At 55.9% G+C, this 57,671-nt stretch carries 48 protein-coding genes, 1 tRNA gene and 2 pseudogenes (2 of these 51 running past the window's edge); 30 read left to right on the top strand and 21 right to left on the bottom strand.

Annotated features, from left to right (window positions below):
- Positions 1 to 705, top strand: the 3' portion of a protein-coding gene (locus tag G512_RS0116180; RefSeq protein ID WP_028482623.1) for a long-chain-fatty-acid--CoA ligase. 921 nt of this gene lie to the left of the window's left edge; only the last 705 of its 1,626 coding nucleotides appear in the window; its start codon lies beyond the left edge, outside the window; its stop codon occupies positions 703 to 705.
- Positions 706 to 768: 63 nt separating this feature from the next.
- Positions 769 to 1,668 (top strand): DUF1499 domain-containing protein, encoded by a 900-nt coding sequence (locus G512_RS21475; RefSeq protein ID WP_228130526.1) that lies wholly within the window; start codon positions 769 to 771, stop codon positions 1,666 to 1,668.
- Between the two features lie 55 nt (positions 1,669 to 1,723).
- On the opposite strand, the gene G512_RS0116190 is transcribed toward G512_RS21475, so the two are convergent.
- The gene (locus tag G512_RS0116190; protein ID WP_028482624.1) at positions 1,724 to 2,923 is read right to left on the bottom strand and encodes a MalY/PatB family protein; all 1,200 of its coding nucleotides are present in this window, start codon (positions 2,921 to 2,923) and stop codon (positions 1,724 to 1,726) included.
- 112 nt (positions 2,924 to 3,035) lie between these two features.
- Positions 3,036 to 3,947: an MBL fold metallo-hydrolase gene (locus G512_RS0116195; RefSeq protein ID WP_028482625.1), complete on the bottom strand. Its 912-nt coding sequence runs from the start codon at positions 3,945 to 3,947 to the stop codon at positions 3,036 to 3,038.
- Positions 3,948 to 4,636: 689 nt separating this feature from the next.
- Between G512_RS0116195 and G512_RS0116200 the strand changes: the two genes are divergently transcribed.
- From G512_RS0116200 to phoB, 8 genes and pseudogenes are all read left to right on the top strand, one after another.
- Positions 4,637 to 5,998 (top strand): ATP-binding protein, encoded by a 1,362-nt coding sequence (locus G512_RS0116200; protein ID WP_028482626.1) that lies wholly within the window; start codon positions 4,637 to 4,639, stop codon positions 5,996 to 5,998.
- A gap of 162 nt (positions 5,999 to 6,160) precedes the next feature.
- A complete protein-coding gene (locus tag G512_RS0116205; protein WP_028482627.1) occupies positions 6,161 to 7,180 on the top strand; it encodes a substrate-binding domain-containing protein in 1,020 nt (339 codons plus the stop codon).
- 106 nt (positions 7,181 to 7,286) lie between these two features.
- A complete protein-coding gene (pstC, locus tag G512_RS0116210; RefSeq protein ID WP_028482628.1) occupies positions 7,287 to 8,675 on the top strand; it encodes a phosphate ABC transporter permease subunit PstC in 1,389 nt (462 codons plus the stop codon).
- Positions 8,668 to 9,144 (top strand): annotated as a pseudogene (locus tag G512_RS23095) (DUF3333 domain-containing protein); the annotation flags it as partial. The gene pstC and the pseudogene G512_RS23095, both read left to right, overlap by 8 nt.
- 627 nt (positions 9,145 to 9,771) lie before the next feature.
- Positions 9,772 to 10,491, top strand: a pseudogene (gene pstA / locus G512_RS23100) (phosphate ABC transporter permease PstA); the annotation flags it as partial.
- Positions 10,492 to 10,550: 59 nt separating this feature from the next.
- Complete coding sequence (gene pstB / locus G512_RS0116220; RefSeq protein WP_102868508.1) at positions 10,551 to 11,342, top strand: phosphate ABC transporter ATP-binding protein PstB; 792 nt, start codon at positions 10,551 to 10,553, stop codon at positions 11,340 to 11,342.
- A gap of 39 nt (positions 11,343 to 11,381) precedes the next feature.
- Complete coding sequence (gene phoU / locus G512_RS0116225; RefSeq protein ID WP_028482631.1) at positions 11,382 to 12,083, top strand: phosphate signaling complex protein PhoU; 702 nt, start codon at positions 11,382 to 11,384, stop codon at positions 12,081 to 12,083.
- A 32-nt stretch (positions 12,084 to 12,115) separates the two neighbouring features.
- Positions 12,116 to 12,811, top strand: coding sequence for a phosphate regulon transcriptional regulator PhoB (gene phoB / locus G512_RS0116230; RefSeq protein WP_028482632.1), 696 nt, complete (start codon positions 12,116 to 12,118; stop codon positions 12,809 to 12,811).
- 185 nt (positions 12,812 to 12,996) lie between these two features.
- Here the strand turns inward: phoB and G512_RS0116235 are convergent, their stop codons facing one another.
- The 4 genes from G512_RS0116235 to G512_RS0116250 all read right to left on the bottom strand — a co-directional run bounded on the left by G512_RS0116235 (position 12,997) and on the right by G512_RS0116250 (position 16,632).
- Positions 12,997 to 13,959: a DMT family transporter gene (locus G512_RS0116235; RefSeq protein ID WP_028482633.1), complete on the bottom strand. Its 963-nt coding sequence runs from the start codon at positions 13,957 to 13,959 to the stop codon at positions 12,997 to 12,999.
- Positions 13,956 to 14,393: a thioesterase family protein gene (locus G512_RS0116240; RefSeq protein WP_028482634.1), complete on the bottom strand. Its 438-nt coding sequence runs from the start codon at positions 14,391 to 14,393 to the stop codon at positions 13,956 to 13,958. The genes G512_RS0116235 and G512_RS0116240 overlap by 4 nt, the downstream gene beginning before the upstream one ends.
- Positions 14,393 to 15,601, bottom strand: a complete 1,209-nt coding sequence (locus G512_RS0116245; RefSeq protein ID WP_028482635.1) for an acyl-CoA dehydrogenase family protein — start codon at positions 15,599 to 15,601, stop codon at positions 14,393 to 14,395. Before G512_RS0116245 ends, G512_RS0116240 begins: the two co-directional genes overlap by 1 nt.
- A gap of 428 nt (positions 15,602 to 16,029) precedes the next feature.
- Complete coding sequence (locus tag G512_RS0116250; protein WP_028482636.1) at positions 16,030 to 16,632, bottom strand: GcrA family cell cycle regulator; 603 nt, start codon at positions 16,630 to 16,632, stop codon at positions 16,030 to 16,032.
- A gap of 721 nt (positions 16,633 to 17,353) precedes the next feature.
- Between G512_RS0116250 and G512_RS0116255 the strand changes: the two genes are divergently transcribed.
- The 4 genes from G512_RS0116255 to G512_RS21485 all read left to right on the top strand — a co-directional run bounded on the left by G512_RS0116255 (position 17,354) and on the right by G512_RS21485 (position 24,933).
- Positions 17,354 to 18,538: an aspartate aminotransferase family protein gene (locus G512_RS0116255; protein ID WP_028482637.1), complete on the top strand. Its 1,185-nt coding sequence runs from the start codon at positions 17,354 to 17,356 to the stop codon at positions 18,536 to 18,538.
- Positions 18,539 to 18,883: 345 nt separating this feature from the next.
- Positions 18,884 to 19,873: an Hsp33 family molecular chaperone gene (locus tag G512_RS0116260; RefSeq protein WP_028482638.1), complete on the top strand. Its 990-nt coding sequence runs from the start codon at positions 18,884 to 18,886 to the stop codon at positions 19,871 to 19,873.
- Between the two features lie 220 nt (positions 19,874 to 20,093).
- Entirely contained in the window at positions 20,094 to 21,467 is a 1,374-nt protein-coding gene (locus G512_RS21480) for an efflux RND transporter periplasmic adaptor subunit (protein WP_051269476.1), read from the top strand.
- Positions 21,468 to 21,546: 79 nt separating this feature from the next.
- The gene (locus G512_RS21485; RefSeq protein WP_036489898.1) at positions 21,547 to 24,933 is read left to right on the top strand and encodes an efflux RND transporter permease subunit; all 3,387 of its coding nucleotides are present in this window, start codon (positions 21,547 to 21,549) and stop codon (positions 24,931 to 24,933) included.
- Positions 24,934 to 25,059: 126 nt separating this feature from the next.
- Here G512_RS21485 and G512_RS0116275 read toward each other — a convergent pair whose 3' ends face one another.
- The gene (locus tag G512_RS0116275; RefSeq protein WP_028482639.1) at positions 25,060 to 25,713 is read right to left on the bottom strand and encodes an alpha/beta family hydrolase; all 654 of its coding nucleotides are present in this window, start codon (positions 25,711 to 25,713) and stop codon (positions 25,060 to 25,062) included.
- 97 nt (positions 25,714 to 25,810) lie between these two features.
- Here G512_RS0116275 and G512_RS21490 point away from each other — a divergent pair, with 97 nt between their 5' ends.
- Entirely contained in the window at positions 25,811 to 26,683 is an 873-nt protein-coding gene (locus tag G512_RS21490) for a sterol desaturase family protein (protein ID WP_051269478.1), read from the top strand.
- On the opposite strand, the gene G512_RS0116285 is transcribed toward G512_RS21490, so the two are convergent.
- Positions 26,680 to 27,399 (bottom strand): transporter substrate-binding domain-containing protein, encoded by a 720-nt coding sequence (locus tag G512_RS0116285; RefSeq protein ID WP_208975042.1) that lies wholly within the window; start codon positions 27,397 to 27,399, stop codon positions 26,680 to 26,682. The genes G512_RS21490 and G512_RS0116285 overlap by 4 nt on opposite strands.
- Positions 27,400 to 27,614: 215 nt before the next feature.
- Between G512_RS0116285 and G512_RS21495 the strand changes: the two genes are divergently transcribed.
- On the top strand, positions 27,615 to 29,567 hold the full coding sequence (locus tag G512_RS21495; protein WP_051269480.1) for a glycosyltransferase: 1,953 nt from the start codon (positions 27,615 to 27,617) through the stop codon (positions 29,565 to 29,567).
- Positions 29,568 to 29,574: 7 nt separating this feature from the next.
- Here the strand turns inward: G512_RS21495 and G512_RS0116295 are convergent, their stop codons facing one another.
- Positions 29,575 to 30,123, bottom strand: a complete 549-nt coding sequence (locus G512_RS0116295) for a hypothetical protein (protein ID WP_036489901.1) — start codon at positions 30,121 to 30,123, stop codon at positions 29,575 to 29,577.
- Between the two features lie 112 nt (positions 30,124 to 30,235).
- Between G512_RS0116295 and G512_RS0116300 the strand changes: the two genes are divergently transcribed.
- The 5 genes from G512_RS0116300 to G512_RS0116320 all read left to right on the top strand — a co-directional run bounded on the left by G512_RS0116300 (position 30,236) and on the right by G512_RS0116320 (position 38,013).
- Positions 30,236 to 30,802 (top strand): hypothetical protein, encoded by a 567-nt coding sequence (locus tag G512_RS0116300; RefSeq protein ID WP_028482642.1) that lies wholly within the window; start codon positions 30,236 to 30,238, stop codon positions 30,800 to 30,802.
- A 496-nt stretch (positions 30,803 to 31,298) separates the two neighbouring features.
- Positions 31,299 to 32,171 (top strand): hypothetical protein, encoded by an 873-nt coding sequence (locus tag G512_RS0116305; RefSeq protein WP_028482643.1) that lies wholly within the window; start codon positions 31,299 to 31,301, stop codon positions 32,169 to 32,171.
- Positions 32,172 to 32,306: 135 nt separating this feature from the next.
- A complete protein-coding gene (locus G512_RS0116310) occupies positions 32,307 to 34,439 on the top strand; it encodes a hypothetical protein (RefSeq protein ID WP_028482644.1) in 2,133 nt (710 codons plus the stop codon).
- 1 nt (position 34,440) lies between these two features.
- On the top strand, positions 34,441 to 36,624 hold the full coding sequence (locus G512_RS21500) for a type I secretion system permease/ATPase (protein ID WP_051269482.1): 2,184 nt from the start codon (positions 34,441 to 34,443) through the stop codon (positions 36,622 to 36,624).
- A 42-nt stretch (positions 36,625 to 36,666) separates the two neighbouring features.
- The gene (locus G512_RS0116320) at positions 36,667 to 38,013 is read left to right on the top strand and encodes an HlyD family type I secretion periplasmic adaptor subunit (protein ID WP_028482645.1); all 1,347 of its coding nucleotides are present in this window, start codon (positions 36,667 to 36,669) and stop codon (positions 38,011 to 38,013) included.
- Between the two features lie 84 nt (positions 38,014 to 38,097).
- On the opposite strand, the gene G512_RS0116325 is transcribed toward G512_RS0116320, so the two are convergent.
- The 3 genes from G512_RS0116325 to G512_RS0116340 all read right to left on the bottom strand — a co-directional run bounded on the left by G512_RS0116325 (position 38,098) and on the right by G512_RS0116340 (position 39,932).
- Positions 38,098 to 38,832: a fumarylacetoacetate hydrolase family protein gene (locus tag G512_RS0116325; protein WP_028482646.1), complete on the bottom strand. Its 735-nt coding sequence runs from the start codon at positions 38,830 to 38,832 to the stop codon at positions 38,098 to 38,100.
- 457 nt (positions 38,833 to 39,289) lie between these two features.
- On the bottom strand, positions 39,290 to 39,724 hold the full coding sequence (locus G512_RS0116330; protein ID WP_028482647.1) for a DUF1810 domain-containing protein: 435 nt from the start codon (positions 39,722 to 39,724) through the stop codon (positions 39,290 to 39,292).
- A gap of 134 nt (positions 39,725 to 39,858) precedes the next feature.
- Positions 39,859 to 39,932 (bottom strand) — tRNA-Gly (locus G512_RS0116340).
- Between the two features lie 238 nt (positions 39,933 to 40,170).
- On the opposite strand from G512_RS0116340, the gene G512_RS0116350 reads away from it, so the two are divergent.
- The 4 genes from G512_RS0116350 (at position 40,171) to G512_RS0116370 (ending at position 43,364) form a co-directional block, all read left to right on the top strand.
- On the top strand, positions 40,171 to 40,968 hold the full coding sequence (locus tag G512_RS0116350) for an ion transporter (protein WP_036489904.1): 798 nt from the start codon (positions 40,171 to 40,173) through the stop codon (positions 40,966 to 40,968).
- A gap of 112 nt (positions 40,969 to 41,080) precedes the next feature.
- Positions 41,081 to 41,698: a CDP-alcohol phosphatidyltransferase family protein gene (locus G512_RS0116355; RefSeq protein WP_028482650.1), complete on the top strand. Its 618-nt coding sequence runs from the start codon at positions 41,081 to 41,083 to the stop codon at positions 41,696 to 41,698.
- Positions 41,699 to 41,872: 174 nt separating this feature from the next.
- Positions 41,873 to 42,265, top strand: a complete 393-nt coding sequence (apaG, locus tag G512_RS0116365) for a Co2+/Mg2+ efflux protein ApaG (protein WP_028482651.1) — start codon at positions 41,873 to 41,875, stop codon at positions 42,263 to 42,265.
- A 76-nt stretch (positions 42,266 to 42,341) separates the two neighbouring features.
- Positions 42,342 to 43,364: a phosphotransferase family protein gene (locus tag G512_RS0116370; protein ID WP_162143390.1), complete on the top strand. Its 1,023-nt coding sequence runs from the start codon at positions 42,342 to 42,344 to the stop codon at positions 43,362 to 43,364.
- Between the two features lie 63 nt (positions 43,365 to 43,427).
- Here G512_RS0116370 and G512_RS0116375 read toward each other — a convergent pair whose 3' ends face one another.
- Positions 43,428 to 43,841, bottom strand: a complete 414-nt coding sequence (locus tag G512_RS0116375; RefSeq protein WP_028482653.1) for a tellurite resistance TerB family protein — start codon at positions 43,839 to 43,841, stop codon at positions 43,428 to 43,430.
- Between the two features lie 235 nt (positions 43,842 to 44,076).
- Between G512_RS0116375 and G512_RS0116380 the strand changes: the two genes are divergently transcribed.
- Positions 44,077 to 45,735 (top strand): lysine--tRNA ligase, encoded by a 1,659-nt coding sequence (locus G512_RS0116380; protein ID WP_028482654.1) that lies wholly within the window; start codon positions 44,077 to 44,079, stop codon positions 45,733 to 45,735.
- 36 nt (positions 45,736 to 45,771) lie between these two features.
- A complete protein-coding gene (locus G512_RS21505) occupies positions 45,772 to 46,548 on the top strand; it encodes an SGNH/GDSL hydrolase family protein (RefSeq protein ID WP_073833410.1) in 777 nt (258 codons plus the stop codon).
- On the opposite strand, the gene G512_RS0116390 is transcribed toward G512_RS21505, so the two are convergent.
- The 3 genes from G512_RS0116390 to G512_RS0116400 are packed head-to-tail and all read right to left on the bottom strand — an operon-like array spanning position 46,486 to position 49,191.
- Positions 46,486 to 47,673 (bottom strand): calcium:proton antiporter, encoded by a 1,188-nt coding sequence (locus G512_RS0116390; RefSeq protein WP_028482655.1) that lies wholly within the window; start codon positions 47,671 to 47,673, stop codon positions 46,486 to 46,488. The genes G512_RS21505 and G512_RS0116390 overlap by 63 nt on opposite strands.
- Positions 47,670 to 48,521 (bottom strand): thermonuclease family protein, encoded by an 852-nt coding sequence (locus tag G512_RS0116395; protein ID WP_028482656.1) that lies wholly within the window; start codon positions 48,519 to 48,521, stop codon positions 47,670 to 47,672. Before G512_RS0116395 ends, G512_RS0116390 begins: the two co-directional genes overlap by 4 nt.
- A 25-nt stretch (positions 48,522 to 48,546) precedes the next feature.
- Positions 48,547 to 49,191, bottom strand: coding sequence for a S24 family peptidase (locus G512_RS0116400; RefSeq protein ID WP_028482657.1), 645 nt, complete (start codon positions 49,189 to 49,191; stop codon positions 48,547 to 48,549).
- Between the two features lie 166 nt (positions 49,192 to 49,357).
- Between G512_RS0116400 and G512_RS0116405 the strand changes: the two genes are divergently transcribed.
- The gene (locus G512_RS0116405; RefSeq protein WP_028482658.1) at positions 49,358 to 49,702 is read left to right on the top strand and encodes a DUF952 domain-containing protein; all 345 of its coding nucleotides are present in this window, start codon (positions 49,358 to 49,360) and stop codon (positions 49,700 to 49,702) included.
- A 2-nt stretch (positions 49,703 to 49,704) separates the two neighbouring features.
- A complete protein-coding gene (locus G512_RS0116410) occupies positions 49,705 to 50,802 on the top strand; it encodes a quinone-dependent dihydroorotate dehydrogenase (protein ID WP_407636268.1) in 1,098 nt (365 codons plus the stop codon).
- Between the two features lie 24 nt (positions 50,803 to 50,826).
- Here G512_RS0116410 and G512_RS0116415 read toward each other — a convergent pair whose 3' ends face one another.
- Entirely contained in the window at positions 50,827 to 52,158 is a 1,332-nt protein-coding gene (locus tag G512_RS0116415) for an MATE family efflux transporter (RefSeq protein ID WP_028482660.1), read from the bottom strand.
- Between the two features lie 127 nt (positions 52,159 to 52,285).
- Here G512_RS0116415 and G512_RS0116420 point away from each other — a divergent pair, with 127 nt between their 5' ends.
- Entirely contained in the window at positions 52,286 to 53,188 is a 903-nt protein-coding gene (locus G512_RS0116420; protein ID WP_028482661.1) for a histone deacetylase family protein, read from the top strand.
- Here G512_RS0116420 and G512_RS0116425 read toward each other — a convergent pair.
- The 4 genes from G512_RS0116425 to G512_RS0116440 form a co-directional block, all read right to left on the bottom strand.
- A complete protein-coding gene (locus G512_RS0116425; RefSeq protein WP_028482662.1) occupies positions 53,185 to 53,463 on the bottom strand; it encodes a DUF6460 domain-containing protein in 279 nt (92 codons plus the stop codon). The two genes, G512_RS0116420 and G512_RS0116425, sit on opposite strands and share 4 nt — an antisense overlap.
- 161 nt (positions 53,464 to 53,624) lie before the next feature.
- On the bottom strand, positions 53,625 to 55,847 hold the full coding sequence (locus tag G512_RS0116430; protein WP_028482663.1) for a 3-hydroxyacyl-CoA dehydrogenase NAD-binding domain-containing protein: 2,223 nt from the start codon (positions 55,845 to 55,847) through the stop codon (positions 53,625 to 53,627).
- Between the two features lie 12 nt (positions 55,848 to 55,859).
- Positions 55,860 to 57,068, bottom strand: coding sequence for an acetyl-CoA C-acetyltransferase (locus tag G512_RS0116435; RefSeq protein ID WP_028482664.1), 1,209 nt, complete (start codon positions 57,066 to 57,068; stop codon positions 55,860 to 55,862).
- A gap of 383 nt (positions 57,069 to 57,451) precedes the next feature.
- Positions 57,452 to 57,671, bottom strand: partial view of an acyl-CoA dehydrogenase C-terminal domain-containing protein gene (locus G512_RS0116440; protein ID WP_028482665.1) — the final stretch only. It continues 1,577 nt past the right edge of the window; the window shows 220 of its 1,797 coding nt (coding positions 1,578-1,797); its start codon lies beyond the right edge, outside the window; the stop codon is at positions 57,452 to 57,454.

Consider the following 57,671-nt stretch of genomic DNA (forward strand, 5'->3'; position numbering starts at 1 on the left):
TCCATCATGGAAGCTTTCGAAAAGAAGTATGATGTGCATGTCATGCATGCGTGGGGCATGACGGAGCTGAGCCCACTTGGAACCATCTGTTCCATCAAGCCCGAACTGACACATCTTGAAGGCGACGCCCGGCTGGATCTTCAGGAAAAGCAGGGCCATGCCCCGTTCGGCGTGGAAATGAAGGTAACCGACGATGAGGGCAAGACCCTGCCATGGGACGGCAAGACCTTCGGCAAGTTGATGGTTCGTGGGCCTTCCATTTCCAAATCGTATTTCAAGGGCGATGGCGGTAACCCGTTGGACGAGGATGGATACTTCGATACGGGCGATGTCGCTCACATTGATCCCCATGGCTATATGCAAATCACGGATCGCTCCAAGGACGTGATCAAATCTGGAGGGGAGTGGATCTCCTCGATTGATCTTGAGAATCTGGCAGTTGGTCACCCTCAAGTAGCTGAAGCGGCTGTGATTGGTGTGCACCATCCCAAGTGGGATGAGCGGCCTCTACTGGTGATTGTCCCCAAACAGGGAGAAGAAATCGCCAAAGACAGCATTTTTTCATTTATGGAAGGTAAGATCGCCAAATGGTGGATGCCGGACGACATCGTCTTTGTAGATGAACTGCCGCATACTGCTACGGGTAAGATCAAGAAGACTGCACTGCGGGATCAGTTCAGACAGTACGAACTCCCGACGGTGTAGTATCGATTTTCAGGGCAAGAGCCGGATGGGCTGGCTCTTGCCGGAAAACGGGAGACAGAGTTGGTGATCGTCAGCCGCCTGCCACTGCGACATTCGAAATCAGCATGGCGAAGTCGTCAGTTGGGTGCTGTATCCATACCCACCCTGGTGGTGGCAGTTCTGGCGCACCGGATGGATTTGATTACTGCCAACACGTTGGTCGTTGCCATGGCTGTTGGCAGTGCAGTTGCATTGCTGGCCATTCTTTTGGCCGGTTACGCGATTGTTGATCTGTGGCGTGAGGGCGGTAAGGGATTTTCAAATGCCTTCATGGGAATGATCTACGCTGCGATTGCCCTTATACCTCTGAGCTTGGTTGTCATCGGCTCGCAGCAACACCCTCCCATCAACGACATTTCCACTGACATGGTCACGCCACCAGCGCTGACTGTCGGGGCGACAGCGTCGGAGCGGTTCTCACCTGAGCACCAGGACCTGCAAAAGGCAGGGTATCCTGACATTGTGCCGCGTCGCTTTCGCATCGCGCCCCATGAGCTTCATCAGGCCTCCCTTTTGGCGGTGCAGAGACTGGGCTGGGAGCTCGTGACGAGCCAGCCGCCCGATCTGGCAGATGAACCGTCCTACCTCTTGGCCGAGGTCACGACCCCCGTTTTGGCGTTCAAGGATGATCTGGCGGTTCGCATTCAGCCGGATCGTGTCGGGGCTTTGATGGATGTGAGATCCGCTTCACGGGTCGGAAGCCAGGATCTTGGCGCCAATGCACGTCATATCAGGGATTTTTTCGAGCAATTGGATAGTGTCTTGCTGGAAACCTATGGTGTCACAACGCCCAGTTTCGAAGTGGAAGGGCCGATTTCCGATAGCAATCCACTTCCAGAATGGCAGGGCGACAAGAATTTGCTTAATGACGCGCCGACTTCCGAGTTGTTCCCCGTGCCAGACCTCAAGCCTAGTTTGAACTGAAAAAAGGCCGCGGATTTGCGGCCTTTTCGCTTGTGTCGCTGCATCTGCACCCTTGTCAGGAAAAGCTCGTCTGTTGGCTGCGCAGGTCAGCAAACTCTTGTTCAAGACGGGCGATTGCATTTTCGACAACTGACTTTGGACAGGCCAGATTGAACCGCAGGAACAGTTCGCCGCCCTTTCCGAATGCAGCGCCATGGTTCGTGGCAATGCCTGCGTTTTTTTCCATGCGCTCCACCAGTGTCTTGAAAGGGAGGTCCACCTCGGACATATCAACCCATGACAGATAGGTGCTTGGCATGCGCATGACACGTGCACCGGGCAGCGCGGCTTCCAGTCCCTCGGCTAACAGTGCCTCATTGTGCTTCAGATACGCCAACAGCGCTTCAAGCCAAACCTCGCCATGGTTGTAAGCCGCCGTGGTGGCCAATATGCCGAGCCGGTTGGGGCCCAGCCCGCACGCGGAAACCTGCGCCACGTAACGCCGGCGGATGTCTGCATTGGAAATGATTGCAGCTGCGGTCATGAATCCGGCGAGGTTGAAGGTCTTGGAGGCGGCAGCAAAGGTAATTGTGTTGGCGGCGATTTCTTCAGAAAGTGTGGCCGTTGCAACATGACGGTGACCATCGAACACCAGATCATGGTGCACTTCATCCGAGACAATCAGAATGCCGCGCTCCACGCAAAAGGTGCAGAGGCGGCGAAGTTCGTCCGCGGTCCACACGCGCCCGCCTGGGTTGTGCGGTGAACACAAAAGCATGACCTTGGTACGCTCATCAACCAGATCGGCGAGGCCGTCAAAGTCAATCTGATAGACGCCATCACGCTGGACCAGTTCGCTCTCGATCAGTCGCCTGTTGTTGGCAGCAATCGCTCGGCCAAAGGCATGGTACACCGGCGAGAATACCAAAACGCCATCCCCTGGTTCAGAAAACGCTTGTATGGCAAGGGAATAGCCTGGAACCACGCCGGGAACGGTGGTGATCCAGCTTGGCTCCACCTTAAAGTCATGACGGCGTTCCATCCACGAAACGATGGATGCCTTGTAATCGGTGTCGTCACCAAAATACCCGTTGATGCCATGCTTGGCATTGGCAAGCAGCATGTCGTTGACGGCTTCGGGGGGACGGAAGTCCATATCTGCAACCCACATAGGGATGCCGGTGTCCGGTGAGACGCCATAGCGGGCTTCCATCGAGTCCCATTTCAGGGAATTGGTATTGCGTCGGTCTATGATCTGGTCGAAATCAATTGTCATGGATATCATCGCGTTAGGTCTCAAGGAGACGCAACGCTAAAAGCTGGCGCTCGGTTTTCCAAGCCCTTTCCGACAAGGGCAGGTGCCCGAAGCGTCAAATGGCCTTGAGAATTTACGCAGTCAGACGGTAGCTCGCCTCAAGAGACACCGGCCCGCTTGTGGCCACAACACCGCGCGAACTCAGGTCTTCCAGGTGCGCCAGCACGTTCAGTGCAGCCGCGCCGTGCAGCTTTTTGTCCACATCTGCGTAAATGTTTGCCACCATCTGCGGGATGTGGGTATCGCCGGCACGCAGTCGCCCGATCACAGCCGTTTCCCGGCTTTGACGATGGGCTTTCAGACCTTCCAGATACCTGTGGGCATCGCGCAGTTCTCCCCCATGCGCCGGAAAGTAATGCCCCTCGGCCCGTTCCAGCAGCCGATCAATGGAAGCCATGTAGTGCCCCATGGATCCGTCGGGCGGAGCTACCACACTGGTCGACCATGCCATCACGTGATCTGCAGGAAACAGCAGGCCTTGCTCAGGGAGCGCAAAGCTGAGATGGTTGATTGTGTGGCCCGGCGTGGCAACCACCTCGATCAAGAGCCCGTCAATCTCCAACTGATCGCTATCCAACAGCTCCTGATCCGGTTCATACGCATGATCAGCGCTGGCTTCCATCGGATTTTCCGGCATATCGCGGAAAGCCTCGGCGCGGGAATGAGGGGCACAGCCATAGATCGGTGCCTGTGTTTCCGCCTGTAGCCTGCGGGATAACGGTGAATGATCAATATGGGTGTGGCTGATCAGGATCGCACTGACCTTGCGATCGCCGATGGCGTCCATAATGGTAGCCAGATGTCGGTTATCCTCCGGCCCCGGGTCGAGAACGGCGACCTCCTCCTCCCCAATCAGAAATGTATTGGTGCCATGAAAGGTGAGGGGACTTGGATTTTGGCAGGTGATCCGCTGAATCTTGGGTGCGACCGTAACCGCGCTGCCATAACGTGGGTCAAAATCGCGATTGAAACGCAGCTGAGCCATGCGAGTTCTCCAGAAAAACTGACGCCTTGTAACAGCGGCAAACACATGCGCGCAACTAGTCGTTGGTTTGCGTTAGTTGCGTATTTTCTGCGTTCGTGAACGCACCGAGCCGCAAAATCATACCGCGCTGCGAAACTCCAGAGCGCAGATCGAAAGAGCAGTCGGTCGCACTCTGCTTTCGACAGGGCTTTGGTCGCCAGGCGAAGCTGACGCCATGCGGTGGGTTTGAAACGACCAACCACCGCGAAAAGTTATCCCCGTGCTTTGAAGGGCTGTCATTGTGAGATCACCAACGCCAATCAGGAGGTGCGTGTGTTGAGATTACCTGTCCCTTCGTTGAGGTCGGATCTGTGCAAGGTCCATGAACCAAGGTGCATCGCCGCCCGAAGGCTGCAACACTGCTGAGGAGTTTTGCTGGCTATGCATTTCCTCCAGATTTTGTTTATATATCTGATCACAAGCAGCGCCAATCGGCACTTCTTGGGCCCGCGCCATTATTATCCATGAAAATTCGGTGGCTAACGCCGAGTGTGGGCCGCAACCGGGAGAAATCAGGGTCAAAAGAGCTGAGAATATCTTGCGTCACGTCGCGAGATTGTCATGCAGGCTCTGCTAAGATTCGAAAATTGCTCCGTGGGTTGTTGTGGTCAGCCTGCGCCTGAGGGAATGAAAAGAACAATTGGTCGTAAATGTCCGAAGAGTATTCAGAGTCTCCTAAAATCGCCAGTGAACCACTCGGCATTCGCTTGAACCGACAAACCGTCTATCGCAAGACGATTGATGTGCGTTGGGTTCTAATGGCGCTTGCCGCCGTGCTTGGCTTGTTCAAGCTTGCCTACGGTGTGCCGTTATGGGCGGCTGTCTCGGGATTTGCTCTGATCTTCATTCTGATTATCGGCGGCGGGATGAAAAGCCGGACGGTTGTCAAACCGCCCAGTGGCATGTCGCGGCGCGCTGCAGAAGAGATCGTGGACCGAGGCATGAAGTCTGCGGTGAATGCACTGCCGAATCCATGCTTCGTTGTGGATGACCGTGGTACAACCCGCTATGTGAACCTAGCCGCACAAAAGCGGTTCGGCATGATCGCTGTTGGTGACCCCTTGTCCTTCCGGATTCGTGCGCCGTCCCTTCTGGAGGCACTGGACCGAGTGAGTGAAGGTGGGCCCTCAGAAATCATCGAGTGGTCTGAAAAGGTTCCCATGGAACTGTGGCTGGAGGCTCATATTGCCCCGCTTTGGGCGGTTTCCGGCAAGCGGCCAGAAGGGGCCGACCGCACACGACCGGGCCTTATTCTGGTTGTTATTCGTGATCTGACAGAAACCCGGCGGCTCGAACGCATGCGTGCGGACTTCGTCGCCAATGCGAGCCACGAACTGCGCACGCCTTTGTCTTCTCTCACCGGCTTCATTGAAACACTGCAAGGCCCAGCGAAGGATGATGCAAGGGCACGCGACCGTTTCCTTGGCATCATGCTGGATCAGGCTGAGCGGATGCGCCGTCTTATCGATGATTTGTTGTCGCTGTCGCGAATTGAGCTGAAGGTGCATGTGCAGCCAGAAACAATTCTGGACCTGCGGGATATCATTCGTCACTCCGCGGACGCGCTTGCTCCCGTGGCGCGCGAGCAAAAAGCCACAGTAAACGTTGACCTGCCAAATGAGCCGGTAGAAGTGCGCGGGGAACGAGATGAACTCGTTCAGGTGGTCGACAATCTGGTAGAGAATGCCCTGAAGTACGGTGGCAGCGGTGAGCGGGTTGACGTTTCCATGGTAAAGGACAGCCACTATCAGGAAACGCCGCATTGGGTCTTGTCGGTGCGCGACTACGGTCCGGGAATCGAGCCAGAGCATCTGCCCAGATTGACGGAGCGTTTCTACCGCGCTGACACCGAAACGAGCCGCCAGATGAAGGGGACAGGGCTAGGCCTGGCTATCGTCAAACACATCTTGACCCGGCACCGCGCCCGTCTGGAAATTGAGAGTGAGCCGGGGCAGGGTGCGTGCTTCAAAGTGTTAATTCCAGCGGCACAAAAACACCTAACCGATTTGTAGGAGGAGAAATACGGCTTTAATTTCAATGACATGAAATGTCATTAAACTGAAATGAAACCTTCATATAAACATCACCCGTGACGAGTAGGTTACCGATGACTCGCAGGGATGGCCGCGGGTTTTTTATTCAGTTTACAACCTAGACTCCCAAGGAGACTTAAGGTGAAAATTAAAGCATTCGCAGGCGTTGCAGCGCTCGCTCTTGCTGGAACCATTGCAGCAGGTTCCGCACAGGCTCGTGATCAGATCCAGATCGTTGGTTCGTCGACCGTATTTCCGTTCGCTACAGCTGTTGCTGAGCAGTTCGGCCAGAAGACCGACTACAAAACTCCGGTTGTTGAATCCACGGGTTCCGGTGGCGGCATCAAGCTGTTCTGTGAAGGCGTCGGTGAAAATACCCCTGACATTACCAATGCTTCTCGTCGCATGAAGGAGAAGGAACTGGTGACCTGTCAGGAAGCTGGTGTAACACCGGTTGAAGTCACCATCGGTTTCGACGGCATCGTCATGGCGAACTCCGTACAGGGCCCAGACATGGATCTGACCCTCGACCAGATCTTCCTGGCGCTGGCCAAGCAGGTACCGGTTGACGGCAAGCTCGTCGCGAACCCATACCAGAACTGGTCCGACATTGATCCGTCTCTGCCAGCAGAGAAGATCGAAGTTCTCGGCCCACCACCAACATCCGGTACTCGTGACGCGTTTGAAGAACTGGCTATGGAAGCTGGTTGTGAAGCCGTACCGGGCGCAGCAGAAGCTGGCCTTGAAGGCGACATCTGCACCGAAATCCGCGAAGACGGCGCTTACGTTGAAGCTGGCGAAAACGACAACCTGATCGTTCAGAAGCTGGCTGCCAACCCGGCTGCTTTCGGCATCTTCGGTTTCTCCTTCCTCGATCAGAACGCTGACAAGGTTAAGGGTGCCGACATTGCCGGTATCGCGCCAACTTTCGACGCTATCGCTGATGGTTCCTACCCAGTGTCTCGTTCCTTGTACTTCTACATCAAGAAAGAGCACGTTGGTGTGATCCCAGGTATCGAAGAGTACCTGGCTGAGTTCACCAATGAAGACACCTGGGATGACATGGGTTACCTCACCGACAAGGGTCTGATCCCGCTGGCAGCTGACAAGCGTGAAGCAGTTGCTTCTTCCGCTAAGGAAATGACCCCGCTGCAGTTCTAATCAGCCTTAATGATAAGACCGGCCCGGATTTTTTCGGGCCGGTTCTGTTTAGCAAGTGATCCGGCTAAATATGTGTACCGACCTCCTGTCAAAGGGCCAGATTTAAATGTTCTGGACTTATTTTCTAATTCTCATCGCGACTTTTGTTCTGGCGACCTTCTATGGCCGATCGCGCGCTTTGCAAGTCTCGAATGCTCAAGCTGTCAAGCTTCATTCCCGCCCTGGATACCATGGCGGATTTCTTGCAATTGTCACGGTGATCCCGGCCCTGCTGTTATTGCTTGCTTGGGTTATCGTCGCCCCGAACATCCTCAATAATATTGTCATTAGCGAGAGCGCCGACTATCTGTCCGGTCTCAGTAAACCAGAGGTGGAAGCATTCTTGCGCGATGCGCGCGCTATTGCCTTTGGGGGGATCGTGGGCTTTACGGATGCGGGCAAGGAGCACGCCGCAGAGCTTTTTGCCAGCCTCAGTCGGACGAGCAACATTCTTATCGGCGTTGCGCTGGCTGCGCTTGTTGCAGCCGGGTTTGTTTTCGGCTCCCGCGCTATCGTCCCTTCCATGCGTGCCCGCCATTTCGTGGAACGCTCGGTCATGGTGGCCCTGATTGTTTGTTCTGCGGTCGCCATTTTTACGACGGTCGGTATCGTGTTGTCTCTCATCTTTGAGAGCCTGCGCTTTTTCCAACAGGTGCCTGTACTGGACTTCGTGTTCGGAACCCACTGGAGCCCACAGAGTGCTTTCATTGGGGCCGGTGCGGAACAGACGGGAACAAACCCCGAAGTGTTCGGTGCGATCCCACTTCTCGTGGGCACCATGTTGATCACCTTCATCGCAATCATGGTGGCAGCGCCGATTGGGTTGCTTTCCGCTATCTACCTTTCCGACTATGCCACCAAGACGGTTCGATCCGTCGCCAAGCCGGTGCTTGAAATTCTGGCGGGTATCCCAACGGTGGTTTACGGCTTTTTCGCCGCGCTGGTTGTGGCTCCGTTCATTCGGGGGTGGGGCGAAAGCATCGGGCTCTCGGTGTCCTCTGAATCCGCACTGGCTGCCGGTGTCGTCATGGGCATCATGATCATTCCATTTGTGTCGTCACTTTCCGACGATGTGATCAATGCTGTGCCTCAGTCCTTGCGTGATGGGTCCGCCGGTTTGGGCGCGACCAAGTCTGAAACCATCCGCCGGGTGGTTCTGCCCGCAGCCTTGCCGGGCATTGTATCGGCACTGATCCTCGCCATTTCCCGCGCCATTGGTGAAACGATGATCGTGGTAATGGCAGCCGGACTTGCCGCCAACATGACCATCAACCCGTTGGAAGCAGTAACCACCGTAACCGTGCAGATCGTGACGCTACTGGTGGGTGACCAGGAATTTGATAGTGCCAAAACGCTGGCTGCGTTTGCACTGGGCCTGCTTTTGTTCTGCATCACGCTGGCACTGAACGTGTTCGCCCTGCGTGTCGTCAAGAAGTACAGGGAACAGTATGACTAGTATTGCTCAACAGCCTGCGGGTGGCGCAGTACCGGTGGGGATCCACACCACGGATGCAGCGCGCAAGCGTTTGAAGGCCCGCTATGCCACCGAAACCCGCTTTAAGGCGTACGGTCTTGGGGCGATCCTGCTCGCGGCTCTGTTTCTGGTGCTGTTGCTGACCAGCATCATCAGTCAGGGTATCCCGGCCTTTTATTACAACTATCTTTCGCTGCCGCTGAACCTCACCCAGGAAAACGTGGATCCCGATAATCCGGGATCAGCCAGCTACAACTCCATCATTCGCGAGGCACTGTCCGAAACCGTGCCGTTCGCGACCAGTCGTAATGACCGCCGTACCCTTTACGGGCTGGTGTCGTCCGGGGCAAACATCACATTGCGTGATCAGGTCCTGGAAGACCCCTCCCTGCTAGGCAAGACCGATAGTGTGCAGGTGCCGCTGTCCGACTTTGCGGACCTCTACGTGAAAGGTCTGGTCACGAAAATCGAAACGTTGAAGACCAGTGGCGCGGCTACTGTGTCCGCAACGGAAGGCACGATTACTGTTTCTTCCGACAGCAATGATTTCGATTTCATTCGCGCACAGCTCAAGACCTACCTGGAAGCTGAACTCGCCAAGGTGCAGCGGGACCTGTCGCTGCGCGGAAGCTCCGAAGACAGCCTGAATGCCCGCATTGACGGTCTGCAAAACGAGATCGAAACCGCCGATCCGTTGGTACGCCAGCGCCTTGAAAGCGAACTGTCGGCAACGCAGGACATGATGGGCCGTTTGCAGACCGCAATCGGTGCCATTGAAACGGAACTGGCTGGCCTTCAGGAACGTCTTGATACGCTGGAACAACGACAGGTGCTCAGTCGTGAGTTGCCGTCCTTCCTGTTGAACATCAACGGTGGTACGGCCAAGGTTACGGCAATCGATGCGACGTCCGTGGAAGCTGAAGTGCTGGTGCCATTGGGTGCAGCAGGCACTGTGGCTGCCGGTGAGTGGACCATCGATGAGGTGGAAACACCGGAGGCGCTGCGCAAGTTCAACGACACGGAAATTGCCTATACCGACTACCTGTTGGATCAAGGCATCATTTCCACCAGCGTGAATTCGATCTTCTTCACTTCCGGGGCCAGCCGTGAGCCGGAAATGGCCGGTATCTGGGGTGCCGTGGTCGGGTCGTTCTGGACCATGCTGGTAACGCTGGCCTTGTCCTTCCCCATCGGGGTGGCTGCCGCGATCTATCTGGAAGAGTTCGCTCCCAAGAACCGTTGGACGCATCTGATCGAGGTAAACATCAACAACCTCGCTGCCGTGCCGTCCATCGTGTTCGGTCTGCTGGGTCTGGCCATGTTCCTCAACGTGTTCGGATTGCCACGTTCGGCGCCGGTCGTAGGGGGTATGGTGCTGGCGCTGATGACGTTGCCTACCATCATCATCGCCTCCCGTGCGGCATTGAAAGCCGTGCCGCCCTCAATTCGTGAAGCGGCACTGGGTGTGGGCGCGTCCCGCTTGCAGGCGGTGTTCCACCATGTGTTGCCACTGGCATTGCCAGGGATTTTCACCGGCACCATCATCGGCATGGCGCAGGCATTGGGTGAAACCGCACCTCTGCTCATGATCGGCATGGTGGCCTTCATTGTGGATGTGCCGGCAAGCCCGGTCGATCCGTCCACGGTGCTGCCGGTACAGATCTTCATGTGGGCCGACTTCCCGGAACCGGCGTTCCAGCAGAAGACGTCTGCCGCCATCATGGTGCTGCTCGGGTTCCTGATTTCAATGAATGCAATCGCAATTGTTCTGCGTAAGCGCTTTGAGCGCCGCTGGTAATAAGAAAGGCTGAAGCTATGGCTATGGAAATGACTGCCGGCACGGTTCAAACCCAGAATATGACGGGTGCTCTACCGCTTGCGGAAGATGGCGTGCCAATCAAGATGCAGGCCCAGAAGGTGAATGTTCACTACGGCGAGAAACAGGCGCTTTATGGTGTCGATCTCGATGTGCGCAAGAATAACGTCACGGCGTTGATCGGCCCGTCCGGGTGCGGTAAGTCCACGTTTTTGCGTTGCCTGAACCGCATGAACGACACCATCGACATTTGCCGGGTGGGGGGCAACATCCTGCTCGACAACGAAGACATTTATGATCAGCGGATTGACGTGGTGGAGTTGCGGGCCCGGGTCGGCATGGTGTTCCAGAAACCGAACCCGTTCCCGAAATCCATCTTCGAGAACGTCGCCTACGGTCCGCGCATCCATGGCCTGGCCCAGTCCAAGGCCGAGCTGGATGAGATCGTGGCGACCAGCCTGCAAAAGGCCGGTCTGTTTGAAGAAGTGAAGGATCGTCTGGACGAACCCGGCACCGGCTTGTCCGGTGGGCAGCAGCAGCGCTTGTGCATTGCGCGCGCCATTGCGGTGTCTCCGGAAGTGATCCTCATGGATGAACCGTGTTCGGCACTCGACCCCATCGCCACGGCGAAGGTGGAGGAGCTGATTGATGAACTGCGGGAGAACTACACGATCGTGATCGTGACCCACTCCATGCAGCAGGCCGCTCGTGTGTCCCAGCGCACCGCGTTTTTCCATCTCGGGTATCTGGTTGAAGAAGGCAAAACCAATGACATCTTCACAAACCCGAAAGATCAACGCACGCAGGATTACATTACCGGTCGTTTCGGCTAGCATTACGGGTTCATACGCGACATTAGATAGGTAAACAAAATGAGCGACCATATCGTTTCCTCTTTCAATGAGGACCTGAAGGATCTGGCCAGTCGCATTGTCGAAATGGGAGGTCTGGCCGAGACATTGGTCAGCGATGCTGTGCAGGCTTTGCTTCGCAAGGATTCCGGACTGGCGGAACGCACCATTGAGGCCGATCGCCGTCTGGACGAAATGCAGACCCAGCTGGAGGAGCGCTGCATTCTGGTGATTGCCCGTCGTCAGCCGGTTGCTCGCGACCTGCGCGAAATCTTTGCTGCGCTGCGCATCTCAAATGATCTGGAACGCGTTGGCGACATGGCCAAGAACATTTCCAAGCGCGCTCAGGCCATCGAAGGCAATTTCAATTCCAAACAGCTGGCACTTGGTGTGGAGCATATGGCTGAACTGGCCATGGAACAGCTCAAGGCCGTTCTGGATGCCTACACGACGGGCGATCTGGAGGCTGTCGAGCAGGTACATGCCCGCGACAAGCAGATCGACGCCCTGTACACCTCGCTGTTCCGCCAGCTGTTGACCTACATGATGGAAGATCCGCGCAACATCACCATGTGCGCGCATCTGCTGTTCTGCGCAAAGAACATAGAGCGTATCGGCGATCACGCGACCAACATTGCGGAGAACATTTACTACATGGTCTCAGGGGACCATCTGCCGATTGATCGTCCCAAGAAGGACGAAACCGACGTAGACCTTCCCTGACCCCGTGTTCACTGTGAAAGAGACTGACTGGAATGCCTGAAATTCTGATCGTGGAAGATGAAGAACCACTAAGCCTTCTTCTGCGTTACAACTTGGAAGCTGAAGGGTATAAAGTTGACGTTTGCGACCGTGGGGATGAAGCGGAGCTGAGGCTGCAAGAAAGTCAACCGGACCTGTTGCTGCTTGACTGGATGTTGCCGGGCCTGTCCGGCATTGAGCTGTGCCGCCGCCTTCGCGCCCGCCCGGAAACGGAACGCATGCCGATCATCATGCTTACCGCACGCGGTGAGGAGTCTGAACGGGTGCGCGGTCTCGCAACCGGTGCCGACGACTATGTGGTCAAACCGTTTTCCATTCCGGAACTGATGGCACGGGTTCGTGCCATCTTGCGACGGACCAAGCCGGAAAGTGTCTCCACACTGTTGAGAGCAGGGGACATCGAACTGGACCGGGAAACGCACCGCGTTCACCGCACTGGCAAGGAAATCCATCTGGGCCCGACCGAGTTCCGGCTTCTGGAATTCCTGATGTCGTCGCCGGGCCGCGTATATTCCCGCGAACAGCTGCTTGACGGAGTTTGGGGGCACGATGTGTACGTGGATGAGCGCACCGTCGATGTTCACGTGGGCCGCCTGCGCAAAGCCATCAACAAGGGCCGAATGAAGGACCCAATCCGTACCGTCCGCGGTGCCGGGTATGCCTTCAACGACCAGTTTCTGGTCAGTTGAGTGCAGCCAGCTCCTGTGGGCGGGCTTTGCTGGCTGAACCCGCAGAGAAACGCGAGCGCGAAGTTACTGACGAAAACCCCGCCACATCGTGGCGGGGTTTTGCGTTCGATGGATCTCTTATGGCCGTTGCAAGCATGGCGGATTGCTTCACCCGCCAGTTCAAACTCGTGCCGAATGCCATGCGCCTAATGTCGCTGCATCCCGGCCTCTGTCTTTGTCGTCAGGCGACGTTTTTCCAGATACGACCGGGTTGCCTGCAACAAGATGGCAAGGCCAATAATGATCACGCCGACAATCTTGTTTGTCGTTATCTCCTCGCCAAAAACAAACCGCCCAAGAAGAATGCCGAACACCGGGGTAAGGATGAAGAAACCGCTTGCCGTGTTCGCCGGTAGCTTTTCCAGTATCTTGAACCAGATGAGGGTTCCAACAATGCTGCCGATCACGGCGAGAAACCCGATATAGGGTGCCGCATGCCATATACCTGGCAGCGTGGGAAGCGGTTCGCTCACCACGGCCAATCCGCTGACCAAGAGACCGGAACTCAGGAACTGCAGGGCACAAATGGGCAGCAGGGTTGTTGGGTTGATAAGCGGTTTCACAATCACGTTGCCACAGGCCAACATCAAGACTGAGGCAAACAGGATGGCGGACGGGAGAATGAAGTCTGGCTCAATTGCCAGAAAATCGCTGCCGGACATCAAGGTGACCGCTACCCCTGTCATGCTGAGGATGAACGAAACCACGGTGATGGCCCGAACCTGTTCATGCAGTATGAAAAAGGCAAAGGGAACGGTCGCAAGTGGCAGCGAGGACACCACGATATTGACCAGAGAGGTCGGCAGATGGAGTAGCGACCAATAGCTTGCAGTCAGGTAACCAGCCTGGGATAAAAGCCCCGCCAGCAGGACGCGCCGCATTTGAGAGCGGTTCAGTCCGCGAAAGAAGGCGTAGAGGCGCGGGTGGATCAAGACGCTCAACAAGATGCCCGCCAGCAGCAGCCGCCCGGAGGCAAGGCTCGCCGGCCCCAAATCCGCAAGAGCGGCCTTGGTGGCCACAAAAGACAGGCTCCAGATGGCTGCAAACAGAACGCCCAAGAGTACAATGGTAACTTGGGCGTGTCCGGAGTGAAGGAGGCGCGTGCTCATGCCGCGCTTCGCTCAAGAGTTTGTTTTTTCTTGTCCACCCTTGCAAGAAACCGGTCGGTCTGAATGACGTGACGCCCGTGACGGCCTTCGGCAATGACTTCCAACTCGTCCCGCGCAACGACCTCCCAGAAAACATTGTTGCTGTTTCTAATTTCGACGCAGCGCGCCGTAACGGTTACTTTCATGCCGGGAGGCGTGGGCGCGCAGTGGCTTGTGCTTATGAAGGTCCCCAGGCTTCCCTCTCCCTCATCGAGATGGGGATGGAGGGCCTCAATGCAGCACCACTCCAACAAGCCAACCATGAAGCCCGTGGCAAACACCTCGGGCATCTTCCGATACTCTTCGGACTCTGGGTACAAGTTGGGAACGGTCTTGTTCGCATCAACGACGTACTCAAAAGTAAACTCATCTCCGATCTTGAGTGTGTCACGCATTATGCTGCCCCTCTTTGCAACGTGTTGTCCTGAACTTGGTGATGTTTGGGTGAAAAGATGTCGTCCATGATGCGCTTTTTCTGCACATCACCGGTGCCCGACGGCGGGCGTGTCATCATCGCGTCAAGGCTGAGCTGCGCGATTTCAAACTCTTGCAGTCCTGCTCTGGCGCCAAATACCTCCGAGGCACTGGTCGCTGATCTGCACGCATACTCACCACTCAAATATTTGGCCAGGGAGAGGGGGCGATAAGCGTTATCGCCAATACTCATCTTGTGAGCTGCCTCATAGGCCACATGTCGACTTTGCTCATACTGGGTGTAAATCTCGAACAGTTTTGACCGGACATCCGGCAGGTCCGAGATGGGCTTGCCATAGAGTTGACGTTCCATGGCGAAGGTGTAGGCCAGATCAAGGATCCGATGGTGGATCCCAAGAGCGAGGCCGGTGAGGCTGGGACGGCCATGGTGACCAATGACATAGTATGCCATGCGCAAGCCATCACCCAAGGTCCCCAGAATGTTTTCCTCGGGAACGAACACATTGTTCAACTTGAGTTTTCCTAGCGGGAAGGATTTCAAGCCCGTTTGATTGTGTGGCTCGGAGTTATCGATACCCGACTGATTGCCATCAACAATGAAACCGCTGATCTGGCGCTCATCTTTCGCCCTTGCATAGACGACGTGCAGATTGGAAATGCCACAATTGCCGATGAACCACTTTTCTCCGTTGAGGATCACCCCACCTTTCCTGTGCTCATAGGTGGTTGACATCCCAAGTACGTGAGATCCTGAGTGTTCCTCGGTGATGGCGATCGTACATATGCGCTCACCGCTCGCCAGCGATGGGAGCCAAGCGCGTTTTTGGGCTTCCGAACCGAACTCGATGATGCTGCCGGTGCCAAGCTGGGCAATTTGAAGTATGGCCCCCAAATCCGGGCATTCGCGAGCCAGGTACTCAACGTTCATGACGCGGTGAAGGCAATCAAGACCAAGGCCCCCGTACTGTTTCTCGATGAGCATTCCAAGCCAACCGGTTGACTTCAAGCTGTCCAGGAGCTGTGAAGGCATTTTCGCCGCTGTTCTGACCTGCGCGCTATGAGGGCGGACAACGCGCTCACAAAAATCAATGGTTTGTTCTTTCAGTGGCTCGCAACGGTTGCTGACAGATAAGTCCTGAAGTGGAGCGTACTTTATATTGGTCAACATGGGTGATCCTGTAACTATAAGGTTGCGCTGGACGTTTCCGTGCGGCTCATCAGTTTCAAAACATGATTTACTTGTTTTTACGTAGAAAACTCTAGGTTTACTTTGAGGGTGTTGCAATTAAACCAAAGGTTCATTTTCGCAAATACAGAGGAAATATTTTAATCTAACTAGATTTTTCGGCTCTATTGATAATGTTTTGGGAATGTTGTTTTTTTGCCGGCACAGTTCACTGGTTAAACGATACAATCAATAATCGTTAGATGAGAAAAACAGAGGCTGCCGTTGGCCGTCAAATAGACGGCTGGTTTACAAGCGGATGGTGGGTGACGGCGCTGACCATCCTGCGGCGCTGACGGCGAAGCTCTCAATCGGGCAACAAAAAAGCCGCCTCGAGGGGCGGCTTCTTGGTATCTCCATGTGGTTGGAGATCAGGCGGTCTTGCGTTCCTTGCGGCGGTCATTGACCGGCTGGTAGGCAATGGTGCGATGATATTCGCAGTAAGGGGAGGCGGCATCGCAGGACCGACCGCAGAAATAAAAGTCTTCGTCGTTCGGGTCACCAATGGGCCATTTGCAGGTGCGTTCGGTCAGCGTCAGAATTGAAGCGCGCTGGGACACGGGCACTGCAACTTCTGGCGCGGCAACAGGTGTCAGGTCCCCCACGATATCGTCTTCTTCAGGCGTTATCTTTAGCGCGTTGGCACCGGACACAACTGTTTGTGTTGTCCGCTGAGTGGTTTGAGCGGCTGTCTTTGCAGTTGCATTCATCTGTGTTTCGGCAACCGGCGCGCTATCGGCCACCGCTGCAGCCACCTTGGCTGGCGCGGTTTCCGCCGCCGGAGCCGAAGTAGCGCGGCGCGGTTTGGCAGCAGCGCCTGAGGTTTTCGTCCGACCTGAAAGGCCAAGACGGTGAACTTTACCGATGACAGCGTTTCTGGTGACGTTACCGAGCTCCGATGCGATCTGGCTTGCGCTCAACCCCTCTGCCCAGAGCTTGGTTAGGAGTTCAACGCGTTCTGTCGTCCAGCTCATGAAAAGGCCCCCGTCTTCCTTTTGGTCTCTTGCCACGCAAGAATGATTAGTGCCCGTATTTTGTCCATCGGCCCACACCCCGGGCGCAATGTCTGCAGCAACGGTATATACGAGATGATGTATTGCTATGGGCGGACAATACTATATGCCGACTTGGCTGAGCAAGAAGGCCTCCCGATTGAAGTGGGGATGACCCTTCTTTTCCCCAGAATAGCCCCGGTTTGGAGGCCCGTTTCCGGTGTGTCCTGCTGCGGTTTCATATGCCCATGCAACAGGACTTGTGCAGCCCCGGATCGGTTCATCATCCGGGCCAGCCTTGCCGTCTCATCCAGCGCTGAGACCCTTAAACATTATCAGCGTGAACGTCAAACAAAAGCGGCAATTCCGCCTTTCTTGTCCTTTGCACAGGCCAGATACGCACTTAAAACTCTGTTCTGTGCAGAACTTGGGGGACACTTTAAAAACAGAGGCTTTTCCCCTTGGCTTCTGGGCTCAAGCGTGAGTGGCGCTCCTCGCGATAAAGCTACAAGGGCCTGAAATTCAAAGTGCTCATTCCGGCGGAACATGACCTCATTCAATTGACAAGGTCGCAGGGCTCGGGTTTAACCGTACCTTCATGACAAAAGGTCGCCACCATGGGGCGATTTTTCCATTCACATTTCCAATCGGGACGTGTTTTCTACGTACATTACCGAAGCCTAGTCGAACCAAGGAGTTTCAAATGTCGACTTCGTCGCTCTTTCAGACCTACGCACGCGCGGACATCCAGTTCGAGCGCGGTGAGGGCGTCTGGCTAATCGCGACGAATGGCCGACGATACATGGACTGCGCCTCGGGCATTGCCGTGAGCGGCCTTGGCCATTCGCATCCCAAGCTTGTGGAGGCGTTGCAGGAGCAGGCCGGCAAGCTGTGGCATGTATCCAACCTGTACAAGGTACCGGCTCAGGAGGAGCTGGGGCAGCTTCTGGTGAACAACACGTTTGCTGACCGTGTGTTCTTTTGTAACTCGGGCACCGAAGCCATAGAAGGCGCGCTGAAAACCATGCGCCGCTATCACTATGCCAACGGTCACCCGGAAAAGACCCGCGTCATCACGTTTGAAGGCGCCTTCCATGGCCGCACCATGACCGCACTGGCAGCAGGTGGGCAACAAAAGTATCTGGAAGGCTTTGGCCCGGCCCCGCAAGGGTTCGATCAGGTGCCACTGGGGGATCTGGAGGCTGTCAAGGCAGCAATCACCGATGAAACCGCAGGGATGTTGATTGAGCCCGTACAGGGCGAAGGGGGCATTCGGCCGGTTGACCCGGCGTTCTTGCGCGCTTTGCGCGAGCTGTGTGACGAGCACGGCCTGCTACTCATGCTCGATGAGATCCAGTGCGGTGTCGGGCGGACAGGCAAGTTGTTCGCCTATGAATGGGCGGGCATCACGCCGGACCTGATGGCCATCGCCAAGGGTATTGGTGGCGGGTTCCCCGTTGGGGCGTTTTTGGCAACCGAAGAGGTTGCGCAGGTCATGCAGCCAGGCACCCATGGCACCACCTACGGCGGCAATCTGTTGGCCATGGCTGTGGGCAGGGCCGTTATGGAAACGTTGATGGAGCCGGGCTTTCTGGAGAGCGTGCAGAGGAAAAGCCTTCTGCTGAAGCAAAGCCTTGCCGAAGTGGTGGATACCCACCCGGAGGTATTTGAAGAGGTGCGCGGGTCCGGTCTGATGCTGGGGCTGAAATGCAAGCTGGAGGCTCCAAAGGTGCTCAAGGCGATGCGCGATGCCGAGCTTCTGCCTGTACCGGCCGGAGACAATGTGCTGCGCATCATGCCACCCATGATTATCAGCGAGGACGAGATCAAGATCCTCACGCAAAAGATCGCCGAAGCGGCAAAAGCACTGGAAACAGAAGCGGCGTAAAGCGGACAGAGTGCGATTGAATTGGGCCGGGTCTTGCGCAGATCCGGCCTTTTTGTTGCCGATTGGCGACAGTCTGGCCGTCTTGCTCAGGGCCAGAGGGTGACAAAATCGACGATTTGCTCCATAACGAGGCAAGGACCGAGACGCGCTTGAGCGCTCCGGTCTCTGGTAATTTGCAAGGCAGTTCCTATTTTACTGCTTTCCGGCCCGCCCTTGGACGCTGAACGGCGTGTGACGGGGCGCTGGCCGTTTCTGAAAAATTCGAAGAGGCAGATAACCGGTTGCCAGCTCTTGCTTGCAAAGGAGAGCGGGCGGCGCGGGCTTACTGCCGGAGGCATTAGTACAGTGGATCAGAACCAACCTGCCAACAAACCACTGGCCGGAGAAGATGCAGTCGTCCCGTTTGCTGTCGAGGCGCTGGATGCCCGGGGTCGCGCCGTGGCGCTCGGCCCGGTGTTGAACAGCATCCTCCAGCGGCATGATTACCCGGCGCCGGTGAACAAGCTGTTGGCGCAAGCCATCACGTTGACGGCGCTGTTGGGAAGCACTCTGAAGTTTGAAGGGCGGTTGACCCTGCAAACCCAGACGGACGGCCCAGTGTCCATGCTCGTGGTGGATTTCAACGCGCCCGACGGCCTGCGCGCGACGGCCAAGTTCGACACGCAGGCCGTGGAAGCCATGGCCGCACAGGACGACTTCCGGCCGGAATTCCTGCTTGGTCGTGGTCATATGGCCTTTACGATTGATCAAGGCCGGCACATGAGCCGCTACCAAGGTATTGTGGTACTGGACGGCATCTCGCTCGAAGAGGCAGCCCATGATTATTTCATGCGCTCCGAGCAGATCCCGACCCGTGTCCGCCTGGCTGTGGGGGAAATGCTCACCCGCGAAGAAGACGGGACCAACACCCATCAGTGGCGAGCCGGTGGGATCATGGCGCAGTTTTTGCCCCACTCTACAGAGCGCATGCGTCAGCCGGACATTCACCCCGGTGATGCACCAGAAGGCACCGATCCGCACGAGATCGAGGAAGACGACGCGTGGGTCGAGGCGCGCGCGCTGGTCGATACCGTTCAGGATGTGGAACTGACAGACCCCGGATTGCCAGTGGAGCAGCTGTTGTTCCGTCTGTTCCATGAGCGCGGGGTCAAGGCCTATGAACCGCATGTGATGCAAGACCGGTGTACCTGTTCCGAATACAAGATCCGCTCCATGCTTAAAGGCTTGAGCGAGCAGGATCGGGCGGAAATGCTGGATGAGGGCAAGATCTCCGTGAACTGCGACTTCTGCGGCGAGACTTACTCTTTGGATGCGGAAGATGTTTTCCGCGCCTGACGCGCCAGAACGATCATAAATCAGGACTAAAAGGCGGATCTTCGGACCCGCCTTTTTTGTTAGACTATCGGCTGTGCGGGACATTTTGTTACACTTTTGGCCTTGCTGGCTAATCCATCCTGCGGCACCTAGTGTATAAGCAAATGGTAATGTAGGCAGGTGGCTCATTCTCGCCGGAAAGAACGGCGATCCTGCCCCAGCAGCAAGCAGGCGCACAAGGATGCTCAAATCGTTGGATAGCGAAGTCAAAAAGCAACAGACCTCCGATGCGCTGGAAACCCGCGCCACGGCTCTGGGCAGGCCGCGCACGTCCTCCGTTCTTGTGAAAACCGGCAAGGCGGTGCTTCAGGGACTGATCGCGCTGGTCATTCTCGTGTTGGCTGTGATGGGGATGCGCTATCTGGTGGCAACCAAGCCCGAAGTGGCCACCCAACCGGCAGAAGAACGTACGTTTGCTGTTCGCGCTGCGCCGGTGGAAATGGGTGACTACGCGCCGCTTCTCAAGGTTTACGGTGAGGTGATTGCCGGCCGGGAGGTGGATTTGCGCACGCTTGTCGGCGGTGAGGTCGTCGCGGTGAGTGACAATCTTCAGCCCGGCGGTATCGTGGAAAAGGGCGAGCAGCTTCTCAAGATCGATGAGTTTGCCTACCAGGGCGCACTGACTGAAGCCCGAGCGTCGCTGGCAGAGGCTCGGGCACGCCTGACCCAACTTGAAGGGCAGTTGCGGGTCGAAAAGAACAACAGTATCCGCATTGAAGAGCAAGTTGAGTTTGCGAAGCGGGATCTGGCCCGGGTGGAAGCGCTGTTCGAGCGCGGTTCAGCCACTGAACGCGGCGTCGACGAGCGCAAGCTGATCCTGTCGCAGCGCCAGCAAACACTGGAGCGGACCTACAACACCATTGCAGTGGAAGAAGCCAAGATCGAGCAACAGCGGGCAGCAATCGATCGTGCGCAATGGCAACTACGCCAAGCTGAACGCAATCTGGCTGATACACAACTGCTGGCACCATTTGAGGGCGTTGTGCGTTCGGATGCTGTTGAGGTGGGCCGCATGATCAACCAGAACGACGTGATCGCGGTTCTTTATGATCGCAACGTTCTGGAGGTCCGTTTCACCCTGTCCGATGCCCAGTATGGACGGCTGCTGGCTGATCCGCAGCCGCTTGCAGGCAGGCCGGTCCAGGTGGTGTGGAACATCGGCGAAGACCCAATCCGCTATGACGCGGTGATCCAGCGAGCCGGCGCCGACATTGCCCGTGCCCGAGGCGGCGTTGATGTGTATGCGCGGATCTCACTGGAAGACAAGAAACGCACCATTCGCCCCGGCGCCTTTGTGGAGGTGCTGCTGCCTGATCGTACTTATGAAGGTGTGGCGCGTATCCCGGAAGAAGCCCTCTATGATGGTGACAAGGTCTACGTGATTGACGCGGATGGGCGAATGCAGCCGAAAGCTGTCAAGCCATTGGCGTTTGATGACGGAACAATTCTGGTGCGCGGCGAAGACTTGGCCGCTGATCAGACATTGGTGGCCTCGCGGATCCCCGAGGCGGGGCCAGGCTTGAAGGTGCGCGTTGTTGAAGACGCTCTGCGTTAACAGGTGAGTTGCGCCAATACGGCGAATGTGGCGGGTGAAAAGGCCCGTCCTTTGACGACAAACGAGGAAACACCGATCCATGCTGCAGGCAAGAGAGTCCACGGTTAGTCTGATCGGCGCCTTTGTGCGCCACAAGAACGCAGCCAACCTGCTGATGACCGTGCTCATCCTGTTCGGCGTGTTTGCCCTCGTGAAGCTCAATACCCAATTCTTTCCGACCATCACCACAAGCACGATCACCGTTTCCATTTCGTGGCCCGGGTCCAGTGCCGAAGATGTGGAAGCCAACGTGCTGGCCGCCATCGAACCTGAACTGCGCTTTCTTGATAGTCTGGATGAGATAACCTCTTACGCCCGCGAAGGCGGTGGCACGGTTGTGCTGGATTTTCTGGAAGGTACGGACATGCAGCAGGCCCTGTCCGATACGGAGCAGGCTGTCAGTGCCATCACCACCTTGCCAGAAGACGCGGATACCCCGGAAGTCACCTTCGCTGCCTACTATGACAACGTGGCGCGGATTGCGCTGCGCGGCCCATTCTCTGAACAGGCACTAAAGGTTTTTGCCAAGGACATTCGCGATGATCTCATTGCCCGCGGCATCGACAAGGTGACCATCGAGGGCATGCGCGATGAAGAATACTTGGTGGAGATCCCAGAAGAACACCTTCGCCGCCTGAATCTCACAGTGGCCGATATTGCCGGCCGCATTCAGGAGAACACCGAGGACGTGCCTGCGGGGAATTTGACCGGTGCGGTCGAGCGACAGGTGAGAGCCGTGGCCGATACCACCCAGCCAGAGGACATTGCCGATATCGCGGTGAAGACCTTTGAGAGTGGTGAACAGGTGCGCATCAATGACATTGGTCAGGTGCGCAAGGCGCTGGATGACGATGACGTGCTCGGGCTTTCGCGAGGTAATCCGGCCATCGAGCTGCGCATCCAGCGTGCCGAAAACTCCGATACGCTGGTGTCCTCTGCCATCGTCAAGGAGTATCTGGAGGAGATCCGACCCCAACTGCCACAGAGTCTGGAGTTGGTCATGTACAACGTCTCGGCGGACAGGGTCGAAGGGCGCATCATGCTGTTGGTCAACAACGGTCTGACTGGGCTGTTCATTGTCGTTGCCGTGCTTTTTCTGTTTCTCAATGCCCGCGTCGCGTTCTGGGTTGCCGCCGGAATTCCGGTCGCCATCATGGCGACACTCGGGATCATGTGGGGACTGGGGCAAAGCATCAACATGATCTCGTGTTTTGCGTTGATCATGATGCTTGGGGTGATCGTTGACGATGCCATTGTGGTGGGGGAACACACCGCAACACTCCACAGTCGAGGCGAGCCGCCAGTGACCGCGGCCATACTTGGCGCAAATACCATGTTCTGGCCAATCATAGCGGCGGGTACCACCACCATCGCCGCGTTTGGCCCGATCTTGATGCTTGGGGATGTCATGGGACAGATCATGGGCGTCATGCCCATGGTTGTGATTGCGGTGGTGATCGCCAGCCTGCTTGAGTGCTTTTTCGTGTTGCCAGGTCACTTGGCCCACGCCTTGAACGCCCGCCCGGGATGGAGCTGGTGGCGGGTAATCTTTATCGGTGCCGTTCCCTCTGTTCTGCTGCTCAGCATCGCAACGGCTGATCCGGCTGAACTTGGCAATTGGCTTCAGCCATTGGCGCGCGCCGTGGCCGGTCCCACACAAACATTTGGTTTTGTGTTTGATCTGGCTCTGATTTGCGCCTTCTTTGCAATTGCACTGGCGATAGAAACGCTATTGCTCAAGCTTCGCCGGCGTCACGCTCTCAGCGGGCGGTCCATCAATGAGCGGGGGCGGTTTCGCGAGGCCTTCGACCGCGGCTTTGAGTGGTTCCGGGATCATCCCGTGCATGTGTTCTTGCATGCCACCTTCAAGTACCGCTACATCACGGTTGCTGTAGCAATTTCCACGCTTATTCTGTCCGTGGGCATGATGCAGGGAGGACGTGTGGGCTTTACGTTCTTCCCCTCGCCGGAATCCGAAAACATCAATGCAAGCATCTACCTGCATTCGGGGGTGTCAGAGGAAGAAGCGCGCCGCAATATAGGCATCATTGAAGATGCGCTGTATCAAGTGGCCGCTGATCTGTCAGGCGGCGATCCGAACCAGTTGATTGAGGCCACGTTTACGACCCTTGGCAAAAACGGGCGCAATCGCGGGGATAACGTAGCGCGCATGGGCGTCCAACTCACATCATCCGAGGTGCGCAGCGTGCGCACGCCCGAAATCGTCAGCGCTTGGCGGGCTGCCATACCCGATTTGCCGGCACTGTCCCGCCTTGCCATTCAACAAAGCAGGGGCGGCCCTCCCGGCAAGGATCTCGATGCCCGCCTGACAGGAACCTCTCTGGTTGAACTCAAAGAGGCAGCCGATGAACTTCAGGTAGCGCTCTCCGGCTTTCCGGGGGTTAGCGGCATCGAGGACGACTTGCCCTACGGCAAGCCCGAGCTTGTTTTGTCTCTGACCGACCGCGGCCGCGCGCTGGGCTTCACAGTGGAAAGCGCGGCCCGACAGGTGCGCTCCGCCATTGAAGGATCCGTACCGCGGCGTTTTGCAGACGGCGACGAGGAAATCACCATCAAGGTTCGGCAGGCTAAGGACGGTGAGGGCCTATCGGGCTTGCGCAATTTGTATCTAAAATCGCCCGCTGGCGAGTTCGTGCCCATGACGGAGGTGGTCTCCTTGCGAGACAAGCAAGGCTACTCTCTGATCCTTCGCCGCGACGGAAAAATTACGGTGAGTGTCGTGGCCGATGTGGATCCTGAGGTGACAAGCCGGGGAGAGATTACAGCCAAGCTTGCCGAGACCACCATGCCAGCTCTGGAGGACCGGTATGGCATTGAGTACACGTTTGGCGGCCGGGCTGAGGAACAGCGCGCGGCGTTTTCGGACCTGTTGCTGGGGGCCGGTGTTGCCATCGCTTTGATCTACCTGATCCTCGCAGCGGTATTTGCCAGTTACACGAGGCCGTTGGCGGTCATGTCCATCATACCCTTCGGGATTGTGGGCGCGATCATGGGGCACTATTTGCTGGGCTTCAAACTGACTATTCTGAGCATTATCGGCTTGCTGGGAATGGCTGGCATTCTCGTGAATAACTCGATCATTCTGGTGGCGCGGTTTGAAGATCGGCTTGAAACAGGCGACACCCTTGAAGAGGCAGCTGTCGGCGCGTCCAAAGACCGCTTGCGCGCCATCATCCTGACATCCTGCACGACCATCGGCGGGCTGTCGCCGCTCCTGTTTGAAACCAGTGTGCAGGCGCAGTTCCTGATGCCCATGGCCATCACGGTCGTGTTTGGCTTGGCCGCAGCCACGCTGCTGGTTTTGGTGATTGTGCCAGCGTTGATTGGTATCGGAAACGATGTATCAAGGTTTCTGTCGCTACGCGGTGGGTCTGGTCGCGGTGGTCATCCAGAGCCGGCAGAGTAGGAAGGCAAGAGGTGCAACATCGCGACCGTTTATAGCCATAAAACGGGGCGAGATTATCGGCATATCAAGCAAAAAAGCCCGGAGTGTGCCGGGCTTTCAGTAAAGTGCCATGGGGAGGGACAGGCGTCACTCCGCTGTCAGGTGCTGGGCAAAATCAGCGACTGCCTTTGCGGCGATCTTGATGTTGCCATCCCACGTTGCTGGTGAAGCGCCGCGCGGGGCGAAGTCGTGGTTGCCGTCCTCCAGATATTGAAGAGCGACGTGATCCGGCAGAGTAAGCTCCGCCAGTTCGGTCTGATTGCCAAATTGGTCGCGGTCGCCTTGCAGCACAAGAACGGGACGCTTGGCCTCTTCCAATGGTGCCAGACGCCAATGCTCAAGGTCTGGCTTGCCGGTGGGGTGGAAGGGGTAACCCAAACAGGCCACACCAGCGACGCGGCGGGGCAGGGATCCGCTGCCAGCCAGCATGGCGGCAACGCGAGATCCCATTGACTTGCCGCCGACGATCAGGGCGCCATCGGTTTGTTCGGCCACAGTCTGCACGGCGCGTTGATATTCACCCACCAGCTTGTCCGCGCGTGGGGGTGGTGTTTTCTTGCCGGTGAGGGCGCGCTTGGCCATATAGTCGAACTCGAACCGTGCGACGGTAAGGCCAACCGCGGCGGCTGCCTGAGCAAACCGTTCCATGAAATTGGCGTTCATGCCGGCGCCGGCGCCGTGCGCGAAAACAAAGGTGGCGTGTGAGGGGCCTTCAGGCCGTGTCCAGAGAATGTCAGTCATGGCTGCGTTGTAGCTGAAAAATGAAAATTGACTATATGTGAATTGAGCGGATCAGCAGAAAAATCTATCAAGCCCATGGAAAGCGAAGTGGGGACACATGATCAACGAAGGCCTGATACGGCTGAGCATCTTTCTGGGCGTCTTTGCCATACTTGCCGTGATTGAAGTGGCATTGCCCCGCCGAACCGAACCGCAGGATCGAAAGCATCGCTGGCTGACGAATTTGGGAATGTCGGTTCTCAATTCGGCCATGCTGCGTTTCGTGCTGCCCGTGGCAGCAGTGGGGGCGGCGCTTTGGGCTGCAGAGGTCGGCTGGGGCCTGTTCAACATGGTCGTCATCGATCCTGTTGTTGCCGGTATCATCTGCTTCGTGGCGCTGGACTTTTTCATATGGCTTGAACATTGGGCCAGTCACAAGATCCTCTTCCTTTGGCACATTCACAAGGTTCATCATGCCGATCCGCACTTTGATGTGACGACTGCCTTGCGGTTTCATCCGCTGGAAATCGCCATTTCCATGGCTTGGAAGGCGCTGCTCGTGGTTCTCATGGGTGCGCCGGTGTTGGCTGTTGTCGCGTTTGAAGTGGTGTTGAACGCAGCGGCCATGTTCAACCATTCCAACATCAAATTGCCAGTCTGGGCTGACCGGTGGCTTCGCAAGGTGATCGTGACGCCGGACATGCACCGGATCCACCATTCCCGGATCAGACGGGAAACCGACAGCAACTACGGCTTCAACTTCCCATTCTGGGATTATCTGTTCGGAACCTACACGGCGGATCCTGAAAAGGGACAGACGGGGCTGGAAATTGGGCTGACGCAATACGCCGGTCCGGAGCCACGCCAACTTGGATGGTCGCTGTGGCTGCCGTTTGCGGCCTACTTCAAGCGGGAGCGGCGAAAGCCAAGCGAGGCAGTGCCGCGCACCGATGCCCCGCAGGATGGTGGCAAGGTCCAGGGACCGCGCTAAAAGAAACTGATCGGGAAGTAGCGCAGGTACAAATCGTCCAGCCGGCCTTCTTCCTGAAGGCGTGTCAACGCAATGTTGATGGCTGACACCAGCACCTCATCGTCCGGGCGAACCGCAATGGACAAACCTTCGCCGAAATAGTCCGGGTCCAGCCATGCGGGGCCTGCGAAAACGCAGCAGTCCACGGAGGCCTCACTCTCAAGCCAGAAGGACAGGCGCATGCTGTCCCCAAAGTGAGCGTCCACATCACCGCGCACCAGGGCCTGCCGGGCGCGCTCTGTTGTGGGATAGGCCTTCAGTTGGGTCAGCGGAAAGAACCGCTCGAGATAGGCTTCATAGCGTGAGCCCGCAGCCACCGAAACAGACTTGCCTTCCAGTGTCTCCGGCAGGGCCTCAAGTGCCGCATCCTTTTGCATCACGAAACGAGCAGGCAGGCGCATGTAGACTTGAGAAAACGCCACCTTCTCCAATGTGTCGGGGGTGATGGCCAGGCCGGCAATAACCGCATCACCCTCGTTTCCCTCCAGCGCCGGCAGCATTTGAGCGAATGGTTTCACGCTCAAACTGCAGGGGATGTCAAGCACTTCACAAATCCCGCGCGCCAGATCCACGTTGTAGCCGACCAGGCGACCCGAGGCATCGCGAAATGCAAACGGCGGGAAATCATCGGCTGCCATGAACCGGATCTTGTCCGGCATTTGCGTGGCGGAGGCCACGAGCCCATCCGGATGGACGAAGGAAGGGAGCTGCGGTTCCTTTGCATTTGACCCGTCAATGCTTTGAGCTAGGGCGAATGAGGACCCTGCAATAAGGGGCACGACAATCAAGGACTGTAAAAAAAACAAGGATAAAACTACTAATTTATCGATAAAGCGCGCTGTCATTTGAAACCGTGAGTCCCTTGGCTCTGCATTCCACTGGGAGATAGTAGGTGAATGCCAGCATAGGTGAAAGATCAGAAAAACTGGTGAACACACCGCAGGAAACTCTGGATCAGTCGTTTTTTCTGCGGCGGATGGCTCTCAAGGCGGATCTTGGGTCAGTCCGGCCTTCTCAAAAAGGTCCTTCACCAGTCGAATTGGCAGTGGCTCGACAGTGTCAGGTGCCTTTGAAGGACATTGCACGTGTGTGTTCACTGCATGCGGTCAATGGAAAAGCGTTAAGCCAATCCTTGATTGAAAGCGGGCGGTTGTCGGCCAATCAGTTTTATTGGGCATTGGCCGGCCGGTTGCGTCTCAAGTTCGCTCAGGAAGGCAGTCTGAAAGTCGCCTCAGACAGGTTGTTGGACCACAGGCCCTTGTGTCTGGATGGCTTGCTGATGGTGCCGGCTGTCGACGCCAACCGTCGCGCTGTCATGGCCGTATCGCCAGTGGGTGCACAAGCTGACACACTGGCACGCCTCGTGTTGCAGAAGGCGACCCACGGTGTTCCGCTGGTGGTGGTCACGCCAAATGAACTGAGGCAGCTGGTCGTGACGGCCCACAGCACGGTGGGTATGGTGGAAGCCAACAGGGCCCATTCAGCCTACTCGCGCGCTCATGGCCGGCAGAAGTCGTTGATGTCCTTTGCTCCTTTCATCTTGTTTACGCTCGCACCCATTGGGGGAACTGTCATATTGATCGTGTCCGCTGTCCTGAAGGTGTGCGCGCTCGCCTTGGGCAGCCTTCGCCTTGCCGCAGCATGGCAGACGAGAAAACGCCCGCCGGTGAAATCAGCCTCACCCGGAGACCTGTGGAACCTGCCGATCTACACCATCCTCGTCCCGCTTTATGATGAGGACGCGGTGTGTCCGCAATTGGTGCGGGCACTGAGCAATCTGGATTATCCGAAAAACCGGCTGCAAATCCTGTTTTTGACAGAGCAGGACGACACCCGCACCCGCGAACGCCTCAAGGCAATGGCTGAACCACACATGCAGGTGTTGACCTTGCCCGATGGGCAGCCGCGCACCAAACCTCGGGCCTTGGGTGTTGGTCTTCAAATGGCGCGCGGCGCATTCATCACGGTGTTTGATGCGGAAGATCGGCCTGATCCCGATCAATTGAAAAAGGCGATTGCCCGCTTTCGTACTGAAACGCCGGATCTGGCTTGCCTTCAGGCCTCACTATTCATTGATCATGCGCAATCAGGTTTGTTGGTGCGTCAGTTCGCATTGGAATATGCGAGCCTTTTTGATGTCATGCTGCCATGGCTTGCGGACAAAAATCTGCTGATCCCACTGGGGGGAACCTCAAACCATTTCAAAACCGACCTATTGCGGCAGGTAGGAGGGTGGGATCCCTACAATGTAACCGAGGACGCAGATCTCGGCGTTCGTCTCACCCGCTATGGTTATCGCGTGGCAACATTGGACAGCACAACACGGGAAGAAGCGCCCCTCAAGTGGGACGTTTGGATTTCGCAGCGTAGGCGTTGGCACAAGGGGTGGATGCAAACGGTTCTGGTGCATTTGCGTCATCCGGTTAAGTTGAGGCGGGAACTTGGACCGCGTAACAGTCTCCTGTTTCTGTTGTGGTTCGTGGGTGGCTTGGTCTGCATGATGGCTGCACCATGGACACTTGTAGCCCTTCTGGGCGTCATGATCCATTCGGCGACATCGGCTGAAGGTGTCCCCTACTGGGTGCCCATGATAGGCGCTCTGGGGGCATTCTGTTTTTCGATCGGGTTCGGTGGCGCCGTTTTCTGTCTGAGGGAAGGAGCCCGGCGCCGCGGTTTGACCGTTCACTTTTGGGAGTACCTGAGTGTACCTGTCTACTGGCTGCTGGGAAGTTGTGCCTGCTATGGTGCCCTTATAGATCTTTTTTTCCGTCCCCATCATTGGCGCAAGACCAGCCATGGTCATGTGACGTACGACCCGGAAGCCGTTCCCGTTGCAGCGGAATAGATCCGGGTTATCGTGCCATTGCCGCCTCAAGGCGCGGCAGGAATGCCCAAAAATCTCGATTGAAGGACTTCAGCTTGGACAGGGTCGTGTCCAATTCTGCAAGTCGCGCAGCGTTAACGGGACGAACCCGGCCAAGAAACACCTGTTCTTTTGTTTCTGTAACCCGCATGGAATGGGTGTGGGTGATGGCGCCGTGATCGTCCAGCACGAACATGCAATGGTTCAACTCATTACGGGTCTTGGTAATGCGCTCGAATTGCCGGATCAAACCGCGCAATTCACCCCGAACCTGCTTGTCCTTGAGGTTGGTCTTGCTCAATCGGCCGATCAGATCCAGCCGGGCTCGCGACGTGTTCAGTGTAAAGAACACGATGGCCGCTGATTTCTGGTCAATACTCAGAAGCAGCATGAGCACATAGACGAATAGGCTCTCATTGTTGGACCAACTAAAGTTCAGCGTACCGATGAGCGCAAGAAATCGGGTGCGTTGGTCGGAGGTTGTATCTGCAGCCGCTTCGATGGAGGCAAAGTCTGGCGTTGGGGGCAGTTTTGTCATTATCTGTTCCTGCCGATTGTGTCGCCTTTATATAAAGTCCTACAATATATAGTGGGGCGGGAAAGGCTCGGGTTCAACCAGTAGGGAACGTTTACGGACGGCAAGAAGCGACATGAGCAGATCAGGAGCACTGTGGGATACTCTCTTGAGCTTCTTGCGGCTCGGACAGCCGTTGAACCGGCCCGTTCGGATCCTGTCCCGGCGGCTGGATCCCTTTCTGGCGGATACGCGGAGGCGCTTTGGGGAAAGTAGCCAGATCTTCTATCGCCCCTTCATGATCGGTTTTCTGGGTAGCGTTATTGATGGCATGGCCCGCGACGTGGCCAGAACGAGCGACCCTAACCTGATAGGCGCTATGCAAGTGCGTGTCTGGCAACAGATTACCGGATTGTCGGACGCTTCCATCGGAGACCTCATGAGCCAGGAAAGCCTGAGGCAATCGCAGGGTTTCTTAAGGGGGTGGGATCTTGGAGATCGCTTCCGAAAAGTCTTTGAAGATCCCAATACGTTTTCGCTGTGGTACGACTTGGCGCAACTGGAGGGCGATGGCGAGAATGATGATAGTATTCGCATTGCCTTGTCGGATGTATTCGAAACGCCTTCACAAGAAAAATTAACAAAATACGACCCAAGGGTGCTTGCTGCTTGGCGTTTGTCTTTGCAGCAGGGTTTGTACTAATAGCGGCGTAATGGGAAATTTCACCTTGGTGATATAATATGATAATAAAATATGATTAATGGGTATAATATTACGCAATTGCCATATTTTATTCTCATTTGATACTCGAAAAAGCTGAGCTCCGTTATGGCTGGCGTCATAGTCGTTCTCCAAAACATCGGTAAAACAATACGTTGTCATTTTATTAAAGTTTTAAATTGACGCAGCGGCGCTATGGGTCTTTACTAATCCTTGTAACCAACGGACCAACCAGCGATGCAACGCTGAAAACAAGAAGTCGCAGGGTTTACATTATGACGCATCATCACTGTTAGATGTAAGGGCCAGCGCCCGCACTCTCCGAAAACAAAAAGTAGTCGGCTTGCCATTGGCAAGAACAGGAAAAGTGCGTCCAAAACCGGGCTCACAGCCCAAAACGAAGAAGAGTGACGAACGTTAAGCACACGCGAAGAAGACGGTGCCCGTTTGATCACTCCACAAAAAGTGGAGAACTAAAATGCCAGGACCTCGTCTGGGTGGAAACACTAACAACAATCTACTGTTCGATGACATTCGCATTGATGACGTGGACGCCAAGTTCGAAACCGACGTGAAAATTGATGATGCAGACATCACTGCCTCATCAAATGAAAACGACAACAAGGTCGATAACGACAACAAGGTCGATAGCGACAACAAAAATGATCAAGATCAGGGCCAGATCCAGGGTCAGTCCACCCAACAGGGACAAGATCAGGGTCAGGGACAAGATCAGGGCCAAGGTCAGGATCAGGGTCAACAACAGGCTAGTTCGTCTGGTGCGCTTGCCGCTACCAAGACTGATGTCGACAACGGTAACGACATTGACATCACCATTCAGGATCTGCTCCCCGAAGATTGGATGCGGCCTGAAGACAACGACTTCATCGACATCGACGATGATGTGAATGCGCCAATTCTTGCAGCGGATCATGACAGCTCCATCAACTACAACCCAGGTGATGACGTCATTTTGAACGCTAATGCCAATGGCGCTGGCAATGACGCAGCATTCAACATCACGCAAGTTTCGGATCTGGTTGATAACGACCGGCTGTCGAACCCAACCGTGTCAAATGATGCCGCGTTCGTACCTGTGGCCGTTCAGTTCGGCGGTCAGGCTGATACCGGTGACGGTATCGATGCGGATGACTCCAAGGGCAATTGGGGTTCAGGTAACGGTGATGATGGGTCTGTTGCCGCTGAAGCCATGGCTTCTGCTGACAAGTCCCTGGATACCGACGCTTTCAATCAGGACATCGTCATGGGTGCCAACCTGCAGTACAACCTCGTGGATGCGACGGTTGTCGGTGGTAACTACGTCGACTCTGATGCCGGCGAAGACGCCTAATTAACCTCCCTAAGCAAGGGGGGGCGAGTTCCTGCAATGATTGCCGGGCCTCGCCCCCCCTTTTTTTCACGAGTAAGTCGGTGCTCAACCAAAATGGTTGGGCAAGTACCTCGGAGTAGGATGGGAGGAAAAACGATGTACGCCCTGGGTGTTTCCGAATTTATTACCCGCTTTATCGGTCATTGGGAGGTCTCCGAAGATTGGGGATACTGGTTCACTTCATACGCTCCAGGTGATGCAGATCCGCAAAAGCCTGAGTTGGTGTGGGTGGGGCGTGATCTTTTTCGGGGCAACGCGAAAGACATCGAACTCGGTGCAGGTGCACGAGGTGTTGACCTGAAAGGGTTTCCCGTTGCTGATCTTCCTTCCAGTGGCATCGGGGGCAGTCGCTTTTTTACACCTGCACAACTAGGGGATTTGCCGGTGCGTCTGGAGGCGCTGGAACCTCAGGGTGCTGCCGGTTTCAGTACCGGTTTTATACAGATAAACGGAGAAATAGTCACTCCGGCTGTCTACAGCTATGGTGAAGACGGTGGTGTGTCCGTCGTCATCACGCAAACGAACTTCACATGGGACAATGACATTCTGATCCAAGGTGAGTTCAGCATTGGCGTTGTTTACAACCTTCAGATATCGCAGGCCTCTACAGAGTTTGTCGAAAGTGCTTACGCGCTCGTCTCGGATGCCAATGAAGCTTCGATGATGAGCTCGAACGCCTTGGCGGAACAACTGGCAGAAACACTCACGTCTGTGTCCATGTCCATGGTCGCGTCCTACGGCATTCTTTCCGACGAAGCCTACGAGGAAATTTTGGCTCAGCGTCGTCTTGAAATGGAAGAGGCTGCCGAAAACGGCGGTGTCATCGGCCCTGAAGCAGGAACAACCGTCTCATCCATTTGGGTGAACGGTCAGGAAAGCGAAGCAACCTCTGCGCCAGACCTTGAAAGCTATATAACCGTTGCGCCGCTGGATGATATGGACAGCCGTTTCGACGACCCAGCGCTCGGGGTGTTGGAGGTTGGCAGCAACACGGCGATCAACAATGCAACAGTTGTTGATGGACCGGAGACCTTCGGCTCGCTGATGGTTCACGGCAACTATTACGACATGAGCGCTATCGTACAGCTCAACATTCTGCATGATGGCGACACCCTGCCAACCGGTGTTCTGGCGCCGCCGGAGATGACGACCCAACAGTTCGTCGACAGTCTGGTGCAGCAACAAACAGTGTTCACTTCCATGATGCAGGGGGCGAGCACGGCTCAGCAGACGGCAAGCTCCAATACGATGGACAACTATGCCCGCTTTGACACAGTTGTTGAAGCGCCCCCCCCAACAGAAATGCCGCTATTGCAAGCAGGAGCCGGGGCTTCCGGCAGCTTGTGGACCATCGACTACTCTTGGGGAGACTTTTTTGATGTTTCCCGCCTGACCCAGATCAACCATATCATTGACAACGACGTGGTTGGTCAGATCGAGTTGAGTGAAAATAAATCTCTCCTCATCGGCGACAATTATTCCGAAAATACTTCCCTATTTATAGAGATCTCCGGGAACTATGACCTGATTATCGTCGGTGGTGACTATTTCGAGATGAGTTATATCTGTCAGAAGAACATCATCTTTGATGCTGATTACATTCAAGGACTGAGTCAGGCATTTGAATCGGATCAGATGACATCGTCTTTCTCCGGCAACACGTTGATAAACTCTGCAAGTATTGGCGATGCTGGCACGCCAATTGCTTTTGACTACATGAGCGAAAGCGCGGCACAGCTGAGTGCGTTGATTGAAGCAGGCGAAACCAATCTCGATGCACTGCTTACCAGCATGTTTTCCGGCTATGCCGGGCAGCCGTTCAATGTGCTTTACGTCAGTGGCAACTACTATGATACCACGGCGATTTTTCAGACGAACGTCATTGAAGACGCCGATGCCGTTGCCGTAGGAGCTCAGGCTGAAGCCACGACAAGCCTGAGTGTTTCAACCGGCAGCAATGTGGCCATCAACAACGCCAGCATCGTTGACTACGACAGTGCAGGTGACCTGAAGATGCTGGCCGGTGACCACTACGAAGACAGCTTTTTGATGCAGGCAAACCTGCTTCCCGAAGACCTGGAAAATGCCCAGGACATGGACGCGCTGGCATCAGAGGTTGTTGTTTTTGCAGTTGAAGGTTCAACAGAGGAAACCATTACAGGAGACTCCGCTGAGATTGTCAAACCTGACATGACCAACGACGATATGTTCTCCTCGGTTCTGGCATAACATGGCTTTAAATAAGAAGAATGAGGCTGCAGATGCCGGAAACCGGAAAGGTTTGCATCTGCCCAATGACACTGTGCGCGGAAAGCTGATTTACCTGTGGGATCATCATCCCTACAGAATGCGCACACCTCAGGCTCGTAGCACCCCACAACAAGCCGACAGCACGCCACTTGAAACCCGGCAGGAAACACCGATCGGGCCGCCAGAAGCGTTTGGTCCTCCGCGTCCAACTCATTTGCGACGCGATGAGACCGCCAAGGGAAACGAGACAGCACGGGACGGCGGCACAGCGGGAAAAGGCTCAACCACAAACGTCGACAAGACCGCGTCGGATGCCCGCCAACCCTCTCAAGGAGGCGGAGGAACGCCCCCTACAGATGGCGGTTCCGGCGGGGGCGGTGGCGGCGGCGGAAATGGCTCGCCCCTTCAGGTTAAAGGCGGTTCTCCAAACTTCCGCCAGATCATGGCAGAAGGGCTCGCAGTTTGCCGCAAGAACCTGATGATCGTGTTCGTCTTCTCCCTGTTTGTGAATATTCTCGTTCTTTCCATCCCGATCTATCTGTTTCAGATCTCCGACCGAGTTTTGACTTCACGCAGTACCGACACGCTTTTGATGTTGACGATCATCGTGCTGGGGGCGCTGGCCTTCCATGTTCTTCTCGACATGATGCGGCGTTTCATTTTGATGCGCACGGCGGTTCATCTTGAAACGCGTCTGGGTGGCCCGGTCATGAATGCAGCTGCCAAAGCGTCGCTGGATGGGTCCAACAGGGAATTTCAGGCGCTGGGCGACTTGCAGATGATCCGGAACTTCATCACCGGCTCCACGCTGCTGACCATATTCGATGCGCCGATCGCCCCCATCTTTGTTCTTGCCGTGTTCATGATCCACCCGCAATTGGGCATGGTGGTTTGCGGTGCCATCGGACTGTTGTTTGTGGTTGCCATGATCAACCAGCGGCTGACTGCTGTGCCATTTAGCCGAGCCAATGCCTACGCCACCCGCGCCAACATGCAGGCGGATGCCATGGCCCGCAACTCGCAGGTCATCAACGCCATGGGCATGGTTCCGGAAAGCGTGATGATGTGGGGCAAGGATACGGCCGAGTCTTTGAAGGCCCAGGTGAGCGGACAGGATCGAAACGTCGTAATGGCCGGGATCTCGAAGATGGTCCGCCTGAGCACCCAGATCACGATGTTGGGGTGGGGCGCCTATCTGGCACTCGAGAGCCAGGTCACCGGCGGTATGGTCATTGCCGCGTCCATCATCGCCTCCCGCGCGCTGGCACCGATCGAGGGTGTGATCGAGGGCTGGAAGAACATGATCCAGGCCCGGTCGGCTTACGCTCGCATACGCAATCTGTTGAACGGATCGCCGCTGAACATCGACCGTCTGCGTTTGCCTGAACCCAAAGGCAAGCTTGATGTGGAGCGCATGTTGTTTGTGCCCAAGCCAAGCAAGAAGGTGATCCTGAACGGCATATCCTTCTCGCTGGAGCCGGGTGAGAGCCTTGCAATCATCGGCAACTCCGGTGCGGGCAAGTCCACACTGGCCAAGATGTTGGTGGGGTCGATTACCCCGACCGCCGGAAACATTCGGCTGGACCGCATGGATCTGCGCAACTGGGATCCCCGTCAGTTGGGTGAATGCATCGGGTATCTGCCGCAAGACGTCCAGCTGTTCCCGGCAACGATCAAGGCAAACATTGCTCGCATGCGCCCTGACGCAACCGACGCGGAGATATTTCGAGCGGCGGAACTTGCGGACATTCACGAGATGATCTCCGGGTTCCATCAGGGCTACGAAACCCTGATCTCCATGGATGGGGCGCCGCTGTCTGGCGGACAGAAACAGCGGATTGGTCTGGCCCGAGCCTTTTATGGCAGTCCGCGTCTGATGGTGTTGGACGAGCCGAACTCCAATCTGGACCCCATGGGTGAACAGGCTTTGGCCCGTGCCATGGCGCGCGCCAAACAGGAGGGCATTTCGGTTGTGGTGATCACCCAGCGGCCATCGCTGCTGCGCAGTGTTGATCAGATCATGGTGCTGAAGAACGGCAGTGTGCAGCTCTATGGCCCGCGGGATCAGGTCACGGAGCAATTGTCGGCCGCAAAGCAGCGGGCACGCAACATATCCGATGAAGATAGCGGGCCGGACGGGTCTCTGGAACCACCAAGAGCCTGAGCCTGAAACCCTGAGGAACACCTTTGGAGTGAGGAGCAAGACATGAGCCGCGTCCCAGCAGACTTGCAACAATGGCATCACGATGTGCCCCACAGCATCAAGGGATATGCGATATTCGGCTTCGGCCTGTTGATCCTGTTGGTCGCGGGCTTTGGTTTTTGGGGAGCTGCGGCACCCATTGCCGGAGCGGTGATTGCCAAGGGCAACTTCGTGGTGACAGGCCAGAACAAGGTCGTGCAGCACCTTGAAGGCGGGATCATTCAGGAGATCCTCGTGAATGAAGGCGATGTTGTCCAGAAAGGCGACACGCTCATTCGTCTGGACAGAACGGCGCCGCTGGCCAACTTGCGCCGCCTTGAGCTGCGGCTAAGCCGATTTGAGGCGATTGAAGCCCGCTTGAATGCCATGATAGCCGGCAGTGACACCATTGAGTTCTCTCAGTCCTTGCTGGAAAGGGCATCGGACCCGGATGTGGCTGACATCATCGAAAGTCAGCGGGCCGCCTTTGAGGTGGACATGGGCCAGCTCAAGAGTGAAATAGCGATCCTCCAGCATAGCATCGACAGTCTGCATCAACGCATTCAGGGCAATGAAGCCCAACAAGTGGCCGCGGAAACGCAACTTGAGTTTCTTGATGCCGAGTTGAGCTCAAAGCGCCAACTTTTGGAAAAGAACCTGATCCGCTTGCCTGAAATGCTGGCCATTCAACGCGCCAAGGCCAATCTCAACGGTGATATCGGGCGTCTGGTTGGTGAGGTAGGTGATATCAACGAGCGCATCGCCCGCACCCGTGAGGAAATCCTGCGCGCCAAATCCATCAACCGACAAAAAGCGGCAGTTCAGTTGCAAGATATTGAGGCCCAGATTGATGATGTCCAAGAGCAAATCAACGCCGCAAAGGACGTTCTCAATCGGGTGAACATCGTAGCGCCTACCCGAGGCATCATCGGCGATCTGCACTACCACACCTCCGGCGGCGTGATTGAGAGCGGGCGGGACATCGTTGAGATCGTACCCATGGACAGTGAAATGTTGCTGGAGGTCCGCATCCGCCCGCAGGATATCGATACTGTTCGGGTCGGGCAGGAAGCTGCCATTCGTCTGACCGCATTGAACCAGCGCACGACACCCACCATGAGCGGCTGGGTAACCTTTGTCTCACCGGATTCGCAGCCAACCGATGAAGTGGGCCAAGCCGGGGATGTCTATCTTGCCCGTGTCAAGCTGGACCGGACGCATCTGGAAGGACTCCGCGAGGAACTAGCCGACTTCACTCCGTTGCCCGGCATGCCCGCGGAAGTGCATATCAAGACGAAAGAACGGACATTCTTCGACTATCTGACACGGCCTCTGCGGGACAGCATGTCTCGCGCCTTCAAGGAAAACTGAGGGTTTCAACGAGCCTGTGTCACCAAACGAGAAAGACCCGCCGGAACCCGGCGGGTCTATTGATTGTTGTAGTTGCGCAAGAAACTAGATGACTGCGCTTACGCTGGCATCAAACGCAGGATATTCAACGCGAATGGATGTGCCGGCTGGGTAAAAAGTACAGCCAGACAACGACCCGGTGGTCACATACTGACCGGCCTTGAACCCGCCGCAGTGATTACCGGCAGCGCGAACAGCCCCTTTGAGCAAGTCGACAGGAGCACCCAGCACGTTGGTTACGCGTGTGTCGATGACTGTGCCTTCATTGATGATGAGCTTGAGATCAACATCCGTCAGGTTGTTGAGGTCCCACTCAGCGATCTTTTGTCCGACAACAAATCCCGCGTTGGCCAGGTTGTCGGCGAGTTTCAAATCTACGGGCGCCTTGTCCAAATCTTCAATGCGACCGCCAATGAACTCGATCACGGCGTAAAGACCTTCAATTGCGTCCATGAGTTCGGCCTCGGTTGCCGGTACCTCTGGCAGATCCTTGGCAAGCCTGAAGGCCAGTTCGCATTCCACGCCCAACGGTTTGCCATCCTTCTCAAAAAAACGAGCCCCGTTCTCTCGGATGTCCGCAGCGTACATGGGAGCGTATAGCGCGTGGCCCTGAGGATCCACCGCCACTTTCCAGCCACCGATGGGGCCTTGAGTTTCAGCAAGTTCTTCCTGCACTTTGAAGGCGTCGGCCCGGCTTGGCATCAACTCGTCATAGTCGGCAACAGACAATGCAGCACCGGTTGAGCGGGCAGCCAGAAGGGCTTTTGACAAGGCAAGCATGGTGGATCTCCTGAATGGTATCTAAACCGATTGAAATTCTACGCGATGGTTACACGAACTGGCAATCGGGCACATCTGTAAGAGACCTCATCGTGTAAACCAGCCCAGCCAAGCGCCACAATGCCGACGTCAGGTGAGTGGGTGCAACTTTGGTAGTAGAACCTGCCTTTGGGGCAGGCGTGGATTCCTGTGAGTATTGCTGGAATGCGCAATAAAATTACGTCCCATTGAAAATTTGGGGCTAGACGATACCGTGTATCGGTGATTATGACTAATGATATTACGAAGTTGATTTCGTGTCGCAGAAGTCAGATGACGCCAGCACCAGCGTCACAGCGAAGGTTTCAAGCCGAGGGGAACACAGACAGAGAAGAACCAGAACCTGTCTGTCCTTTTCAAACAGGCGGTCCGGCAAGGGGAGAGGCCGGGCCGCCTGATGCTTCAGTCAAACCATGCATCAGGTTTCAGTCTCAAGCAGCGCCAGCGTCTGTGGGCACTCCTGACCCTCGTAGAATTGTTCCAATACCTGCATGAAGGGATGGGCTTCCCCGCTGACCCGATAAAACAGCGTCGCGCATGACCGCAATTTCAGTGCATCGACAGACCCCAGAATGGAAACAGCCGATTTGTCCCTGTGCGTAAGCATAAGCTCGTGACCATCACGCAGCCTTGGTCCCAGCACCGGATGTGCCAGATAGGCCTTTGCTTCGCCGCCGCCTGCCAATCCATAGAAATGTGCTGTTCCTGAGCGGCCCAAGGCCCGCAATTGGGGGAATATGAACCACATCCAGTGTGTCGTTTTGGTGCCAGCTTGCAGCTCTTGGCACACGTTACCCCACACCTTGTCCTGTGCCTCCACAAAACGAGCAAGGTCAGTCTTATCAGTGCTCATGCTATCTCCTTGGCTGGATCTGAACAAGCTGACTGACAGGCCAGCTAATCAACGCAAGTCTTTCAAGATAGACGTTGAACGGCAAGCCACCCAGTTGGGTGAGCACTAAACAAAAAGGAAGGATAGGGGAGAATTGGAGCGGGTGAAGGGAATCGAACCCTCGTCTTAAGCTTGGGAAGCTTCTGCTCTACCATTGAGCTACACCCGCATTACGCCGCTTTATATCTGCCAGCTGCGGGTTTCTGTCAAGGCACCAAATGTCAATGAAGTGGATAAGCCGTCGCCGGTAGAATGTCATGCAACCTCCTGCCACGCATTTGAAAATACGGATGGATGTCGTCACAAAAAAGCCGGTGGTAAGGCGGTTTTCTGCGCTGTTCCCGTCTTGATATGTCCGTGTTAATTCATAGGTTACCTGCGAGGTCATCTGGAACAGGTTGAAAGTAATGCGGGCGAGGCTCAGAGCACTCATAGAAAGCAAGCGTTGGGAATACACGATTGTGACGCTGATCGTGATCAATGCAGTCACATTGGGGCTGGAAACCAGCCAAACCGCCATGGCCGCCGCGGGAGGCTTCCTGATCACGGTAGACCGTCTCATTCTCTCGGTTTTTGTTGTCGAGCTCGTCACCCGCATCTATGCCTACGGACCACGCTTTTTTACCGGTGCGTGGAACCTGTTTGATACGGTGATTATTGGTATCGCCCTGGTGCCGGCCACGGGTCCCGCCAGCGTACTGCGTGCCCTTCGAATTTTGCGTGTGTTGCGCCTCATCTCCGTTGTGCCATCGTTGCGCAAGGTGATCGGCGGACTGATGGCTGCCCTGCCGGGCATGGGATCCGTCGTGCTTTTGATGGCCCTCGTGTTCTATGTGTTTTCGGTCATGGCGACCAAGTTGTATGGCGCAGTGTTTCCTGAGTGGTTCGGATCTATTGCTGCTTCGGCCTACACGCTGTTCCAGGTCATGACGCTGGAGAGCTGGAGCATGGGCATTGTGCGCCCGGTCATGGAAGAGTTCCCCAGTGCCTGGTTGTTCTTCCTGCCGTTCATCCTGTGTACGGCCTTTACGGTATTGAACCTGTTTATCGGTATCATGGTATCGGCCATGCAGCAGGAGCATGAACAGACTGCGGAAAAAGACCGCCAGATGATCCATACCGAAACCGAACTCGTTTTGTCGGAAGTTCGGGCGCTGCGTAAGGAAGTTGCGGAACTGCGCAAACAAACCTCCGAAAAGACATGAACAAGATAGTCGGTTTCACTTCAACCAGACTTGATTGAATTTGCACGCGGTCACCCTAGCCTTTTCCCAGGAATGTCCCTAGGAAATGGGCTGGAGTTAACGGGAGACAACCATGCTGGATGCAACGGCGCGGCGCTATATTGATCCACCGCTGAACCGCGCCGGGCAGGCTTTGGCGGATCTTGGCATTTCCGCAAACACTGTATCCGTGGTTGGCTTGCTGTTCGGTGCTTGTGCAGCTCTTTGCATCGGTGTGGGGCTGTTCGAACTGGCTCTGGTGGCTATACTCGCCAATCGGTTGGCAGACGGGCTCGATGGGGCCGTCGCCCGCGCGACGGAAAAGACCGATCTTGGCGGGTTTCTTGATATCGTGTTCGATTTCATCTTTTACGGCGCAGTGCCCTTCGCTTTTGTGGTGTATGACCCTGCCGGCAATGCCGTGGCGGGCGCCGTTTTATTGCTCAGTTTTTACTTGAACGGAGCTACCTTTCTTGCTTTTGCAACATTGGCCGCCAAGCAGGGCATGAACACGCAGGCGCAGGGTATCAAGTCCTTCTATTATCTTGGCGGGCTGGCTGAGGGGACGGAGACAATTGCGGTATTCATCGCGTTCTGCCTGTTTCCGGGGGCTTTCGTTTATCTGGCCTGGGGCTTTGCCATAATCTGCTTCATATCGGCAGCCGCGCGAATTTTCATGGTAAAGGCGCTTCTTGAAAACAAGCAGCCGTGAAGTTGGCAGAATGGCGGGTCGCTCCCGAGTTTCTTTCAGCGGTTCCTTCCGGAAAATTGGTCTGGACAAGGTGCAGCGCTTCCTTGAGGTTTCCAGTCTTGTGACCGGCTGGCGCGTTGAAGTAAAATGCCTTACACCCTGACCCTGAGAACGGTCATGCGAAAAGGAAACGAGATGTATCGCTCCGTCACCCGAGACATTCAGGTTACCGTCGAGCCCTACTATCTCTCCGAGGAGTCTCGGCCGGAGGAGGACCAGTATTTCTGGGCCTACCGCGTGGATATCGAAAATCTTGGCACGAAAACCGTCTGCTTGCGGGCACGCCATTGGAAGATTATTGATGCAACCGGGTACATGCAGGAGATCCGCGGCGCGGGTGTCGTGGGTGAAGAACCTGTGATCGAACCGGGCGAATGCTTCCAGTATACCTCCGGATGCCCATTGGGGACGCCCTCCGGCATAATGTCCGGTGACTATCAAATGGAAACGCTTTCAGGTGAGCGCTTCGAGGTGGAGATACCGGCCTTTTCTCTGGATATGCCAGACCAGCAGCGCACGCTGAATTAGCGAAGCCAAGGGCGGGCGGTACGACCGACGCACGATAAGAATGTCATCAACCCTTTCGATGGCATGGATACATAACATGGGGCAAATCAGAACTGTGATGCACGCAGACAAAGCGGTGGTCGAAGCCGTCTATACACACTTGGCGGGTGATGAGCCGCCGGCGTTTCGCGGGGCGATCAACGACGTATACAGGCTGGCATGGCGAGGGCGTCATTTTTGCATTCGTGTGCGCCGCAGTGATGACCTTTTTGCCTACGAGAAAACCTTTCCCAAGGAGCCATTGGCCGCTGCTCTTTTGAACCGCACCACACTGGAAACAGCCGTTCTGGATCAGGAGCTGGACCGATGTGTAGCACGGCTGACCTCACTGCCGGTTGGGCGTGGAGAGCCGTTCGTTCATCAGCCCAAGCTGGTTTTCTATGACTTCTCGCGAATGGTGGCGCCTCACGTTTTCACGGTGAGTGAGTGGGTCACCCATACCTCCATTCGCGATGCTGCTCTCTACGACAAGGCTGGCGCGGTACTTCACGAGTTGCACGCGCCGCGCTTTTCCAGTTTCAAGCGTCGGCTGGACGAAGCGTGGCAGCCAGCTGCACAGTGGCTATCCACTCAAATTGTCCAGCTCAAGCATTTGCGTGGAGTTGAGGCCGAAGTTGAGGCGGTTGAAAACCGGATCAAACAGATAGGGCCGCAAACGAGCCGGTTCACTCTGGCGCACAATGACTACCATCCTTTGAACTGGCTGGAAGAGGGGGCTGGCTTGAAGGTTATCGATTGGGATAACGCGACAATCGCACCGCCCGAGGTCGATCTCGTCAAGGTGAAGTATTGGGCCAAGTTGGATGCGGATGGCAACTACAGGCCGGATCACGCGGCCTATGAGGCGTTTTTACGAGCCTACCAAACGGCGGGCGGTCAAATTGACCGTGCCATGCTGGCCGTCTGTGAGTTGTTGTGGCTGCCAAAAATAATTGCGTTCGAGCAGGCGCGGGAGGCGCAAGGTCTGGAAACAAGGCCGTTCCCTGGCTCGCAGCAAATGCGAGAAGCCTTGAAAGCTCTTCTGCACAGTGAAGATCTGAAAGTGGGCCACGCGGTGTGACCGCAAAGAGGGAGCGGCGCGATCGCCGCTCATGTTGTCGCTGGATGAAAGGCGCCAGTCGGATCACTCGGTACGATAACGTGCCTGTGCGCCGCGCTCGATAGCGGCAACGGTGAGTTTGTCCAGATCAAAGCGGTCGCGGAACATCTGCAGCATCCGCAACTCTTCCTGACGCAGGTCCAGATCTGCAGCGGCTACTTCTACTGCAACGGCATAGCCGGTGTCGTAAAGTTTGCGAGGCAAAGACTGGGCAATCAGATCAAGCGTGTTGATGAGACCGTTCTCGTCGCTCATCCGCTCTGCACATTCACCGCTGATACGGACCAACTCGCCCTCATCAAACCCCCGGAATACTGGCAGGAACTGAACAACTTCGCCGATCGTCCGCAATTCGGAATCGGTCATGCTGCTGTCAGCAGCGGCTGTCATCACCATGATATGAACCAGGGCTTCTTGTACACTTAATAGCTTACTCATGTTTCTCTCATAACCAATGGAAGGGTAAGGCGTTTCAGGCGCAGCACTTGAACTGTCAGTCCACCCAGAATTAGGGGTAAAACCCTAGGGATGCAAGAGAGGAGCGCCATTGTCTGAGAGCAGACATTGACGCGCAACCCGGTTTTACTTAAGTTCCGGCAGCCTGTCGTGACGGCGCAGTCAGACAGGCCAAGATTTTTCCAATCAAACACAGAAAGCTGGATGGTTCAAAGCCATGACCGATCAACGTTTGCCGCAACTCGATCTCAGTCCCGAATTTATCGAGGCCGCGCAGGTTTCCAAAGCCTGGCCGTTCGAAGAAGCGCGCAAACTGGTCAAACGCATTGAAAAACAGAAGAAACCCGGGCCCGTCTTGTTTGAGACGGGCTATGGTCCTTCTGGTCTGCCGCACATGGGGACATTCGGCGAAGTGGCCCGCACTACCATGGTGCGCACGGCGTTCCGCTTGTTGACGGAAGACAAGATTGAAACCAAGCTGCTGTGCTTTTCCGACGACATGGATGGTTTCCGCAAGGTGCCGTCCAATGTCCCCAATCAGGAATTGATGACCGCCAATCTGGGCAAGCCGCTCACGCGCGTTCCCGATCCGTTTGGCGAGTATGAAGGCTTTGCCCAGTCCAACAATGCCAAGCTCATGGCGTTTTTGGACCGCTTCGGCTTTGAATATGAGTTTGCATCTTCCACGGAATACTACACTTCCGGCAAGTTCGATGCTGCACTGCTGCGCATGCTGGAAGTCTATGATGACGTGATGAAGATCATTCTGCCGACGCTCGGCGAAGAGCGTCAGGCAACATACTCTCCATTCCTGCCTGTGTGCCCGCGTACCGGCCTCGTGCTGCAGGTGCCGATGGTGGACCGCAATGTGGAGAAGGGAACGGTGACTTACATCGACCCGGAAACACAAGAGCGTGTTGAACTGCCCGTTACGGGTGGCAATGTGAAGTGCCAGTGGAAAGCAGACTGGGCGCTGCGGTGGTATGCGCTGGGCGTTGATTATGAAATGGCTGGCAAGGACTTGATCGACAGCGTCAACCTGTCCTCCAAGATCTGCCGTGCTCTCGGCAAGCCAGCGCCAGAAGGCTTCAACTACGAATTGTTCCTTGATGAGAACGGTCAGAAGATTTCCAAGTCCAAGGGCAACGGACTGACAATGGAAGAGTGGCTCACCTACGCTTCCAATGAAAGCCTGGCCCTGTTTAACTTCCAGAAGCCCAAAACAGCCAAGAAGCTGTATTTCGATGTCATACCGAAGGCCGTCGATGAGTACTGCACGTTCTTGAACAAGTACCCATCCATGACAGCGGACCAGAAGCTCATGAACCCGGTCTGGCATGTGCATTCCGGTCAGCCGCCGAAGGAAGACGTGCCGATCTCGTTTGCCATGCTGATGAACCTCGTGTCCGCCTCCAATGCGGAAAACGAGGAGGTGTTGTGGGCCTTCATTTCCCGTTATGCCCCCGGTACCAGCCCGGCAAACCATCCCATCCTGAACCAGATGGTTGGCTACGCGATCCGCTACTACGATGACTTCGTGAAGCCATACAAGCAGTTCAAGGCACCGGACGAGGTTGAGACCGACATGCTCAAGAAGCTGGATGCTGTCTTGGCTGAGCTGCCCAAGGACACGGATGGCGCGGATATCCAGAATGCAATTTACGACATTGGTCGCAATATCGAGCGCTACCAAAACACCGCCAAGCCCGGTCCCGACGGCCGTCCCGGCGTAGCGCAGAACTTCTTTTCCGCGATTTATCAGGTACTTCTGGGGCAGGAACGTGGGCCACGATTTGGCTCGTTCGTGGCACTTTATGGTATTGATGAAACACGAGCTCTGATTGCAAAAGCACTTGCAGGAGAGCTCGCTGCGTGATGAATTGGCCCCCTCCGGAACGAGGGGGCCTTTTTTATGAGTCTAACAAGTTTGTTATCCTGGGCACTGTTCCCGCTCTATGCAGTTGAAGGCATCCGTACCCGGTTGAGGACACCACGTCTGAGACCTGGCACGGGTCCCTATCAAGGCCGGTTTGAAGGGGGCGGTACGCCAGTACGCCTGTTGGTCATCGGCGATTCATCCGTTGCCGGTGTCGGGATTGGCTCGCTGGAAAACGGGTTGGCCTACCAGTTGGCGTCCATGCTGGCGGGGCGGACCGGTCGCACCGTTGAATGGCGGGCGGCTGGATTCAACAGCGCCACATCCAATCAACTACGTGAGGTGGTGGTGCCAAATCTGCCATCTCAGGACTTCACCCATATCTACATCAGTGTCGGTTTCAACGATCTCAAGAACTTCCACTCCGGTCCAAAATGGAAAAAGGGATTTGGCGAGCTGCTTTACGCGCTCAAGGCCAAGTATCCGGGGGCCAAGGTGTTCTGGTCGTGCTTGATGGCACCAAGCGGCGTGCCCGCACTGACACCGGGTCTGGCCTTTGTGCTGGGCCTGCGCCAACCTGTCATCAACAAGATTGGCAAGACGTTGTGTGAAGAGCGCGGTGGTCAGTGGGTCACCAGCATGCCGGACATCGGGCGGGTGCACTTTTGCGAAGACGGGGTTCACGCGTCGATCCGAGGAAACAAGGATTGGGCGGAGCACGTGGTGGAGGAGGCCTTGGCCCCCTCTGTGCTACGGTTGGAAAATCAGAACGAAGTAGACGATGAACAGGACGAGATGAACCGCGCCCTGTAGCATGTTGGTTCGAGTGCCACTGAAGGTGTTCAGGCTGAGGGCCATGGTCAGGATCAAAAGGACCATGTCCGTCGGCTTGAGACCCAGAATGATGTGCATGCCCAGATAATCAGAGATCAACAAGACAGTAGGAACGGTCAGGCCAATCGTTGCCAAAGCCGAGCCCAGGCAGATGTTGATGGAGCGCTGCACCTTGTTGTTCAAGGCGGCCTTCAAGCTGCTCAATCCCTCCGGGGTCAAGACCAGCAGCGCAACAAGCACCCCGCCGAGAGCCAAAGGTAGGGAAAGCTGCGCTATTCCCAAATCAACCAGCACCGCCAGTTTCTTGGATAAAAGCACAATGGGCAGCATCGTCAATAACAGGAAAACGGCATGAAAGCTGGTGCTGTGGACCTCAAGGTCTCCGTGTTCGTCGTGGGTTGAAACGGCTGTATGTGGGCTTTCATTGTTCAGTGAATCTTCAAGCAAGAAGGGCAGGGCGATACCCGGCGTATCCGATAGCGGTTGTTGAAAGAAGGACCTGTGCCGTTTGCTCTGTATCGCAAGAAAGACGGCGTAAAGCAGAATGATGATGACGGCAAAAATCACTTGCTGCACGGGTGAGAGGGAGGGGTCGCTAGTGGACGTTGTGTATACGGGCAGGATTAGCGAGAACGTGGCAAGCGGGATCAGAACCGCAAGGTACGCACGCGCGCCTTGGGTGTTGAAGGGCTGTTCACCATGACGCAAGCCCCCCAGCAACAGCGAGAGGCCCACCAGTCCATTGAGGACGATGTTGAGAACGGCCAGCATCGTGTCACGGGCCAGAGTGGGGTTGGCATTACCCGTCAGCATGATGGAGATGATCAAGGAGACCTCGATGCCGATCACGGACAGTGTCAGGATCAAGGTGCCGTAGGGTTCCCCCAACCGCACTGCCAGACACTCCGCATGCCGGACCACGCCAAATGCGCCATACAGCATTGCGCCGAAAATCCAGACAAAGCTGAGTATCAAGACGGGAATCGAGGCTTGAGCGCCCAATAACTGCTCGGAGAAACCATAGAAAACAATAGCAGTCAGTGCGCCAACAAGAAAATTCCGTTCCTTGCTGATTTTAGTGATGAAGGATTTTGGCAAACTCATTCCATTTCAAGGGTTTCGGAGGGCAGTGCGGTCTCATCGCCTTGGCGCCACACGGTGGGAGGCGATGTTTCAATCAAAATTGCATCGTCTCGTGGCGAACTGATGTCCTGTGTGACAGAAGGTTGTAGTTCGGTTTCGATGGTTGCAAGAGGTTTGCGATCAGTCTGCCAAATGCCCTTGCGGGTTTCCTTGGCCGCCTTGGCTTTGGTCTTCAGGGCAAGTGGTGCGTCTTCTGTAGGGTGGGCCCAGCCGTTCTCAAGGATCCAGTCGGCAACATCGATAGGGCCTCGATGGCAGGTAGCCAAGCTTGGGCCGCTGTCTTGCGATTCAATCTGCGTACAGGTGATAGCCTTTTGCAAGACAAAAGCCCGCAACGCCGTTCGGGCGCGCATACCGCACGGCCAACGCCCTCCAAGCCAACTCTCACAGGTCTCATTTACTGGCAGCGGGGAGACATGGCGGAGCCGGTAGCGTTGTCGTTTGAACAAGAACGTTGCCCCGTCTTCAACCAGTGGGCGGAAAACCGTTAGTTCTTCTGGAACTTCCTGCTTTTCGACCTTCTTTTCTGCGGGTTCTATGCGTTTCAACGGGCCGGTTACGGGCGGTGGCGGGCTTATGCCATTGCCGGTAATCGCGCGAATGCTGGCCGGATCAACAATTGGAGCCGATACAGCAGATGTCGCCGGGGGCGACGGGGCGGCTGGCTCAGGCTCAGGCAGGCGAGAAGGCTTGTAGACCACGGCGGCCTGTTCTTTGGGCTCCTCTGGCGTATCGGTCGCGAGCAAGGCAAGCCAAGCAAGTAGACCGATCCCAAACACGCTCAGCGCAAATGGAAAGGCCCATCTCATGTCTCCTTCTCCTCGCTTGCTTGCGCTATTGGCTGACCCACACGATGCGGTGCACCCAAAGCAGTTCCTGTTCCGCCATTATCAGGGGATTGTCGCCGGGCATCAAACCTCGAAACTCATAGGATTCGAGTGTTTTACGCACCAATTTGCGCGCGCCGATCCGGCCATCCTGGCTGGCAAACAGGACCCGATCTCCGCGGCGTAGCGGTGCTTCGGGCGCAATGGCCAACAAATCACCATCACTGTAATATGGCTCCAGAGTATTACCAGAAACTTCAAGAATATAAACAAATTGCCCGTGCGGCACAGGAAAGGCGATGTGATCCCATTGATCCATTTCTTGGATATCTTTGGGACCACCCTGTCTGGCTTGCTCCTGCAAAAATACCTGGGTTATGAAGGGCGCGGCGGTCACGATTGATGGGTTGGGGCGTGGGCTATGATCTGCCGCCAGTGCGCTGAACATTTCCAGACTGGTTCCTGTAACCTGCAGGATCTTCGCCACGGATTCGGTTGAGGGCCAACGAAGGCGGCCCTCGCTTGTTACCCGTTTCGATTTGTTCAAGGCCGTCGAATCCAGCCCGGCCAACCGCGCAAGGCCCGAGGGAGTCAGATCATTGCGGCGTGCGATCTCATCGAGCGCATACCAGAGGCCGCTATGGGTTAGCATGGGCATTGAACTCCCGGATTTCTGCCGTTTCTGTCAGTGGAAGTGTGACGCAGTGGAAGACCTGATGCGCACATTTTGCTCTCCACCTCTTGCATTCCGTCTCAACGGACCGTATGACACTGCTTTCAGTTGAGGTTGTCACCCCACTGAAAAGGTAATCCCCTGAATGTCTCTGATTTACAAGATCGCCGATCGGGATCTTTGGCGTAAAGCTGAAGAGGCTGGCGTGTTTTCTGGCGCGCCCATCGATCTGGCGGATGGTTTCATCCATTTCTCCACTGCAGAAACGGTCGCGGAAACTGCGGCGAAGCATTTCCAAGGGCAGGACGACCTGCTGCTTGTTGCCGTGAATGCCGACAAACTGCCTGAAACCGAATTGAAATGGGAACCTTCCCGAGGTGGGGCGTTGTTTCCGCATTTGTATGCAAAAATGCCGTTAAGCGCAGTTGAGTGGGTTCAGCCTCTGCCTCTAGTGGCCGGGCAACATGAGTTTCCAGAGGAGTTGTCATGAGCCTGATCCGCGTCGCTAACAAAATTGGCCTCAAGTCTCTCCACATGTTGGAGCCGGAGGCCGCCCACGAGGCCACAATCCGGCTTCTCAAGACCGGGTTGTCGATACCCTGTTTTCCTGTTTCCGATGGTCGCCTCTCTTATCAGTTAGGCGACCTTTTTTTTGCCAACCCGCTGGGCATGGCGGCCGGTTTTGACAAGAACGGCGAGGTGCCGGACGCGCTCTTGAAGATGGGATTTGGGTTTGCGGAAGCCGGCACGGTGACGCCAAAGCCGCAGGAAGGGAACCCAAAACCGCGCAATTTTCGTCTGACGGCGGATGAAGCTGTCATCAACCGATATGGCTTCAACAATGATGGCCATGAAATGGTTTATAACCGGCTGAGGCGTCGCCACCGCAAAGGCGGGGTGGTTGGCATCAACATTGGGGCCAATAAGGCAACGCAAGACAAGGCCTCAGACTATGAAGCAGGGGTGCGGCGCTTCGCCGATATTGCTTCCTACTTCACGGTCAACATCTCTTCACCCAACACGCCGGGACTGCGCGACCTGCAGGCGCGTGGTGCGCTATCCGACTTGTTGGTTCGAACGTTGGCTGCGCGCGATGAAGAGACAGAGAAGTTGGGGCGTCGTGTTCCGGTCTTGCTCAAGATTGCCCCCGATATGGGTGATGATCAGCTCAAGGACATCGCTGAGGAAGTGATGGCGCTTGAGGTTGACGGCCTTGTTGTTTCCAACACGACAGTCGACCGTCCTGCCTTGAAGGATGCGAAACAGGCGGTTGAAGCCGGTGGGCTCTCCGGCAAGCCTCTGTTCCGAAAGTCGACAATTGCGCTTGCGAAAATGCGCCGGCTGGTTGGGCCGAACTTACCCATCATTGGTGTGGGAGGAATTGATGGCGGGCCGGCAGCCTGGACCAAGATCACGGCAGGAGCCAACCTGCTTCAACTATACACATCAATGGTATTCAATGGCCCGGATGTGATCCGCGACATCAATACCTATCTTGTTCAGCAGGTAGAAAAGCAGGGACTTTCCAACCTTCAGGAGGCCGTTGGCGTCAATGTAGACGCATGGGCCGACCTCAGTTTGATTGATTAAAGAAATGCCAGCCCGCCGGTGCCATCATTCGGCGGGTTTGGGGCAAAACTGCTGTTCTTCCCTGAGGCGGCACATGTACAGCAGACTTAATCCGCGAGCGCTCAGAAAGATCAACATCGCCAACCAAAGCCCGTGATTTCCAAGCTGCGGGAACAAGGCATAGTAACTGGCAAGGAAGACAGCGAGCGAGATCAGCATCATGTTCCGCATGTCTTTGGACCAAGTGGCTCCGATGAAAACCCCGTCCATTTGATAGGCGAGGGTACCCACAACCGGACCAAGGGAAGCCCAAAGCATGTAGTCGCGCGCCACTTGCCGCACCTGGTCGTTGACTGTCATGAAGTCGACGATGTAAGTGCCGGTACCCAGAAACACCAGTGTCCCGAAACCACCCAGACCAAACCCCCAGAGCAATGAAAGTCTGACTGCGCGCCGAAAGGCGGGGCGATAACGCGCCCCGACCGCGCGACCTGCGATCTGTTCTGCGGCCACGGCATTGCCATCCAGAAAGTAACCGGCGATCAGGAGGAATTTCTCCAAGACTGCGTTGGCTGCCAAGATGGTGTCGCCTTGATCTGCACTGCGTGCGGTAAAGAATGCAAATGCAAACAACAGGGTGAACGAGCGGATCATGATGTCGCGATTTAGGGTCATCATGGCAATCAGTTTGTCCTTGTCCAGCACCTGACGCCAGGTTGGATAGGCATCTCCCGTCATGTGCCGGTAAGCAAGAGCAGCGCCAAGCAAGAGCGTAAGCAACTCGCTGATGCCCGTGGCCGCCGCCACGCCCGTGATCCCCCAATCCAGCCCGAGAACGAACCAGACGCTCAAGACAATGTTGACCCCATTGAGAAAGGTCTGGATGAATAGACCGGTCTTTGCCTTGCCGAGTCCCAGAAACCAGCCAAGGATAGCGTAGTTCGCCAATGAAAGTGGCGCCGCCAGAATGCGCACCGTGAAGTAGGCGCTGGCGGCTGCCTGGACTTCTTCCGATCCGCCAAGAAGATTAAGGCCGACCGAGAGAATGGGAGGGTGAATGGCAAAGAGAACGATCCCGCAAGCCAGCCCGAGCAAGACTGCCCGAAACAGCACAGCTTTGATTTCGGTGGAGTTGCCAGCGCCGAAGGCCTGTGCCGCCAGCCCCGTAGTACCAGAGCGCAGGAAGTTGAAGGTGACAAACACGATGTCAAAGATGACTGAGCCTACGGCAAGGCCGCCCAGTAATGCCGCATTGTCAATCTGACCGATTACTGCCGTATCCACGAGACCCAAAAGCGGCGTTGAGATGTACGCCAACGTCATGGGAATGGAAATGGACAAAAACAGGCGGTTGGTGACCGCAAAGGACTGTGACATGGGGGTCTCTTCATTGCAGAGCGGGTTAAGGGCATGGGGTACATACAAGGCTGGCGCCTGGAAAACAACCAACAGCTTTTGTTCCTACAGGTCTGGCCATTTATCCAAGAGGCACTAGCTTGGGCCTATGAGGCTTCCAATTGTGCACCATCCGGCGTTCACCGCTGACATCCCGGCTCAGCACCGGTTTCCCATGCTCAAGTTTAAAGGCGTTGCGGAAATTTTGCTGGCAGATCGCATCGTGCTTGCAGGCGGTTTTGTAGAGCCCGAACCTGCAACACGCGAGCAACTCATTCGAGCGCACGATGTGACGTACGTGGATCAGGTGCTCAATGCGTCCGTGCCCGACAAGATCGCGCGGGAAGTTGGATTTCCCATGACCCATTCAGTTTGTTTCCGCGGCCAATGTGCCACGGGCGGGTCCATTGAAACCGGGCGGCTGGCACTTCGCCATGGCATAGCCTGCAATACTGCTGGAGGGTCGCATCATGCCCGCTCCAGTCACGGGGCCGGCTTTTGCGTGTTCAACGATGTGGCTGTGGCAGTGCGTGCCTTGCAGGCCGAAGGGGTGATCCGGCGCGCTCTGGTGATTGATCTGGATGTGCACCAAGGCGATGGTACGGCGGAGATCTTTCGTCACGATCCGTCTGTCTTCACGCTGTCCCTGCACAGTGAGAAAAACTATCCGGTTCGCAAGGTTCCCTCCGATCTGGATGTGGCGCTACCCGATAGTTTGGAGGACAACCCCTATCTGGAGACGTTGGAGGACGCACTGACAGGTGTCTTGCGCCGGACAGAACCGGACATCGTGTTCTACAACGCCGGAGTGGATCCGCACCGGGATGATCGGCTGGGCAGACTGTGCCTGAGCGATGAAGGCCTGTTTGAACGCGACGCCATGGTTATGGCCGCTGTTCGAGGACGCGGGTTGCCGCTTGCCTGCGTATTAGGCGGCGGCTACTCCAAGGATATTGACGTTTTGGCCCGGCGTCACACGATCGTGCACCGTGTAGCCTCCGGTTTTATCTAGGACTGGCCACGACCCGATTGCAACAACCGAGAAATCAACCAGACCGGCACAACGACTGCGGCACCGATAAGGAAATAAGACCCGATCTGTTCAATCACATCAAATCCCATGTTCCAGAGCCGTTCCACGAAGTCTTGCAGGCCGTACAACAGATCAAGCGGGTAGATGTCTAACGCAGACAAGATGACGCCGACCACGAGCGAGAGGAAGACAAGACGCAACGCGACACGCCCCGGAGAGCCACCCAAAAAGCGCGTCAGACGATCACCCTGCATGTATCAAACTCCTGATGGTTTGTAGGCCTTGCCGCTGATATAGGCAGTCCTAGCGAATTTGCACCACTTACACTAGCGTAAATTCGGGCAATGCGGTGTGACAGCCACAAAAAAAGGGGCGGAAATACACCGCCCCTTTCATGCATGTATCGATGCCTTGTTTATTCTGCAGCTTCCGCCATGGGGGCTGCATCCTGCGGGGCAAAGCGGTCATAGAACTTGTCATCGTTCTTGGCCATGTCACGCAGGAGCCGTGTTGGCTTGAACCGGTCTCCCCACTTCTTGTTGAACTTTTTGCAAAGTTCGAGGAAAGCTGGTGTGCCCATGCCGTCAATGTAGGAAAGGGTGCCACCGGTGTAGGGGGCAAAGCCGAAGCCAAGGATGGAGCCCACATCTGCTTCCCGTACGTCGGTCAGGCATTTTTCCTCGAAGACGCGCATTGTCTCCAGAGCCTGCATGGCAAGCAGACGCTGCTTCAGCTCCTCAATGTCGAATTCTTCCGCCGGCTTGGACGGGCCTGTTACATCCTCAATGCCTTTCCAGAGGGATTTGTTCCGCCCCTCATAGTCGTAGAATCCTTTCGCGTTCTTGCGACCAAAGCGTTCCCGCTTGACGACCATTTCCTCAAGGATGTCATCCAGCTTGGACACAACGTACTTATCGCCCATGTCCTTTCGGGTTGCGCTGGTGATGCGATGGGCAAGATCAAGCGCCACTTCATCGGCCAACGCCAGCGGGCCAACAGGCATGCCCGCCATGCGGCCCGCGTTTTCGATCATTGCTGCTGGCACACCATCACCCAGCATCATGATACCCTCGCGGATATAAGTCATCACCACCCGCGAGGTGTAGAACCCGCGGCTGTCATTGACGACGATCGGGGTCTTCTTGATGGCACGAATGTAGTCCAGGGCCATGGCCAGCGCTTTATCGCCGGTTTTCTTGCCCATGATCACTTCCACCAGCATCATCTTGTCTACAGGAGAGAAGAAGTGGATGCCGATGAAGTTCTTTGGGCGAGAAGAAGCTTGCGCCAGAGAGGTGATTGGCAATGTTGAAGTGTTGGAAGCATAGATGGCGCGAGACTTCATGGCCGCTTCAGCCTTCTCAGTCACTTCGCGCTTTACTTCTCGGTCTTCGAAGACCGCTTCAATAACCAGATCACAGTCCGCCAGTCCGTCGTAGTCGGTCGTGGCTTCAATCAGCCCAAGAAGCTTCTCCTTGTCGGCCTCGGTCGCCTTGCCGCGCTTTACGGCCTTGCTCATGAGATCGTCGGAATGAGCCTTGCCCTTGTCGGCCGCCGCTTGTTCGCGATCGATCAAGACCACCTTGATACCGGCCTTGGCGGTCACGTAGGCGATGCCCGCACCCATGAAGCCAGCTCCAAGAACGCCAATCTTCTTGATCTTGTTTTCTTTCTGGTCAGCCGGACGCCGCGCTCCCTTGTTCAACTCCTGCATGGAGACGAACAGAGACCGGATCATTGCGGCCGCTTCCTTGGACTGCAAAACATTGGCAAAGTAGCGGCTTTCGATCTGAAGGCCCAAATCCATGGGAACCATCAAGCCTTCCACTACAGAGTGCATCAAGCCGCGTGGCCCCGGATAGTTGTCAAAGGTTTCCTTGCGATAGATGGCATTGGCTGCCGGCCAAAACTGCATGCCTCCCGGCGAGTAGATCCGCCCGCTTGGCAGCTTGAAGCCTTTTTTGTCCCATGGCTGAACTGGGTCAACGCCGTCAGCGAGTGCCTTTTTAGCAGCCTCAACCAGCTTCTTTGCAGGTGCAACTTCGTCGATGAGCTTCAGGCTTTTTGCCTTTTTCGCATCAAGCGTCCGGCCCTGAAGCAGGAACTGCATGCCGCCCTGCAGGTCTGAAACCATGCGCATGACACGCTGTGTGCCACCTGCACCCGGGAAAAGCCCCACTTTCACTTCCGGAAGGCCCATCTTGAAGGCATCGGAATCCACGGCAATGCGCTTGTGGCAGGCCAACGCCAGTTCTGTTGCACCGCCCATGCACACGCCGTTGATGGCGGCAACCCATGGCTTGCCGCAGGTTTCCAACTTGCGGAAGACAAGCGAAAGGTGACGAGACTTATCAAAGAGAAGCTGAGCAGCCTTCTCCTCGTCGTCTTCCTTGAGCTTCTTGTATTCGCCCAGCATGCCTTCCAGCATGGTCAAGTCGGCGCCCGCAGAAAAACCGGCCTTGCCAGAAGTAACGACTACGCCCTTAATGGCATCGTCGCCTGCTACAGCGTCAACGATCTGGTCCAGCTCTTCAATCACGGACTGATCGAAAACGTTCATGGACTTTCCGGGAGAATCCCAGGTCAGAAGGGCAAAACCGTTCTCATCGGTTTCAAGGGTAAAGTTCTTGTAGGTCATCGGTTCCCCCCTTTAAACGCGTTCAATGATTGTTGCAGTGCCCATGCCGGCACCAATGCACAGGGTTACCAGCGCGGTGTTGAGATCGCGGCGCTCCAGTTCGTCGAGCACGGTTCCCAAAATCATGGCGCCGGTTGCACCCAGCGGGTGACCCATGGCGATAGCACCGCCATTTACGTTCACCACTTCGGGGTCCAGATCAAACGCCTGCATGTAACGCAGGACAACGGACGAGAACGCCTCATTGATTTCGATGAGATCGATATCCGACCATTCCATCTTTGCGTTCTTCAGCAACTTGTTGGTCACATCAACCGGGCCTGTGAGCATCAAGGCCGGTTCCGAACCGATGTTGGCAAAGGCCTTGATCCGCGCACGCGGCGTCATGCCCGCAGAACGGCCCGCCCGGCGTGATCCGATCAAGATGGCGGCTGCCCCATCCACAATGCCGGAGGAATTACCCGCATGGTGAATGTGTGTAACGGCTTCGATTTCCGGATGGGCCTGAATGCCGACGGCATCGAACCCGCCCATGTTCCCCATCATTTCGAAAGAGGGGTTCAGGCTCGCCAATGACTGCATGTCTGTTTCGGGGCGCATGTGCTCGTCCCGATCCAGAATGGTCAGACCGTTGATATCCTTCACAGGGATGACCGACTTGGAAAAACGCCCTTCCTTCCAGGCGGTTTCGGCGCGCTTTTGCGACTGGATTGCATAGCTGTCCGCGTCATCACGAGAGAAGCCATACTTTGTTGCAATAAGATCAGCGGACACGCCCTGTGGCATGAAGTAGGAGGGGATTGCCACCTGAGGGTCGACTGGCCAAGCGCCACCAGAAGCCCCAATGCCGATGCGGCTCATGCTTTCAACACCACCAGCAACAACCATCTGGTGTTGACCAGCCATGACTTGCGCCGATGCGGTGTTCACTGCATCCAGACCCGAGGCACAGAAACGGTTGATCTGCATTCCAGGAACGGAGCGGTCATAGCCGGCCGTGAAGGTCGCGGCGCGCGCAATATCGCCGCCGGCTTCCCCAACCGGGTCTACGCAGCCCAGAATCACATCGTCTACGAGTTTTGTATCCAGGTCATTGCGATCCCGGAGCGCTTCCAAAGCACTGGCTGCAAGGCGAACCGGTGCAACTTCGTGTAGCGCTCCGTCCTTCTTGCCGCGCCCTCGTGGGGTCCTCACGTGATCGTAAATAAAGGCGTCAGCCATGGTCTCCTCCGCAGCTAAATTGTGTCAGGCTGTTTCCGGCAGAACGGGTAGGTCACCTGCCAGAGGCAGGCATCTCCGGTCTGTCGTTCCCATGATATGAAACGGCCTGTGATTGATGTTCGAAAAGAATAGGTGAGGGCGAGGGCTGCAGCAGCACTCGACCAACTTCTTTCCTGATCGGTCCCGACACGTCATCTTGTCATGGCCTCCGGCAACGTTTCGTCCCAGTACGCTCTTGGAGCATGGTGACACGCCGGCAAGGCGGGCCTGAACTGGGAAAACGCCAAGGGTTGAGGTCATTCAAGCATCTCCGAAACTGAACAGCGTGAAATAGTTAACAGGCGAGCGAGCACTTACCTCACTCGCCTGAATAATGCGTGGTTTTAAAATGCCTCTTCCGGGAGGCTCATCATGGTCTGGGCTCCAGTGGACAAGCGTGCCAACTGCGCTCCGGTCTCTGGCATCAGGCGTTCCATGTAGAACGTGCCAAGAGTAAGCTTGTTTTTAAGCATCTCTTCCTTGTCGCCAGCACCTTCTTCAAGTTTGGCCTGCGCGACGACGGCGATCTTCGCCCACATGTATCCCATGCCGACAAGACCCATG

Source organism: Pseudovibrio exalbescens DSM 16456 (assembly GCF_000422785.1).
GTDB lineage: Bacteria > Pseudomonadota > Alphaproteobacteria > Rhizobiales > Stappiaceae > Pseudovibrio > Pseudovibrio exalbescens.

Coding starts and splice junctions, on each gene's coding strand:
- G512_RS0116190 (WP_028482624.1), bottom strand. CDS start 2,923: ATGACAATTGATTTCGACCAGATCATAGACCGACGCAATACCAATTCC.
- G512_RS0116195 (WP_028482625.1), bottom strand. CDS start 3,947: ATGGCTCAGCTGCGTTTCAATCGCGATTTTGACCCACGTTATGGCAGC.
- G512_RS0116200 (WP_028482626.1), top strand. CDS start 4,637: ATGTCCGAAGAGTATTCAGAGTCTCCTAAAATCGCCAGTGAACCACTC.
- pstC (WP_028482628.1), top strand. CDS start 7,287: ATGTTCTGGACTTATTTTCTAATTCTCATCGCGACTTTTGTTCTGGCG.
- pstB (WP_102868508.1), top strand. CDS start 10,551: ATGACGGGTGCTCTACCGCTTGCGGAAGATGGCGTGCCAATCAAGATG.
- phoU (WP_028482631.1), top strand. CDS start 11,382: ATGAGCGACCATATCGTTTCCTCTTTCAATGAGGACCTGAAGGATCTG.
- phoB (WP_028482632.1), top strand. CDS start 12,116: ATGCCTGAAATTCTGATCGTGGAAGATGAAGAACCACTAAGCCTTCTT.
- G512_RS0116235 (WP_028482633.1), bottom strand. CDS start 13,959: ATGAGCACGCGCCTCCTTCACTCCGGACACGCCCAAGTTACCATTGTA.
- G512_RS0116240 (WP_028482634.1), bottom strand. CDS start 14,393: ATGCGTGACACACTCAAGATCGGAGATGAGTTTACTTTTGAGTACGTC.
- G512_RS0116245 (WP_028482635.1), bottom strand. CDS start 15,601: ATGTTGACCAATATAAAGTACGCTCCACTTCAGGACTTATCTGTCAGC.
- G512_RS0116250 (WP_028482636.1), bottom strand. CDS start 16,632: ATGAGCTGGACGACAGAACGCGTTGAACTCCTAACCAAGCTCTGGGCA.
- G512_RS0116255 (WP_028482637.1), top strand. CDS start 17,354: ATGTCGACTTCGTCGCTCTTTCAGACCTACGCACGCGCGGACATCCAG.
- G512_RS21480 (WP_051269476.1), top strand. CDS start 20,094: ATGCTCAAATCGTTGGATAGCGAAGTCAAAAAGCAACAGACCTCCGAT.
- G512_RS21485 (WP_036489898.1), top strand. CDS start 21,547: ATGCTGCAGGCAAGAGAGTCCACGGTTAGTCTGATCGGCGCCTTTGTG.
- G512_RS0116275 (WP_028482639.1), bottom strand. CDS start 25,713: ATGACTGACATTCTCTGGACACGGCCTGAAGGCCCCTCACACGCCACC.
- G512_RS21490 (WP_051269478.1), top strand. CDS start 25,811: ATGATCAACGAAGGCCTGATACGGCTGAGCATCTTTCTGGGCGTCTTT.
- G512_RS0116295 (WP_036489901.1), bottom strand. CDS start 30,123: ATGACAAAACTGCCCCCAACGCCAGACTTTGCCTCCATCGAAGCGGCT.
- G512_RS0116300 (WP_028482642.1), top strand. CDS start 30,236: ATGAGCAGATCAGGAGCACTGTGGGATACTCTCTTGAGCTTCTTGCGG.
- G512_RS0116305 (WP_028482643.1), top strand. CDS start 31,299: ATGCCAGGACCTCGTCTGGGTGGAAACACTAACAACAATCTACTGTTC.
- G512_RS0116310 (WP_028482644.1), top strand. CDS start 32,307: ATGTACGCCCTGGGTGTTTCCGAATTTATTACCCGCTTTATCGGTCAT.
- G512_RS21500 (WP_051269482.1), top strand. CDS start 34,441: ATGGCTTTAAATAAGAAGAATGAGGCTGCAGATGCCGGAAACCGGAAA.
- G512_RS0116320 (WP_028482645.1), top strand. CDS start 36,667: ATGAGCCGCGTCCCAGCAGACTTGCAACAATGGCATCACGATGTGCCC.
- G512_RS0116325 (WP_028482646.1), bottom strand. CDS start 38,832: ATGCTTGCCTTGTCAAAAGCCCTTCTGGCTGCCCGCTCAACCGGTGCT.
- G512_RS0116330 (WP_028482647.1), bottom strand. CDS start 39,724: ATGAGCACTGATAAGACTGACCTTGCTCGTTTTGTGGAGGCACAGGAC.
- G512_RS0116350 (WP_036489904.1), top strand. CDS start 40,171: ATGCGGGCGAGGCTCAGAGCACTCATAGAAAGCAAGCGTTGGGAATAC.
- G512_RS0116355 (WP_028482650.1), top strand. CDS start 41,081: ATGCTGGATGCAACGGCGCGGCGCTATATTGATCCACCGCTGAACCGC.
- apaG (WP_028482651.1), top strand. CDS start 41,873: ATGTATCGCTCCGTCACCCGAGACATTCAGGTTACCGTCGAGCCCTAC.
- G512_RS0116370 (WP_162143390.1), top strand. CDS start 42,342: ATGGGGCAAATCAGAACTGTGATGCACGCAGACAAAGCGGTGGTCGAA.
- G512_RS0116375 (WP_028482653.1), bottom strand. CDS start 43,841: ATGAGTAAGCTATTAAGTGTACAAGAAGCCCTGGTTCATATCATGGTG.
- G512_RS0116380 (WP_028482654.1), top strand. CDS start 44,077: ATGACCGATCAACGTTTGCCGCAACTCGATCTCAGTCCCGAATTTATC.
- G512_RS21505 (WP_073833410.1), top strand. CDS start 45,772: ATGAGTCTAACAAGTTTGTTATCCTGGGCACTGTTCCCGCTCTATGCA.
- G512_RS0116390 (WP_028482655.1), bottom strand. CDS start 47,673: ATGAGTTTGCCAAAATCCTTCATCACTAAAATCAGCAAGGAACGGAAT.
- G512_RS0116395 (WP_028482656.1), bottom strand. CDS start 48,521: ATGAGATGGGCCTTTCCATTTGCGCTGAGCGTGTTTGGGATCGGTCTA.
- G512_RS0116400 (WP_028482657.1), bottom strand. CDS start 49,191: ATGCTAACCCATAGCGGCCTCTGGTATGCGCTCGATGAGATCGCACGC.
- G512_RS0116405 (WP_028482658.1), top strand. CDS start 49,358: ATGTCTCTGATTTACAAGATCGCCGATCGGGATCTTTGGCGTAAAGCT.
- G512_RS0116415 (WP_028482660.1), bottom strand. CDS start 52,158: ATGTCACAGTCCTTTGCGGTCACCAACCGCCTGTTTTTGTCCATTTCC.
- G512_RS0116420 (WP_028482661.1), top strand. CDS start 52,286: ATGAGGCTTCCAATTGTGCACCATCCGGCGTTCACCGCTGACATCCCG.
- G512_RS0116425 (WP_028482662.1), bottom strand. CDS start 53,463: ATGCAGGGTGATCGTCTGACGCGCTTTTTGGGTGGCTCTCCGGGGCGT.
- G512_RS0116430 (WP_028482663.1), bottom strand. CDS start 55,847: ATGACCTACAAGAACTTTACCCTTGAAACCGATGAGAACGGTTTTGCC.
- G512_RS0116435 (WP_028482664.1), bottom strand. CDS start 57,068: ATGGCTGACGCCTTTATTTACGATCACGTGAGGACCCCACGAGGGCGC.